The sequence below is a fragment of the Corallococcus caeni genome (assembly GCF_036245865.1).
GTDB classification, from domain to species: Bacteria; Myxococcota; Myxococcia; order Myxococcales; family Myxococcaceae; genus Corallococcus; species Corallococcus caeni.
This window is the reverse complement of the sequence record NZ_BTTW01000001.1, coordinates 286,267-343,392: the sequence shown is the minus strand read 5'-3', so window position 1 is coordinate 343,392 and position 57,126 is coordinate 286,267. Positions and strand designations below refer to the sequence as shown.

Here is a 57,126-nt window from a genome sequence, read left to right as displayed (position 1 = left end):
AGAGGAGGGCGGGGATGAGGACGAGCGGGCGGAACATCTTCGCGCCCGCGAGCCTATCAGCGCTCCCGCAGGGCGGCGAGGAAGCTCTCCGCGGACCGGGTGTTGAGGATGTCCTTCTTCCTCGCCCAGCCCCGGCGCGCCGTGGCCACCGCGTAGGCCAGGTTCTTCAGGTCCTCCTGACGGTGCGCGTCGCAGCTCACCACCAGCTTCACCCCGAGTTCCACGGCCTGACGGACGTACTCGGCCTTGAGGTCCAGGCGCGCCGGCTTGCCGTTGATCTCCACCGCGACGCCGCGCTCGCGGGCGCGCTCCAGCACCTCCTCCATGCGCAGCGCGTACGGCTCGCGGCTCTGGATGAGGCGGCCGGTGGGGTGTCCCAGGATGTGCAGGTGCGGGTTGTCCAGCGCGGCCAGCACCCGGCGCGTCATCTGGTCCTCATCCATGGAGTGGCGCACGTGGATGGAGGCGATGACGACCTCCAGCTGCTCCAGCACGCTGTCCGCGTAGTCCAGCGCCCCCGACTCCAGGATGTCCACCTCGATGCCCTTGAGCAGCCGCACCCCGGGCACCGCCGCGTTCACGCGGTCGATCTCCTCCCACTGCCGCTTGAGGTCGTCCACCTTCAGGCCGCCCGCGTGGATGGCCGCCTCGCTGTGCTCGGTGATGGTGAGGTACTTGAGCCCCAGCGCCTGCGCCGCGCGCGCCATCTCCTCCAGCGTGTTGCGGCCGTCGGACCAGGTGCTGTGCGCGTGCACCGCGCCCTGCACGTCCTCCAGCGTCACCAGGTCCACCGGCAGCTTGCCGGCCTTCGCCGCCTCCACCTCGCCGTTGTCCTCGCGCAGCTCCGGCGGCACCTCCTGCATGTCCAGCAGCCGGTACAGCGTCGCCTCGTCGGGGACGGGGAGCTTGGTGCCGTCCTCTCGGTGCACGCCCCACTCGGAAATCTTGAGGCCCTTCTCATGGCCCAGGTTGCGCAGCCGGATGTGGTGCGCCTTGGAGCCGGTGAAGTGGTGCAGCGCGGTGGCGAAGTCCTCGTCCGGCAGCACGCGCAGGTCCACCTGGAGGTCGCCCTGCACCATGCGCACGGAGCACTTGCTGTCGCCCTTGCCAATCACCGTGGCCACGCCCGGCGCGTTCGCGAGCGCGTCCAGCACCGGCCCCGCGTCCGGCGCGGAGGCGATGAGGTCCACGTCGGACACCGTCTCCGCGCGCCGGCGCACGCTGCCGCCCAGGCTCGCGCGCACCACGCCCGGGGCCTGGCGGATCCGCTCCAGCAGTCCTTCGGCGATGGGCAGCGCGTCGCCCAGCAGCTTCCGCTCGCCGCGTGCGCGCCGGTACACCGCGATGCCGTCCAGGAGCTTCGCCTCGCTCTTGGCGCCGAAGCCCTTGAGCTCCCGCACGCGGCCGTCGCGGCAGGCGCGCTCCAGGTCCTCGATGCTGCCCACCTGGAGCTCGCTCCACAGGGCCGCCACCTTCTTCGGGCCCACGTCCGGCAGCTTCATCAGGTCCAGCAGGCCGGCGGGGAACCGGGCCTTGAGCTCCTCGAAGGCGCTCATGCGGCCGGTCGTCACCAGCTCGGTGAGCTTGTCGGCGAGCCCCGGGCCGATGCCCTGGAGCTCCTGCAGGCGGCCCTGGGTGACGACGGCGCCCAGCTCCTGCGGCAGGTTCGCGATGCGGTCGGCGGCGATGTCGTAGGCGCGGACGCGAAAGCCGCTCTGCCCCTGGAGCTGGAGCAACAGGGACATGTCACGGAGGACCTGGGCGACGGCCGCCTTGTCGGTGAGCACGGCGGTGGAGGGTGTCACGTCGGGAGTCACGGTCGGGAAATTAATGCCGGGGGAACGGGGGTGCAGGCCCGGACATGTTGTGGGAAAAGGAACGCAATGACGAAGATCAAGCTGGGACCCGCGGACTTCGCCGAGAGGGAGATGCGGGGCTACGAAGTGGGCAAGCGCAACGTCTGCATCGCGAAGATCCACGGCCGCTACAAGGGCCTCGATGACTGGTGCAACCACGCCGGGTGCCTGCTGTCGGGCGGGCGCATCGAGGACAACATGGTCGTGTGCCCCTGCCACGAGGTCGGCTTCGACATGGACACGGGCGCCAACGCCACCTCCCCCGGCGTCTGTGATGACCAGCCGACGGTGCAGCTCACGGTCGAGGACGGAAACCTCGTCGTCGACCTTCCCGACGCCTGACCTTCGCACCGCCACCTTCCGCCTTCAGGAGCGTCCACCATGGGACACGACGGACACGATCACGACCACGACCACGACCACGGTCACGGCCATCACCACCACGGGCATCCGCACGACCACGGTCACGGCCACTCGCACGACCACGACCACGGTCATGGCCACTCGCACGACCACGACCACTCGCACGGCCATGACCACGGGCATTCGCACGAGGGCTCGGCGGTGGCGGCGGAGCACAAGTCGCGCGCGCCGGTGCATGTCAGCGCGTACGTGGTGACGTGCTCGGACAGCCGGGACGAGGCGCACGACGGCAGCGGGAAGGACCTGCGCGAGGGCCTGGCCGCCGCGGGGCACACCGTCGCCGGGCACACGGTGGTGAAGGATGATCCGGAGGCCATCCGGGGCGCACTCGCGCAGGCGCAGGCGGCGGGGGCCCGCGCGGTGCTCTTCACGGGCGGCACCGGCATTGGCCGGCGCGACTGCACGGTGGAGACGCTGCGCGCGCTCTTCGAGAAGGAGCTGCCCGGCTTCGGCGAGCTGTTCCGGATGCTGTCGTACCAGCGCATCGGCAGCCCCGCGATGATGTCGCGCGCCACGGCGGGCACGTACCAGGGGATGATCCTCTTCGCGCTGCCGGGCTCGCCGCAGGCCGTGAAGCTGGCGCTGGACGCGCTCATCCTCCCGGAGCTGGGCCACGCGGTGCGCGAGCTCACGCGTTAGACCTGGAAGGACGCGGCGCTCCCGCCGCGTTCCTACCGACCACGTGGGAGTCCGCGAGATGAAGAAGCGCCGTGTCGCGCACACAGGGTTGAGCAGCCAGGCCGCCGAGCGCCTGCGCCCCCGCCTGGATGCCTTCCTGGCCTCCACCGACGCGAAGGCACGCATCGGGTTCGACCCGGTGGAGTTCCCCCACCGCTACACGGATCCGCGCGACGTGGAGGTCAGCGCGCTGCTCGCGGCGGCGCTGGCGTACGGGCGCGCGGACCTCTTCCGCCCGAAGGTGGACGCACTCCTGAAGCAGATGGGCCCGTCGCCCGCGGCCTTCGTGCGCGCGCTCGACGTAGCGGGCGCGAAGGCGCTGCTCACGGGCTTCGTGTACCGCTTCAACGTGGGCACCGACCTCGCGGTGCTGCTGCTGGGCATGGGCCGCGCGCTGCGCGAGCACGGCAGCCTGGAGGCCCTGTTCGTCCAGGGCTGGAAGGCGAGCGGCACGCTCCACGGAGCGCTCGCGGCCTTCACCGCCGCGCTGCGGGACGTGCCCATGGAAGCGCTCCGCAAGGCGATGGGACCGGAGCGGGGCCTGCACCACCTCTTGCCCTCGCCGCTGGGGCCGGGCGCGGCGAAGCGCCTCAACCTGTACCTGCGCTGGATGGTGCGCGGGCCGGACGCGGTGGACTTCGGCATCTGGAAGCAGGTGCCCGCGTCAGCACTGCTGGTCCCATTGGACACGCACATCGGACGGATGGCGCTCCACCTGGGGCTCACGAAGCGCACGGACCTCACCTGGCGCACGGCGGAGGAGGTGACGGCGTCGCTGCGGGCGCTCGACCCGGAAGACCCCGTCCGCTACGACTTTGCTTTGTGCCACTACGGCATGAGCGGCGCGTGCCCGGCGAAGACGGTGCCCCAGCATTGCGCGCGGTGTGCGCTCCTACCTTCCTGCAAGGTAGGCCCCCGCGCCGTGGCACGAAGTTCCGTGCAAATCTGAGTCCCACTGGACCCGGAAATGGGCTACGGGCAGTCCGCGAGACCCCGCGTTGACGGGTTGGTGTAGTCAAGGCTGCAATGCGGCCGGGCAACGCGGGCGGAATGATCCCGTGGTGCGCGAGGAGCGACGCGGTGCACGCAATGCTGGTGGCGGTCCCAGCCACGGTGGCCCAGGACGTGGAGCGCGACCTTTGCGCCACGGCCGAAGGGCGCGCGTGCCGCGTGATCCGCGTCGATTCCCCGCCGGAGCCGCTGCCCGAGGGGCTCCTCGTCCTGTGGGACCACGGCGGCCCGCTGGAGGCCGTGAAGGCGCGCTGCCAGTGGGCTCACGCGCGGCGGTTGCCGACGCGCACGTGGCTGGTGGTGCTGACGACGCGCGACGGTGAAGAGGCGGAGGCGCTGATCAGCGCGGGCGCGGACGAGTGCGTGGCCCCGCCCGGCACGCGCTGGGGCGCGCGGCTGGTGTCGCTCCAGCGCAGGTCCTCGGACGGTGACGCACAGGCGCTGCGGCGTGCTCGCGACATGTTCCAGGGCGCGCTGGATGCGGTGCCGGAGCCGCTGTTCATCAAGGACCGCGAGCACCGGCTGGTGGCGATGAACGGCGCCTACTGCCGCCTGCTGGATCAATCCGCCGAAGCGCTGCGCGGCACCATCACCTCGCCGCAGGTGCCGCCGCATGAAGCGGAGGCGTCGTGGCGCCAGGACGAGCGCGCCTTCACCACCGGGCAGACGGTGGAGGACGAGGGCTCCTTCACCGACTCCAAGGGCCGCTCGCGCGAGGTGCTCACGCAGCGGGCCGCGTACGCGCTGCCCAACGGCGAGCGCTTCCTGGTGGGGCTGGTGCGCGACGTGACCGAGCGCACCCGCCTGGAGGCGCAGCGGCGGCTGGCGGAGCGGATGACGTCTGTGGGCACGCTGGCCGCGGGCGTCGCGCATGAGATCAACAACCCGCTCTCCTATGTGACGTCCAACCTGGCCTACCTCTGGGAGCGGGTGGCCCAGCCGGTGGTGCCGGTGCCGACCGAGCAGTTGGAGGAGCTGCGGCAGGTGGTGGCCGAGGCGCTGGAGGGCGCGGGGCGGGTGCGCTCCATCGTGCGCGACCTGCGGACGTTCTCGCGCACGGAGGAGGAGCAGCACGGGCCGGTGGACGTGCGGCGCGCGGTGGAGGGCGCGGTCAAGCTGATGCGCGACGAGCTCCAGCACCGCGCGCGCCTGACGTGCGAGCTGGAGCCCGTTGCGGCGGTGCACGGCAACGAGGGCCGGCTGGCCCAGGTCGTCACGCATCTGCTGATGAACGCGCTCCAGTCCTTTGGCGAGCGGCCTCCGGAGCAGAACCAGCTGCGGCTGCGCCTGCGTCCGGGCCGCGAGGGCCACGTGCTCATCGAGGTGGAGGACAACGGGACCGGGATGCCCGCGGAGGTGCGCCAGCGCATCTTCGATCCGTTCTACACCACCCGCTCGCCCAAGGGCGGCACGGGCCTGGGCCTGTCCATCTGCCTCACGCTGGTGCACGCGATGGGCGGCCACATCGAGGTCGCCAGCGAGCAGGGCCAGGGCAGCCTCTTCCGCGTGGAGCTTCCGGCGCTCTCGTTGCCGCCCGAAGCCCTCCGGCCCCCGCAGCCGGTGGCGGCTCCGGTGGAGGAGTCCGCGCAGGCGGCGCGCGCGACGCGCAACCTGCGCAGGCTGCTGCTCATCGACGACGAGCCGGCGGTGGGCAGCGCGGTGAGCCGGCTGTTGCGCAACCTCTACGACGTGCACGTCATCCAGGACGCGCGCGAGGCGCTGCGGCGGCTGTCGCACGGCGAGAAGTTCGACGCCATCCTCTGCGACCTGATGATGCCGGGCATGAGCGGCATGGACTTCCTGGTGGAACTGGAGCGGCTGGCGCCGGAGCTGGCGCCGCGCACCGGCCTGATGACGGGCGGGGTGAACCCGCAGGCCCGTGAGTTCGTGGGCCGCCGCGCGCGGGAGCTGCTGGAGAAGCCCTTCGAGCGCGACCAGCTGTGCACCTTCGTCGAAACCCTGATGCAATGAAGCGCCGGACGCGCTGGACGCTGGGGGCCGTGCTGGCGGCCCTGCTGCTCGCGGTCGTGCTCTGGGTGCCGCCCGAACTCCGAGGGCTGTCCTTCGTGCTGCGCGCGGCGGGCCTGCACGGCGCCGTGGTGGATGCCCTGGCCCGCCACGGCACCGGGGCCTTCACCGTCACGGACCTGAGCGTTCCCACGCGGCACGGGCCGGTGCGCGGGCGGCTCTACCAACCGGATCAACGCAAGGGCCGGCTCATCGTGCTCACGTCCGGCGTGCACGCGGCGGGCATCGACGAGCCCCGGCTGGTGAAGCTGGCGGAGGACCTGGCCATGGGCGGACGGCCGGTGCTCACGCCGGAGCCCCCGGACCTGCTGCGCTACCAGATCACGCCGCGCCTGCCGGACGTCATCGAGGACACGGCCCGCTGGGCGCTGGGCCCTGGAGCGCTGGCGCCCGAGGGAGAGGTGGACCTCTTCGGCATCAGCTTCTCCGGAGGCCTGTCCGTCGTCGCTGCTGGCCGCCCCGCGCTGCGCGACAAGGTGGCCGCGGTGTTGTCCTTCGGGGGGCACGGCGAGCTGTCTCGCGTGCTGTCCTTCCTGTGCACGGGCGTGCAGGCGGACGGGGTGCACCGCAGGCCGCATGACTACGGCGTGGTGGTCATCCTGCTGAACGTCGCGGACCGGCTGGTGCCACCGGAGCAGGTGGAGGCGCTGCGCAAGGGCGTCCTGACGTTCATGCACGCGTCGCACCTGACGCTCGTGGACTCGAAGCAGGCAGAGGCCGCGTTCGCGCAGGCGCGCGCGATGGAGGCCACGCTGCCGGAGCCCGCCGCCACGCTGCTGCATCAGGTGAACACGCGCGACGTGGCCGCGCTGGGGCCCCGGTTGCTGCCCTTCGTGAAGGGCTTCGCCGGAGACCCGTCGCTGTCGCCGGAGCGCTCTCCCGCGCCCCGGGCACCGGTGTACCTGCTGCACGGGACGGACGACTCCGTCATCCCCGCCATCGAGTCCACGCTCCTGGCGCGCGCGCTGGAGCCGTACACGCGGGTGCACCTGCGGCCCACGCCGCTGATCACCCACGCGGAGATGGACCGGCGGTCCAGCGCGCTGGAGGCGCTGAAGCTGGTGCACTTCTGGTCGGCCCTCCTCGGCGAGTAGTTCGCCATCGCGCGACTTGACGTGCGGGGCCGTGAGCGGATGCCATGGCGGGCATGTCCGTGTCCCTCGTGGTGTCGTTCGGGCTGGGTTGGCTGCTGGCGGCCGCGCCTTCCATCGTCCCGTGCAAGCCGGACACCGCCGATTGGACGGCCGCGAAGGAGGAGCTGGCCGCGTTCGACGCGCGGATGGAGGCGCTCCCGGAGGACGGCGACGTGAAGGAGGCGCGGACGGGCCTCATGCTGCTGCTGAGCCACCGCTGCTTCGGCATCGCTCGTCAGGAGGAGACGCGGGAGCCGCTGAGCTGGGACGAGGAGCACGTCGTCCCCGCGCTCGCGTTGAAGACGTGGTGGCGTGATGGAGGCAAGGCGTACTTCGAGTCCCAATTGGAGCTGGGCGGTGCCGGGGCGCGGACTATCGTGATTCCCCCGGACCTTCGCGACGTGCTGGCGCGTGAGGCTTCGCCGAAGCATCGGCTGGCGCCCCTGTTGTGCCCCGTGAAGGCCGGTGCGTGCGGTGCGGAGACGGAAGCCTGGCGCGCGCGGGCTGAGAAGGCCTTCCGGCTGGAGAACCGCCGCCCCGGGACGTTCGACGCGGATCCGCCGCCTCCGCCCGACTGCATGAAGGAAGCCCGGAAGCAGCCCTCCCGGCTTCGGTACAAGGCATGGCGAGGATGCCTCGCGATCAACCCGAAGGCGCGGAATGTCCAGGCGGTGCTGCCGCTGGGCCGCATCCGCGTGCCGGTGGACGGCTGGCTGGTGATCCGTGGCCGCCGGGGGCACTACGGCTTCTGTGATCAGCTCGACGCCTACCACCTGGCAACGGGGACCGCGTACCGCTCGCGCAGTTGCTCCAACCTGGCGTTGATGCCCGACGGCAAGGTGGACGCGGCCGGAACAGATGCCGCACGCCGGTCCGGAGTGAGGGTGGGGCGCGTGGCCCCGGAGCGGCTCCGCGAGCTGACGTGGATGTTGCTGCTGGAGCCCGAGGTGAAAGACGAGGTGCAGGTGGAGGCCCTGCGCATCCCGGTGCCGAAGGGCCTCCGCGTCGAATGGCCCGCGACGGATGAAAGCCTCCTGGGTGGCGTCGCGGGAGGGGTCTTCGGAGGCTCCACGGCGCAGACGGTCCTGAGCTGGAACTGGTTCCCTCCCGGAGGCGCGGAGCTCGTATCGGGCCGGTTCACGTTTCCCGATTCGTGGGCTCCCGGCGAGGACCACGCGAACGTGCTCATGAACGAAGCGGAGGCGACGTTCCAGGAAGGCTGCCCGGCGGCGCCCGTCCCCGTCCGGGAGCTCGACTTCACGCGCGAGCCCGGCGTCAACAAGCTCGATGCACCGGAAGGTGTGTCGCGGGTGCAGGACGCGCGGGTGGACGCGTTGCTTACCTGGAAGCCTCCCGCAGGCTGCGTGCCGGGCCGGGACGGTGGGTGAGTTTTCAGCGCGCAAACGATTGCAACTCCAAGCATCGTGGTGAGCAAGCATCCGGGCGTTGCACAGGTGACAACGCCCTCGGGGGATGGTGGCGCGACGGCGCCGCCGGTTAAACCTCTCGGCCCATGAGCGTCTGTCTCGCCGACGTCCTCCCCCACGAAGATGTCTTCGACTACGTGCAGCGCCTGTCGGGCGGCTTCGACGCGCGCCTGTATCAGCAGGTCCTTGGCGCGGCGAACGCGTTCAAGGAAGGCGACGCGGCCATCGGTGTCGCGGCGGCGGACGAGGCGTCGCGGGAGAAGGCGCGGACGCTGCTGTCGCGCACGCAGCTGGACGACGTGCACGCGCATCCTCCGTTCGAGGACCGGCTGCACATCTTCAACCTGGAGGCGTGGGACTCCGCGCGCTGGAAGCGGGTGGCGGACTGGACGCTGGGCCGGCTCAAGGACTTCCTGCTCACCGCGCCCGAGTCACAGGTGCACGCCGTCATCGACGGGCTCCCCAGCGACGTCATCGCGTGCGTCGTGAAGCTGATGACCGACGCGGAGCTGAAGGCGGTGGGTGGGCGCATCTTCCATCCGCTGCCGGGCAGCCGCGTGGGCGCGAAGGGCTACCTGGGCGCGCGGTTGCAGCCCAACTCGCCCACGGATCATCCGGACGACATCCGCTGGCAGGTCTTCAACGGGTGGTCCTTCGCGGTGGGCGACGTGGTGCTGGGCACCAACCCGGTGTCGTCGGACGTGGCGTCGGTGGCCGCGGTGGAGTCCGCGCTGCACGACGTGCTGACGACGTTCGGGCTGGAGGAGGTGATGCCCCACTGCGTGCTCGCGCACATCGACGTGCAGGCGCAGGTGGAGGCGCTGCGTCCGGGCACCACGGGCATCTGGTTCCAGAGCCTGGGTGGGAACGAGGCGGCCAACCGCACCTTCGACGTGACGCTGGAGAAGATGGTGGCGCACGCGGCGGCGCGCACCGGGCCGTGGGGTCTGTACTTCGAGACGGGGCAGGGCGCGGACGCGACGAACGGGCATCACCACGGCACGGACATGCTCATCCATGAGTCGCGCAAGTACGGCTTCGCGCGGGCCCTGAAGCGCCGGGTGGCCATCGCGCAGGCGGGCTCGGGGCGCGAGGCGGCGCCGTGGGTGCACGTCAACGACGTGGCGGGCTTCATCGGGCCGGAGGTGTTCCGCACGCGCGAACAGCTGGTGCGCTGCTGCCTGGAAGACATCGTGATGGGCAAGTTGCACGGGCTCACGCTGGGCCTGGACGTCTGCTCCACGCTGCACATGGACGTGACGCTGGATGACCTGGGCTGGTGCCAGGAGCAGCTCGCGGAGGCCGGGCCCGCGTACCTGATGGCGCTGCCCACGCGGAATGATCCGATGCTCAGCTACCTCACGACGTCCTTCCAGGACCACGTGCGGCTGCGCGAGCGGTACGGCCTGAAGGTGGATGACCGGATGTGGGCGTTCTTCCAGCGCCTGGGCGTCATCGACGCCGACGGGCGGCCCACGAAGCACTTCGGAGACCCCGCGCACGTCTACGTGCACTATCGCCGGGCCAAGGGCGACACGCGGACGGAGGCGGAGCTGCGCGTGGAGGCGGAGGCGCAGATGGCCCAGGTGCGCGCCCGGAGCGTGCCGCTGGCGGTGGGGCACGGCAAGGAGACCTGGACGCTGGAGCCGTCGCTGGAGAAGGACCTGCGGCAGTTGTACGAGGACGCCAAGGTGGGGCTGTGGTCGGAGCTGTCCGACGCGGCGGTGGAGGCCCTGCCGGGCGCGGTGCGCCTGCGGACGTGCTCCGAGGACCGGCGCGACTACATCCTGCATCCGCCGTCCGGCGAGTCGCTGGACACGGCATCGGAAGCCACGGTGCGCGCGCTGCGCGACCGGCACGGCGGACGGTGGGACGCGCAGCTCGTCATCTCGGATGGTCTGGATCCGCGCTCGCTGATGGACGAGGGTCACCTGGCGCCGTTCCTGGCGCGGCTGCGCGCGGAGCTGGACGCGACGGGCTGGAGGGTGGCGCCGGAGGTGCTGGTGGTGAAGCACGGCCGGGTGCGCGCGGGCTACCAGGTGGGCCGCCTGCTGTTCGGCGCGGAAGGGGACCCGCGTCCGCGCGCCCTGGTGCATGTGATTGGCGAGCGCCCCGGCTCCGGGCACCACGCCTTCTCCGCGTACCTCACCGCGCCGGACGCGGACACCTGGGCGAAGCCGGGCGCGGTGGACCACGACCGCACCCGGCTCATCGCCGGCATCTCCGACACCAGCGTCAGGCCAGAGGACGCCGCCGTGGAGGCTGCGCGGATCCTTGGCGAGACGCGGACTTCAATCACTCCCCTGGTGTCAGGTGTGGCCTAGCAGCTGGTGTTCTCCCAGTAGCTCGTGGACACCTGGCCCCAGTTCACCCAGCTTCCGCAGTAGCACCCGCGCTGACCGACGATGATCGAGTGGTTCGCGTCGTTGAAGTACGTGATCATGTTGTCGGTGTTCATGCAGTCCGGGAGCGCCGACTCCTGTGAGGCCAGGTTCGACTCCTCCTCCTGCTCCATGGGACCGCCACAGCCGACCGCCATCGCCAACAGACCGCCAATCAGGAACCTACGCATGTGTTCTCCGTGAGGGGGAAAGACAGGTTCTGTTTGTGTTTGAGCGCGGGCCGGCTCAGCACTCCTGGATGTACTCCGAGTAGACCGACCGGCCGCCCCAGTAGTAGAGCCCGCCGCAATAGCATCCATACTCACCGATGAGCTGGGTGTGCGCGGCGTCGCTGTAGTACCGGTACAGGTTCGCGTTCGGCTCGTTGGAGCAGTCGGGGAGCGGCGCCTTCTGAGAGGCCAGGTCCGCCGGCTCCTCCTGCTCCATGGGACCGCCACAGCCCACCGCCATCGCCAGCAGACCACCGAGAATGATTGACCGCATGTGTCCTCCTTGAGGGGGACGCGAATGATATGCGGTCCACGACCGCGCCAGAACCTGCTAGCGCGGATTCCAGTCGAGCGGTGGATAAAGGGTTGAGTTGTAACGCGATGATTCAGCGCACCGCGGCGATGCTCGCGGCGGTGCGCACGCCGCCCACCGCGGTGGCGAGCGTGCTCTGGCCCGGGAACACGGAGTCCCCCACGAGCCACAGCCCGCGCTGGGCCTGGAAAGGTCCCAGGATGCGGTAGTTGTCCAAGCCTGCGCGCCGGGGCACGCCGCCCACCGCGCCCGACTCCCGCAGCGTGAAGCGCTGGAATGTGCGGGGGGACCCCGTCATGACGTGCACGACGTTGGCCGTCCACTCGGGGAGCAGCGCGTCCAGGTTCTCGCGCATCCGCGCGTGGAGCCCGGTGAAGTAGGGCGCCTGTTCCTCAGGCGTCATGCCCGCGACCTTCTTCAGCGGCACGTGCGTGGACACCGTCACGGTGCGCTGGCCCGGCCGCGCGCGCCCTTCGTCCGCCGCTCCGCTCACGGAGGCGAAGAGGTGGTTTCCCTCGATGAAGGGCGCCTGCTCATCGCGCACCATGTCGAAGTGGTGCGCGCCGCCGGAGTCACCTTCGGGTGGCCGCACCACCAGGTACAGCATCGCCGCGCCCCAGCCGCCGTCCACGCGCTTCGCCAGCGCATCCAGCTTGGGGACCTGGCCCATCCGCGCATCCAGCAGCGTTCGCAGCCCGTGAGGCAACACGTTGGCCACCACGTGCCGGGCGAGCAGCTCTCCCCTGCGCGCCGTCACCTTCCAGCCTCCGTCCACGGGCGTCACCGCGCGCACCCGGTTCGCCAGGAGCACGTCGCCGCCCCGGTCCGTGATGGCCTTCGTCAGCGCCGTCGCCAGCCGACCGATGCCGCCCCGGACATGGCCCGTGCCGCGCCAGTAGTAGTCCATCGCCGCGAACGCGAACGGCGTCTCCGCCTCCGCGGCAGAGCACTGCACGGTGATCTGACAGAGCGCATCCAGGTACGTGCGCAGCGGCGTGAAGCCCTCCAGCCCGTGCTGAGCGAGCACCGCGCCCAGGGGCCGGCCCAGCCACCGCATCAGCGGCGCGTAGGACCCCACGCGCCCCGCGTGGCGCAGCAGGGTCTTCAGGCTCAAGGGTGGCAGCAGGTCCGGGTCATCGAACAGCGGCCACAGCGCACCGGCCACCTGGGCTTGCAACGCGAAGAAGCGCCGCACGCCCTGCACGGGCGCCCCGGGCAGCGCGCAGATCTCAGCGATGAGTCGTTCGCGGTCGCGGTGCACCGGCAGCCGCATCCCCGGGGCTCGCAGCTCCACCAGGGGATCCAACCAGTCCACCGTCACGTCCAGCGCGTGCTCGCGGATCCACCGGGCGAAGAGCTGGTGCTCGCCGAAGCCGGAGAAGAGCGTGGCGCCGGACTCGAAGGCGTAGCCGCCGCGCCGGAAGGTGCTCGCGCAGCCACCCGGGTAGTTGAGCCCTTCGCACAGCGCCACCCGGGCGCCCCGGCGACACAACTCCAAGGCGGTGCCCAGGCCACCGAAGCCCGCACCCACCACCACCGCGTCGTACCAGGTGTCCGCCATCGCGCTTGAAAAGGGACCGGCACCGGAAGCGGGCCGGGGGAGGCCCGCTCCTTCCGGTGCCGGTATCGCGCACATGGCCAGGCGCGACGGGACTTTCCTAACGGGCCCGCACTTCCGCCGCGATTCTTTTCCCTTCCCGCGGGGGAGCCGGGCGTCCGGGCGCTTTCACTGGCGGACACCCGGACCCGCCGCTAGGGCATCTTCAGCTTGATGTTGAACGTGTACGACACGTTCACCGGGCGGCCCTGGAAGGTGAGGGGCTGATACGTGCGCGAGTAGAGCGACTCCAGCACCGCGTCATCCATGAACGGCAGGCCCTTGATGATGCGGCAGTCGCGCACCCGGCCCTCCGTGGTGATGACGCACTTCGCGATGATCATCCCTTCGACACCCGCGCGCCGCGCCTCGAGCGTGTAGCTGAACTGTGAACCGCTCAGCATCCGGGGCGGCGTCATCCCGCCCTGGAAGGGCAGCACGTCCGTGCCGGTAGGGGCGGCCGTGATCACCGGCACACCCACGACGCCGATGGGGCTGTCGCTGTCCGGATTCCCGTTCGGGTCGCCCACCGGCCCGGACTCGCCCGTGCCCGTCGCATCGGTCGTGCCCGCCGCGTCCGCGACCGTCGTCGGCTCCGGATCCGGCTTCGCCTCCGGCGGGTCCGTGGGCAGCGGCTTCGGGTGGAGCGGGATGCGGTCCGTGCGCGGCTTGGGCTTCGGCGCCGGAGCGGCCGTGGCCGGCTTCGGCTGCGCCGTCTGCTTCACGCCCTTCCGGATGGCGGGCGGGTGGAAGACGATGACCGGATCCGGCTGCTCGATGGTGTCGGGCACGCGTCCGGAGATGAAGAACACCAGGCCCAGGAGCCCCGCGTGCACGCTGATGGACACCCACGCGCCCGTGCCGAACCGTCCCGAGCGCACTCCCCGCCGTTCGATGACCGACTCAAACATCTGACCCGCCTCCTGGTTGGAGCGGACGCTCCAGGCGTCCCGTCCCCACAAGATGCAAGGTACGAAGTCCCGCCAGCCGGAAGGCCGACAGGGCTCCATGTGTCGGTCATGATTTTGTCATGAGGGGCCGCCGCTCGTGACTTCCATGCGGTAGCCCACGCCGCGCAGCGTGTGGATGGTGAAGCCCGACGTGCTCGTCCACCCGAGCTTCTTCTTCAGGTTCGACACGAAGTTGTCCACCGTGCGCGGATCCACCACGACGTCGCGGCCCCACACCGCGTCCAGGATTTCGCCCCGGGGCAGCGCGCGATCGCGGTGGCGCAGCAGGAATGCCAGCAGGTCGAACTCCGTGCGCGTCAGGTCCACCTCGCCGCCGTCCGCCCGCAGCACCGCGCGGCGGCCCAGGTCCAGCGTGAAGGCGCCAAAGGTCAGCACCTGCGGCGGCGCCGTGCCCGCCCGGCGCACCAGCGCCTGCACGCGCGCGAGCAGCTCGCGCAGGCGGTAGGGCTTGGTGAGGTAGTCCTGCGCGCCGGCCTCGAAGCCGCGCACCAGGTCGTCCTCCAGCGAGCGCGCGGTGAGCATCAGCACCATGCTCTTCACGCCCTCCGCGCGCAGGCGGCGGCAGAAGCTGTAGCCGTCTTCGCCCGGCAGCATCACGTCCAGGATGAGCAGGTCGAACGCGCGCGACTGCAGGTGCGGCGCGGCGTCCTTCGCGGACGGGGCGTCCGTCACGTCGTAGCCCTCGTCGCGCAGGTTGTCGCGCAGGCCCATGCGCAGGTTCGCGTCGTCCTCGACGATGAGGATGGAGGGGCGGGTGGAGGGGGGCGTCGTCTGCGTCGTCATCGGCGCGTCTCGGGAAAGGTCAGGGCGAAGGTCGTGCCTTCAGGGCCGGAGGAGGCCACCTGGATGCTGCCCTGGTGCAGGCCCATGATTCTGCGGCACAGCGCCAGCCCCAGGCCACTTCCATGCACCTCCGGCCCGGGGGTTGTCAGCCGGTAGAAGTCCTGGAACACCCGCTCCCATTCCTCCTGGGGGATGCCCACGCCGTTGTCGCTGAAGAGCACCGTGGCGCCAAAGCCCGGCTGCGGATAGGCGCGCACGGTCAGCACCACGGGGCTGCGCTGGTTGTAGAGGCAGGCGTTGCGGCCCAGGTTGGCGAAGAGCATCCGGACGAGCGACGCGTCCGCGTCCAGCTCCACGTCGGCCACCTCCGAGCGGATCTCCACCGGCACGGTGACGGCGTCCTGCAGGTCCTCGCGCAGCGTGCCCACCGCCTCCTCCAGCCGCACGTGCGCGGGCCTCAGCGCCCACCGCCCCTTGTCGATGCGGTTGAAGGACAGGATGTTCTCCACCAGGAAGTGCAGGCCCTCCGCCGCTCGCACGATGCGGGTGGGGTAGTCCCCGGCCTCCGGGCTCTGGCCCAGCCGGCGCTCCAGCGTCTCCCCCAAGAGGCGGATGGACGCGAGCGGCGTGCGCAGCTCGTGCGACACGGTGGAGACGAAGTCGCTCTTGAGCTCCACGAAGCGGTACTTGCGCTGCTGGGCCACCACCGCCAGCGCCGCGATGGCCGCCGCGAGCGCGCCGCACGCCGCGACCAGCAGCGTCTTCAGGCCGTAGCGGGCCTCGATGTCGGCTTCCGCCGCGGCCCATCCGGGCGTGGCCACCTCCAGCCCCGGATGCTTCAGGGGCCGCGCCACGCCGCCGGGCCCCAGCCGCACCTGGCCGTCCTTGGGGATGAGGTTGCGCCCGCGCAGCTCCTGGGTCAGGTCCTCGAGCAGCGCGGACATGTCCACGGCCAGCCCGTGCACCTGCTCGGCCGCGGGCTCCACGTACCACTGCTCGGCCAGCAGCGTGGGGCCGTCCAGCGGCTCCGGCAGCACCAGCGCGCCCGCGCCGGCCTCCTGCACACGCGCGACGAAGGCGTCATGGGGCTCCACCAGCGCTTGGCTCAGCGCCACGATGCGCGCCTGGAGGAAGTCGAAGTCCGGCCGCGTGAGCTGGGGCCGGGCACGCAGCAGGTTGCGCTGCAGGCCCGGGTCCCGCGCCATGCCGCCCAGCTCCTCCGGAAGGCCCTCGCGCACCAGCGCCCGGATGAGCAGCGGCGTGTCCCCTCCGCGCTGGAGGTACTCCACCATGAGCAGGGTGAAGGGCAGCTCCTGATCCGGCGGCAGCGGGTGCGCCGCGTGGTAGCGCAGGAGCGCCTCCACCGCCGCGTCCGTGCGCGCCTCCCTGCCGGAGACCAGGGCGGCCTCCGCCGCGCGCAGCCGCGCGAGCCGCTCCTGGAAGGGCGCCGGCACAGGGCCGTCCTCCAGCGCGTGCGCCAGCAGCGTGTAGGTGGCCTGGGCGGGGACGTCCGTGCCCTCCCGGGGCCAGTCCACGCGCGGCAGGAACTGGTGGCCGCGGAAGAGCAGGTAGTAGCCCTCCGCGGGCAGCAGCGGATCCCCCACGGCCGCGTTGAGCTTCGGCAGGTGGGTCTTCATCCGCTGCGCCAGCGCGGTGCGCAGCGACTCCGCCGCCAGCTGCTCCAGGGCGACGCGCCGCGAGCGCACCTGGGCCCGGGCGTCCTCACGCTCCTGGGTGAAGATGCGCTGGAGGCTCACCAGCCCCCATCCGAGGGCCAGCAGGCCACAACCCAGCGCGAGCAATGTGGGGAGGAGTCGGCGCAGCATTCGCGTCCCGCCGGACTGTAGCAGTGTCGACAGGATTGCGGGCCTGGAGCCTCCAGGGTGAATAAAGTGTGGGTGGCCGGCGTCCCCTCGGGGGTCTGGAGATCGGAGAAGAAGTCATGGGTTCTCGATGGTGGGTTGGTGTGATTGTCGGCCTGGCCACCCAGGGTGCGTTCGCGCAGACCTCGCCGGTCGCCGCGGATGACTGGGGTGATGACGGATACGAGCAGCAGTCCAACGCGGATGACTCCGGGCCCATCGCGCCCTCTCCGCCCCCCGACCTTCCCGCCGAGTCGCCGACCCCTCGGCCCTATGCCGGCGCGGTGTGGACGTCCGGGCACTGGTACTGGGACGGCGACAGCTGGCAGTTCAAGTCCGGCGGCTGGGTGGAGCGCATGCCCGGCTACCAGTACGTCAACGGCTACTGGGCGCAGGACGACGACGTCTGGCGCTGGGTGTCCGGCGGCTGGGCGCGGGAGGGCTCCACCGAGGTGGAGATCCCCGTGGAGGTCGCCAGCGAGGACGTGACGGCCACCCAGGCGCCTCCGGCCCTGCGCGTGGAGGCGCCGCCCCCCGCGCCGGCTCCGGACTACACGTGGGCGCCGGGCTACTGGTACTGGGGCGCCAACGGCTACGAGTGGATCTCCGGCACCTGGATGGAGCCGCCGCGTCCGGGCCTGGTGTTCGTGTCGCCGCACTGGGTGCGCCGCGGGCCGTCGTGGGTGTTCGTGGGCGGCGGCTGGGGCTGGAACGGCTCGGTGCGAGTCATCGTCCCGGTCTACCGCCACGCGCACATCTCGCTGTCCTTCGGCCGCCCGAACTACTTCCTGCGCTCGTGGTACCGCTACCCGGGCGTGTCGTGGCGCTACTACGGCTACGGGCACAGCCGCTACCGCCCGGGCTACCACTACTCCCGCCCGGGGCCGTACCGGTACGGCCCGCGCGCTCATGACGCGTCTCCCGGGCGCTACAACGGCCCGTCCTACGGCGGCCGGGGCAACTACAGCCGTCCCGGTCCCTATCGCCCGCAGGGCGGCGGCCGGAGCCACGCGTCGAACAACGACAACAGCGGCGGCTGGGGCGGCACCCGGAGTCCTCCTCCGGGCGGGCGCGGGTCGAGCGGCGGCTCGCACCAGTCCAGCGGCGGTTGGGGTGGTGATTCCGGCGGCGGCCGTCCGTCGTCGGGCGGCGGTGGGCGCTCCTCGTCCAGCGGCAGCGGCGGTTGGGGCGGCGGCAGCGTCCGTCAGACCAGCGGCGGCTCCTCCAGCAGCCATGGCGGCGGCGGTGGAGGCTGGGGCGGCGGCTCCGGCCGTGGCGGCGGTTCGTCCCACGGCTCCAGCCGCGGCGGCGGGAACGGCGGCGGTTGGAGCGGCGGCTCCGGCGGCGGCCACGGTGGCGGCCACGGCGGTGGCCACCGCTGAGTGAAGTGACGGCGGATGGGCCGGGTCAGACCTCGACCTGGCCCATCAGCCACGTCTCCAGCTCTCCCAGCTCGCGCTCCTGCGAGGGGTGACGGGCGCGGACCTCCGCGACGGCCTGCTGCATCCCGTTGCGGCTGTGGGGCTTGCCGGTGAGCGCCGTCTGCAGGTCCTGCACGAGGTCCGGGTAGAGCGCGTCCGAGAAGACCTGCGCGCGGGTGACGTGTCCGTTCTCCGCGTCGACGTGGACCTCGAAGAAGCCCCACGACAGGTACTCCACCATCTGGTGGCTGAAGCGGGGCGCGTTGCCGAAGCGCCAGTCCCACGACGCGTAGTGCTCGAAGGTGCGCTTGAGCGACGGCTGGCTCTCCAGGAACGAGGGCTCCAGCAGCTGCGGCTCCGCGGTGCCCCCGTGGAAGTCGCAGAAGGCGCCCATCATCGCCTTCACCAGCGCCTCATGAGAGGCCTCCGGCTGGAGGTCGCGGATGTTCATGACGCGCGAGCGCACCGACGCGCTGCCCTTGGACTCCAGCTTCTTCGGGTGCGGCGTGAGGTAGTTGGCCAGCCGCGACAGGTTGGCGTGGATGAGGAACGTGCCGTGGTGGAAGGCGCGGTCCTTCGTCTCGCGGTACGCGCTGCCGCTGATCTTCCGGGGCCCGTCCTCCAGCGGAATCACCAGGTCGTTGCGCCCGGACGCCTGCGCCTTCACGCCCAGCCGCGACAGCGCGTCCAGCAGGATGGTGACGTTCGCCGTCTTGTTGTAGCCCTCCTTCGCGGACAGGAACGTGAAGCAGGTGTTGCCCAGGTCGTGGAACACCGCGCCGCCGCCGCTGGTGCGTCGCGCGAGGAAGACCTTGTCCTCCTCCATGCGCGTGAGGTTGCACTCGGACCATGGGTTCTGGTTGCGGCCGATGACGACGGTGTTGTCGTTGCGCCAGAGGAAGAGCGTCTGGGTGGCGGGGTCCAGCTCGCGGAAGATCCAGTCCTCGGTCGCGAGGTTGAACCAGGGGTTGTAGGTCTCCGACAGGAGGATGCGGACGCGCGGGGCTTGAGACATGGGCGCGGAGCATAACCGGGCTTGTGCGCCGTCCACCGGGAGACATCCCCCGCGTCCCGGGGGCGATGGTTTCGCGAGCCATCCCACCGGAAGACTCCGGGGCGTGTCGGGCGCGCAAGGCGGTTCGCGCCAGGGGGCGACCATGCGTGGAGTGTTTTCCCTGTCACGTCCGCGTGCGGGCGGGCCGGTGGTGCTGTGGGGTGGGGCGCAGCCGTCCGGCAGCCTCAAGTACCTCACCTTCGCGCGCTACCTGGCCGCGATGCCGCCGGGCTCGCGCGGGCTGGTGGAACTGTCCGGTGCGTCGAGCGCGCTGGCGCTGGACGTCCTGGGCCGCGAGCGGGGCCTGCCCATGGTGGCCGTGACGGACGCGGCGGGTGAGACGTACCTGCGCGCGCATGGCTTTCAGGGGCAGGTGCGCCAGGCGGGCTCCATGGCGGACATGTTCCACCAGGCCATGGCGCTGGAGCGCGACGGCTGGTGCTGGCCCCGGCAGCTCACCAACCGGGCCCTGGTGTCGTGCGTGGAGGCCTGGGCGGCGGGGCTCCGCGCGCAGGTGCGCGAGCGCTTCCCCACGGTGAAGCACGTGGTGTGCGGCTTCGGCACGGGCGCGACGCTCGTCGGCCTGGCGCGCACCTTCACGGCCGGCGGCTTCACCGTCACCGGCCTGCAGCCCGCGCCCGGCAAGCCGCTGCCCGGCTGGCGCACGTGGGAGGCCCAGAACCTGGGGGCGGAGGACCTGTTCTTCGAACACCAGCCGCGCCTGCCCCTGGCCACGGCCGCGCCCGCGCCGGACCCCTTCACCGCGCTCCTGGAGTGGGCCCGCGAGCAGCCGCACCCGGAGCAGGTGCTCGTCATCGCGCACAACGCCCGGGAACAGGACGCCGCCCGGGCCTGAGGTGCCGCGCGCTAGCCGTGCAGCGCTTCCAGTCGCGCCCGCACGGCGGCCACCCCGTCGCGCGGAAAGCCGGGCACGTGGGACAGCTCGCGCTCCGCCAGCCGCAGGAGCGTGCGCGCCAGGCCCGGTGAATCGCCTTCCAACGCACGCGCCAGCTCTCCGCCGGTCCGCGGATACACGCGCTCCACGCGCCGCACCGGATCCAACCCGTCCAGCAGCGACGCCTGGGGCGCGGGCACGTGGCGCGCGAGCAGCAGGCAGAACAGGCGCACCGCTTCGTCCAGCCGCGCGCGTCCGCTGAGCCCCTCGCCGCGCGCGTGGCGGCCCATGCCCACCAGCACCTGCGTGAGCCATTGCCCGAACAGCCACGCGTCGTCCGGCGCCGTGCGCTGGAGCTCCACGGCGGTGTCCCGCGCCCGCGCGTCCATGCGCTCCGTCACGCCGCCCTTGTCCAGCAGCACGCGGTAGCGGTTGACGCGCGCGAAGGACAGCTCCTCCAGGTCGAACACCGCGAACTCCAGCAGGTGCCCGTCCCGGTACACCACCTTGAGGCCGTGCGCCGTCTCCCGGAACACCAGCGCCACGTCCTCCGCGCCCGGCAGCCAGCCGCGCTCATGTCTCAATGTTTCAGCGTGTCCGGGCCAGGCGATGACGAAGAAGTCGTGGTCGCTGAAGTCATCCGGCGGGTAGTCGCGCGCCGCCATCGAGCCCAGCGCCACGAGCCCCCGGAAGCGGCCGTCCGCGCCGACCCTGCGCGTCAATTCCGTGGTGAAGGCCTGATAGGCGGCGGTGTCCAAGGGCGTGCTCCTCTGAGAAGGCCCGCATGCTGCCACCATGACGCGGGGTGTTGAGATTTTGATGCGTTGCGTTGGGGCGGGCTGCCTGCCCCAGAGCTGACATGCTTTTCAGTTAATTCTGAGGTTGGCTTGCTTTTTATCAGTGTCTCGCTTTATGGGCTGATTCGCGGGTCAATCCCTTCGATGATCCGTCCTCCCCCAACAGGAGCCTGTATGCGAAACGCCGTCCGGACCCTCGTTCTGACTGTCGCGGTTCTTGCCATCTGGGCGCAGCCTGCCCGCGCGGATACGTACACGCAGACGAAGTACCCCATCGTGCTGGCGCACGGCATGGCGGGGTTTGATTCGCTGTTCGGCGTGCTCGACTACTTCTACGGCATCGAGTCGTCGCTGAAGTCGGGCGGCGCGAAGGTCTACATCACGCACGTTCCGCAGTTCAATTCGACGGAGGCGCGCGGCGAGGCGCTGCTGGCGCAGGTGCAGGACGTGCTCGCGCGCTCGGGCGCGAAGAAGGTGAACCTGATTGGCCACAGCCACGGCGGCCTGGACGTGCGCTACGTGGCGGCGGTGCGGCCGGACCTGGTGGCGTCCGTGACGACGGTGGGCTCGCCGCACAAGGGCGCGGACCTGGCGGACTACCTGCGCAACAACCTCCAGGGCGGGTCGTTCACGGAGGGCGTGCTGGCGTACTTCGCCAACAGCCTGGGCACCGTGCTGGGGCTGCTGTCCGGCCACACGCAGCCGCAGGACGCCATCGGCGCGCTGACGGCGCTGAGCAAGACGGGCACCTCCGCGTTCACCGCGAAGTTCCCCGCGGGCGTCCCCACCACGTCCTGCGGCAGCGGCGCGGCGACGGGGGCCCAGGGCCAGCGCTACTACTCCTGGTCCGGCACGGATCCCTTCACCAACATCCTGGACGCGTCTGACTACGCCCTGAAGCTGTCGTCCTTCTTCTACAGCGGGTCCAACGACGGCCTCGTGGGCCGCTGCAGCTCGCGCTTCGGCACGGTCATCCGTGACGACTACGACATGAACCACCTGGACGAGGTCAACCAGGTGCTGGGCCTCACCGCGTTCTTCACCAACCCGGTGTCCGTGTTCCGCAACCAGGCGAACCGCCTGAAGACCGCGGGCCTGTAATCCCGTTGGAGCGCCCCGCCATGAAGAGCCGCGCCGTCATTCTCGTGGTCGCGCTGTGCGCCCTCCTGGGTGCCGGCGTCTTCTCGTGGTGGAAGGTCCGGGCGGAGGACGTGCCCGGACCCGTTGTCCCGCCGTCCGCCGTTCCCGTCGCGCAAGGCCCCGCGCCGCGCGCGGCGTCCTCCGCCGTTCCCGGCGCCGCCGTGACGGCGACGCCGGCTCCGGATGCGCCGCTGCCTCCGCTGCCCGGCTCGCTCCAGGACACGGAGGAGGACGGCGCCGTGCTCGTGGACGCGTCCGGACACCTGGTGCCGAGCGCGGACCTGCGCCGCTTCTTCGACTACTACCTGTCCGCCACCGGCGAGGAGCCCGCGTCGCTCATCCGCGAGCGCATCCTGACGGCGCTGCGGGCGAAGAAGCTGCCCCCCGCAGCCATGGATGAAGCGGTGCAGGTGCTGGATGACTACCTGTCCTATCTGGAAGCGGCCCGGGGGCTGGCGTCGAAGGGCTCGGTTCCCATGGACACCGCCGAGCGCCTGGAGGCCCTGCGCAAGCTGCGCCGGGAGCACCTGGGCTCGGGCGCGGCCGACGGCCTCTTCGGGAAGGAGGAGGCGGTGGACGCCGTCGCCGTGGAGCGGCTGAAGCTGATGAAGGACGCGTCGCTGACGAAGGAGGAGCGCGAGCGGCGCATGGCCGAGCTGGAGGAGCGGCTTCCTCCGGACGTGCGCGCCAGCCGCGAGGAGGCCGTGCGCCCGTTGCGGCAGCAGGCCGTGGAGCAGGAGCTATTGGCGGCGGGCGCGACGCGGGAGGACCTGCACCAGCACCGCCTGTCCACCGTGGGGCCGGAGGCCACCGAGCGGCTGGAGGCGCTGGACGCGGAGCGCGCGCAGTGGAAGCAGCGGCTGGCGGACTTCCGCGCGAAGCGCGAGGCGCTGGGCCGCACGGAGCCGGATGCGGCCTTGCGTCAGGCCGCGGTGCAGCGGCTGCTGTTCGACTCGTTCACCCCGGAGGAGCGCCTCCGGGTGGAGGCCGCGGACGCCATCGACGCGGCGTCCGGTTCCCCAGGCTCCGGCGGCGGGTGAGGCCGCTTCAGGAGATCTTGAAGGGCTTCAGCTCGCTGACCTCTTCGAGCAGCAGCGGCTGCGCGTGGAGGTACGCGGTGGTGCGGCGCTTCTGGTCGATGTCGTCGTAGACGCGCTGGATCTGCTGGGGCGTGAGGCCCATCTCCGGGGAGACCTCCTCGGGCGTGACGCCGTGGTTCTTCGCCCAGAGGATGAGGTCCAGCTGCGAGTAGTGCACGGAGAAGTAGAAGTCCTCCTGCGACTGCTCCAGGCTGAACGTGTCCGTGGTGGGCTCGCGGTTGAGGATGCCGTCGATGACGCCCAGGTGCCGCGCGAGCTTGTACGTCTGCGTCTTGTAGAGGCTGGCGATGGGCTTCACGTCCGCGGCGCCGTCGCCCAGCTTCACGAAGAAGCCCTGGTCATACTCCAGGCGGTTGGGCGTTCCGGACGCGGCGAAGTTCAGCCGGTCCGCGTGGAAGTACTCCATCATCTTGCGCACGCGCTGCTTGAAGTTGGTGGCGGCGACAATCTGCACGTAGGCCTGGGGCGTGAGGCGGAAGCGCTGCTCCTGCCCGTCCACCTGCACCACCACGTAGAAGACGTTGAGGGCGTCCGTGTTGAGGCGGTCGCCGTGCATGACGATCTTCCACTTCATGTCCGGCTGGAACGCGGGGAACACGGAGCGCACGGCCGCGTCGCGCTGCGAATAGCACCCGGCGGCCTCCAGCACGGGCGCGATGTCGTGCAGCGTGTACTGGATGCCCAGCTTCTCGCAGAGCTCGCGGCCCAGCTTCGAGGACAGGCCGCTGGAGTCGCGCTCCGGCAGGAGCAGGCCGAAGACGCGGTCCGGCCCCAGCGCCCGCACCGCCAGCGCGGCGACGCACGCGGAGTCGATGCCGCCGGAGACGGCGACCACCAGCCCGCGCTTGCGCAGCTTCTTGAGGACGGCCTCCTTGAGCCCGTCGGACAGCGACGCGGCCTTGGCCTCCCAGTCCAGTTCCAGCACCTGCTTGGAGAACTTCATCGTCACGGCGACCTCGATTCAGGGGAAGAGAGTGAAGACAGCACGCGCGTGCGCAGGTCGGCCTTGAGCACCTTGCCGGTGGGCCCGCGGGGGAGCGCTTCGGTGAACAGCACGTGGCGCGGCACCTTGTGCGCCGGGAGCGCTTCGCGGCAGAAGCGGCGGAGGTCGTCCTCCTTCGCGGTGGCGCCCGGCTGGAGGACCACGGCGGCGCACGCGGCCTCTCCGCCCAGGTCGTCCGGCACGCCCACCACGGCGACCTCCAGCACGGCCGGGTGGCGCGCGAGGACGTGCTCCATCTCCGCGGGGCTCACCCGGTGGCCGCCCACCTTGAGGATCTCCTTCGCGCGGCCGACGAGGAAGAAGAAGCCGTCCGCGTCGCGCCACGCGAGGTCGCCCGTCCACAGCCAGCCGTCGTGGAGGATGGCGGCGGTGTCGTCCGGAGCGTTGAGGTAGCCGGGGGTGACGTTGGCGCCCTTCGCCACGAGCTGGCCCACTTCACCGTCGGGCAGCGGCGTGCCGTCGTCCGCGACCACGGCCAGCGTGACGCCGGGGATGCCCTGGCCGATGGAGCCCGCCTTGTCGGTGGCGCGCGAGGGCGGCAGATAGGAGAGCCGCGCGGTGGCCTCCGTCTGGCCGTACATGACGAACAGCTCCGCCGGGTGGAAGGCCTCGCGCGTCCAGCGCACGGTGTCCGGGGACATGCCGCCGCCGGCCTGCGTGAGGTAGCGCAGCTTGAGGTTCGCGAGCGAGTCCGGCGCGGCCTGGCGGCGCAGCAGCTCGAAGGTGAGGGGCACGCCCGCGAAGCCGGTGCACGCCTCGGTGGCCATGGCCTCCAGCACGACCTGCGGGTACATGAAGCGCGGATCCAGGAACACGGAGCCGCCCGCGAGCAGGTGCGTCTGGAGCACGCTCTTCCCGTAGCAGTAGTGCAGGGGGAGGATGAGCATGGCGCGGTCGCGCGGCGTGAGGCCCAGGTACTCCACGATGGAGCGCGTGTTCGCCGCGATGTTGGCGAACGTCTGCACGACGCCGCGGGGCGTGCCCGTGCTGCCGGACGTGTAGACGATGGACGCGGGAGCCTCCGGGGCCAGGGAGGGCAGGGCGGCGAGCGGAGTGGCACCGGCCTCCGGATCCACCGCGCCGTCCTCCTGGAGCCACGTACAGGCGGCCGGCTTCAGCAGCCCGAGCATCCGCTCCGGCGGACGGGAGCCGTGCACGACGAAGAAGTGGCCGAGCTGGGAGCGGCCCGTCCAGCGCCGTGCGTCCTGACCGAAGATGACCGCGTGGCGGGCACCCGTCTGCGCGAGGATGCTGGCCATCGAATCCGCGCCCGTCTCACGGTCCAGCTCCACGGCGCAGGCCCCCAGGGCCTGCACCGCAAGCCCCGCGACGGCGGCCGCGCAGCCCAGTGGCAGGGCGATGAGGACCCGAGCCCCGGGCTCCACGCCCGAAGCGCGCAGGTGCCCCGCGAGCGCCAGCATCCGCGCTTCAAGCTGGGCGTAGGTGAGCCGCGCCCACGGAGAGTCCACCGCCGCTACATCCGGAGTCGCCGCTGCGTGGGCGCGAACCCACGAGGGTGCGGTGTCCGCGCTCACGCGGCCTCCAACCGCACGGCATCCACGTCCGCCTGGGGCACGGGCTTCGGCTTCAGGAAGTGGTGCGCCAGCAACTGCGTGGACGCCACGGCGAACAGGGCCATGGTGTCCGCTTCGCTCTCCGCGGAGTTCGGCGCGCGCAGCTTCGCGACCAGCCGCTCCACCTTGCGCGCGTCGAAGACGCCCGTCGCCGACACCGCCTCCGGGGCCAGCAGCTCGCGCGCCCACGCCGGCGCATCCGGGCCCACCAGCGCTCCCGCGATGGGCGCGCGATAGGGAAACTTGCTGCGCTCCAGGATGGACGCCGGCACCCGGCCCTTCGAGAAGCGCTTGAGCAGGTGCTTCTCGTCCAGCCCTCGCAGCCGCAGCCGCTCCGGCACGCGCGCGGCGAACTCCATCACGCCCGTGTCCAGGAACGGGAAGCGCCCCTCCACCGCGTTGCCCAGCAGCATGCGGTCGCCCTGCGCGGACAACAGGTAGCCGGACAGCAGCGTGCGCGCCTCCAGGTACTGCGCGCGCGCCAGCGGCCTCCACTTCGCCACCGCCTCCGGCACCGTCGCGAGCACCGACGCCACCGGATCCTCGTCCGCCACCTTCGCGGCGAACTCCGGCGCGAGGAAGCGCAGGATGCGGCCGCTGTTGCCCCACCGCACCAGGTGCGAGAACGCCAGCGCGTCCGGCGTCTCCAGCCCCGTGCCGAAGAACTCGCGCAAGAGCTCCACGCTCTGCTGGCTCACCGACAGCGTCGGGTACAGCCGGCGCAAGAGCAGCGGCCGGTACTTCGACGCCGGCTGGCGCGCCCAGAACTGGCGCACCTTCGTCTCCTTGAACAGGTCGTAGCCGAGGAACATCTCGTCCGACCCCTCACCCGTCAGCACCACCTTGATGCCCTGGTCGCGCACCCACCCGGAGAGCCGCAGGAACGGCGCGGGCGCGGAGCGCATCATCGCCTGCTCCGCGTGGAAGATGACCCCCGGCACCAGCGCGCCAATGTCCCCGTCGCGCATCTCCACCACGCGGTGCTCGGTGCGCAGTTGCTCCGCCACCGCCGCCTGGTGCGTGCGCTCGTCGAACCGCGCGTGCGCGAAGCCCACGGAGAACGTCCGCAGCGTGCCCCCCAGCTGCTCCTGCGCCAGCGAGCACAGGAGGCTGGAGTCCAGCCCGCCCGACAGGTACGCCGCCACCGGCACGTCCGCGCGCAGCCGCAGCCGCACCGCCCGGTCCAGCACCGCGCCCAGCTCCTCCAGCAGCCGGGGCTCCTCCGCCGCGTCCGGCGTCACGCCGAAGTCCAGGTCCCAGTAGCGCTGGAGCGTCAGCGCCCCGTCGCGCCACTTCGCCACGTGCGCGGGCGGCAGCAGCGACACGCCCTCGAAGGACGTGCGCGGCGCCACCGGCGCCCAGAGCTGGAACGTCTGCTTGAGCCCCCGCGCGTCCAGCGCGGGCGTCACGAGCCCCCCCGCGAAGAGCGCCTTCGCCTCCGACGCGAACGCCAGGTGCCCTCCCGGCAGGTGCGCGTAGAACAGCGGGCAGATGCCTACGCGGTCGCGCGACATCCACAGCGTGCGGTCTCGCGGGTCCCACAGCGCGAACGCCCACTGGCCCTCGAAGCGGCGCACGCAGTCGATGCCCCACGTGAGGAACGCCGCGAGGATGACCTCCGTGTCGGAGCGCGTGCGGAAGGCATACGCCCCCGACAGCTGCTCGCGCAGCTCCACGTGGTTGAAGATCTCCCCGTTGAAGACCACGGTGAGGCCGGTGGCCTCGTCGCGCATCGGCTGGTGGCCGGAGGCCAGGTCGACGATGGACAGGCGCGCGTGCCCCAGCGCGGCGCCGTCCAGCAGCAGGGCCCGCTGCGCGTCCGGTCCCCGGTGCTTGATGCTGGCGGTCATGCGGCGCAGCCGGTCCGCGTGAAGCGCCGGACCCGCGGCGTCACCCGCCGGGAAGGTGAACCCCGCGATGCCGCACATGGGCGTCTCAGCTCGCCTTCGCCAGCGACTGCTTGCGGTCCACGAAGGCCACCACGCGCGACAGCGAGTCCAGGTTCTCCGGCACCAGCTCCTTGTCGTCGAGCTTGATGTGGAACTCCGTCTCGATGAACGCCACCAGCTCCATCATGCCCGTGGAGTCGATGAGGCCCTTGCGCAGGAACGAGTCGTCGTCCGCGAAGTCGTCCACGAAGAAGGTGTCGATGATGAAGGTGCGAAGCGTGTCACGCGTGCTCATGGCGAGGTCCTGTCTTTCGAAGCGGGGTGTGGAAGGGCGATGCGAAGACAACGCGCCCGGCGCGTTTTGCTGAGCGCCGGGCGAAGGGAAGCGGGGGCCCGTCAGGAGCCCGTGGCCTCGCGGGCCACCAGGTCCAGGCTCATGCTGCGCGCCGGGTTGCCCATGGCCAGCGAGTCCGGAGGCACGTCCTGCGAAACGATGCTGCCGGCCGACACCACCGACCGCGCGCCAATGCGCACGCCCGGCAGCAGGATGGCGCCGTGGGCCACCCAGACGTCGTCCTCGATGATGATGGGGGAGATGCGCTGGCCGTCCCGGTCGCTCACGCGCACGAAGGACGCGAACATGCACCGCGCGCCAATCTGCACCGACTCCCAGGCCTCCACCGACACGCCGTAGTTGAACTGGGTCTCATTGCCCACCAGCAGCCGCGCGTGCTCGTAGCAGACCACCGACGTGGGCAGCATGCCGCCCAGGAACGTCAGCTTGTCCCCCAGCTCCGCGTGGCCGTCGTTGCGGGCGGTCACCGGGCCATAGGCGGCCACGTCCCGGCCGGTGCGGAAGGCGCGGAACAGCCAGCGCGCCCGGGCGACGGCCACCATGCGCTCGGCGCGGGGGAACACCTCCGTGCGCGCCATCTGGAGGCCCGCGCGCGCCATCTGGAGCGCCTCTTCGCGGGAGGGGATGACGGGCTTCATCGCGCCACCTCGCGCCGCAGCACCCGGGCCGGCGAGCCGCCCACCGTCACGCCGGGCGGGATGCGGCGGGAGATGACCGTGCCGGAGGCCACGCTCGCGCCCTTCTGCAGGTGTGCGCCCGGCAGCAGGATGGAGCGGCTGCCCACCGTGACGCCTTCCTCCACCAGCAGCGGCACCGACTGCGGCCGCTCGTGCCGGTTGCCGCGGACGGGGTGATACATGTTGTCCATCAGCTTGCACCACATGCCCAGACGGCTGCGCGCGCCCAGCGACACGAGCGACTGCGCTTCGATGGAGCTGCCCCCTTCGATGGTCACGTCGTCTTCGATCACGATGCGTCCCCCCCGCTGCGCGTGCAGCTCGATGGGCGCCATCCGCGCGTCGAACACCACGCGGTCCCCGATCTGGATCTCCCCCCCGCCGTGAATCCAGACCCGGCCCCAGACGGTGGGGGTGGCGCCCACGGCCTCACAGCGGCGCAACTTCAAACGCGCGACGGTCGGCCCCAGGCCGAGCATCATCATCAGCGGAAGGCCCATGGCTCAGGGACCGGCCTTCGCGGAGGCGGGCGCCTCGGGCAGGGCCGCCAGGAAGGCGACCAGCGCGGAGGCCACGCGCGCCTGTCCCTGCGCGTTGAGGTGGGCGCCGTCGTCCGAGTACGCCGGCACCAGCGCCGGATACGCGCGGCCGTTCACCTCGTACGTCTCGCGGGTGCCGTCCGCCTGCGACGACTCCAGCGCCGCCAGGTCGAACAGCGGCTCCTTGCCGCCGTAGGTCTGCCGCATCAACGCGTTGAAGGCCTCGCGCGACACGTTCTCCCCGACGCCGAAGACGGGGCGCCCGCGCAGCTCGTTGAACCACGCCTTCGCCCCGCGCTGAACCGTGGTCAGCGGCGTGGTGACGTGCACGAAGGTGACGCCCGGGTGGCGCGACTTCAGCCCCGCGAGCGTGGCGCGATACTTGTCGAAGAGGGCCTTCGCGTCCGTGCTGGAGGTGAAGTCGATGTAGCAGAACTTCATCAGCGCCACGTCCACCTGCTTCGCGATGCCGCCGTCCAGCAGCCGCTCGAAGTGCGCGAGCTTCGTCTCCGGCTGCTCGTTCTGGCCCACGAACGCGTGCGCCAGCGTGCCCTGGGGAATCGTCGCGCTCGCGTCCTTCACCTCCACGATGGCGGGCGCCGTCGGACCGGGCGAGGGCCGCAGGCCGCGCACGCCGTCCAGGATGTTTCCGCCCACCGACTGGTGGCCGAAGAACACGCGGCGGTGCGACAGCCGCTCCAGGCCCGCGAGGGCCGCGTCTGGCTTTACCTGGGCCGTGGCCGCCGCGCTCGGGGGCAGGGCCATCAGCAGTGCTCCCGGGAGGAGCAGGGCGCCTAATCGCGCGGGAAAGCCACGAATGACTTGCATGTGTGAACCTTTAGACCTTTCCGCCTCCGAGCGTCAAAGCCCCTGGCGACGCGGTTGGATGCATGCCTTCCAACCCGCCTGGGACTTGAGGACAGCGGGTCGTGACTGCCCCGGCGCTGGTCCGGGGAAAACCGCTACTCGTGCGTCAGGCCGAAGAGGGCCCGCAGCCTTCCGAGGATGCGGCCCGCTTCGGGCGAGTGGTCCGGTCCGCCGCCGGACGCCTGGGCCACGGCGCGCAGCTGGGTGCGGCGCTGGGCGAGGAGCGCGGAGAGCTGCCGGGCCAGGCCCGGGTAGTCGGAGAACAGGCGCGCGAAGGTGGGCCGGTCCAGCTCCAGCAGCACGGAGTCCTCGAGCGCCACGACGGTGGCGGCGCGGCGCTCTCCGGTGAGCAGCGACATCTCTCCGATGTAGTGGCCCGGCCCCAGCCGCGTGATCTCGGACTGGAGCGTGCCGGCGCGCACGCTGACCTCGCCGGAGGCCACGACGTAGAACGTCCCGCCCTCGTCGCCCTCCTGGATGATGCGCTCGTTGCGGCCGAAGCGGCGCACCACCACCTCGCACCGCAGGCGCTCCAGCTCCTCCGGGCCCAGCGGCGCGAAGAGGTCCACCTGGCGCAGGAGCTCCCGCACCGTGTCGTCGGCCAGCTCGCGGCGGCGGTGCCCCGTCTCCCGGCGCAGGGTGACCGTGCGCTGGGCATGAGGCAGCTCCAGCCCCTCGCGGCGCAGCCGGTACCACAGCCGCGTGTGCAGCTCCTCCCGCACGGTGTCCGACATCGCGAAGTCGTTGAGGAAGACGCGGATCATGTACTGCGCGTTGGAGTCCGTGAAGGCCACCGTGCGCGCCAGGGGCGGCGGCTGCACCAGCACCTGGGGAATCTCCCGCGCCACGTCCAGCAGTGCCTGCTTCACCTGGTTGGGCGGCGCGTCCAGCGACACCCCCACCTGCATCTCGATGCCCACGGGCTCGCGGTGCTGGGTGAAGTTCTTCACGTGCTCCTTGCCCACCATGCTGTTGGGCAGGGTGATGACCTCGCGCCGGAAGTTGGCGATGCGGATGGAGCGCCACCCGATGTGCACCACCCGTCCGGTGTGCTCGCCAATGCGGATGAAGTCGCCCACCTCGAAGGGCCGGTCCAGTTGCAGCGACAGGCCGGCGAAGAGGTTGCCCAGCGTCTCCTGGAGCGCGAGGCCGATGACCACCGTCAGCACCGCGGACGTGGCCAGCAGGCCCGCCAGGTCCAGGTTGAGCTGGCTCTGGAGGATGGGGACGGTGGCGAGCGCGTACAGCGTGAAGTCGATGACGTCGCGGAGGATTTTCGGCGTCGTCACCGGCGAGCGCATCCGCACCAGCTTCAGCGCGAACGCCACCCCGGCCCGGATGACGCCGTAGGCGAACGTGAGCATCCAGCCCACGTGCACGAACTTGCGCAGGCCCTCCGGCGTCGTGGCCTCCGGCAGGATGCGCGAGGCCAGCCGCAGCACCAGGAAGGCGAGCAGCATCCGGACCGCGCCGCGCAGGTCGTCGCGCAGGTCCGGGTCCCGGGTGGTGCGCTGGATGCTCAGCAGGAGCACCGTCAGGACGGAGCCCGCCAGCAGGGGGAGGTGGCCTTCGAGGAAGTTCAGCACGTCCGACGAATCAGACCGGCCGCGCGCGCACGGGTCAAGGTGGCGGTTGACGGGTGCCCTCCGAGCGGAGATACACGCCCCCATGACGCTTGCCTCGGTGCAGGGACAGCCCCGCGCGACGGACGCACTCCAGTCCGCCCTGCGGTCTGGCTCGGTGCATCACGCCTACCTGTTCGCCGGACCGGAAGGTGTGGGCAAGGAGCTGGCCGCGGTGGGGCTGGCCCAGGCCCTCACGTGCCCGGAGGCCCCGGAGGTGGGCTGCGGCAAGTGCACCAGCTGCGTGCGCATCACCAAGGGCCTGCACCCGGACGTGACCTGGGTGATGCCGGACGACGAGCGCGTGTCGCGAGGACTGGCGGGCCGCTCCGACTTCACCGGCACGCCCAGCCGGGAGCTGCGCGTGGAGCAGGTACGCCAGCTCCAGGAGCGCCTGGCGCTGCGCGGCCTGGAATCCAAGCGCAAGGTGGCCATCCTGGTCAGCGCGGAGCAGATGAACGTCCAGGCGCAGAACGCGTTCCTCAAGACGCTGGAGGAGCCGCCCTCGGAGACCACCCTCATCCTGGTGGCGAGCGCCATGGACCGGCTACTGCCCACCATCCGCAGCCGGTGCAGCAAGGTGTACTTCGGTCCGCTGCCGGTGGACCTGGTCGCACGGCACGTGCAACAGGAGCGCAAGCTGGACGCGGACACCGCCGCCCTGGCCGCGGTGATGTCCGGGGGCAGCCTGGGCCGCGCGCTCGCGCTGGACGTGGACGCGCTGAAGGAGCGCAAGGACGTGCTCACCGCCTTCGAAGCCCTGAGCGGTGACGACATCCCGGCCCTCCTGCGCTTCGCGGAGGCCCACGGCGGCTCGCGCGAGGACGCGGACACGGCGCTGGAGCTGCTCATCCTGTGGACGCGGGACGTGTCGCTCGCGAAGGCGGGGGCCGAGGACGCGATGGCGAACCGGGACCTGAAGGCCCTGGCGGAGGCGGCGGCGCAGCGCACGTCGGAGGCCGCGCTGCACCGGCGGCACGCGCTGCTGGAGTCCGCGCGCACGGCCATCGGCTCGCGCAACGGCGCGCCCCGGCTGCAGCTGGAGCGGCTGCTCATCGAACTGTGCGTGGAGGGCCGATGAGCGCGGACATGGACGAGGTGCTGGCGGAGGTGAAGGGCGGCAAGGTGTGGCCGCTGTACCTCCTGTGGGGCGAGGAGTTCCTGGTCCGCAAGGGCGCCGACGAGCTGGTGAAGACGCTGGTGCCGGACGCCGCCATGGGGCTCAACCTCGCGGTGCTGGACGCCGCCTCCCCGCGCGAGGTGGCGCAGGAGTTGGCCACCATGCCGCTGTTCCCCGGGCGCAAGGTGGTGCTGGTGCGCGACCCGGAGTTCCTCGCGCCCAAGAAGGGCAAGGGCGACGCGCTGGCCAAGGCGCGCGACGCGTGGAAGGCGGGCAAGCGCAAGGAGGGCGCCCGGCGGCTGCTGGCGCTCGCGGGCCGCGCGGGCTGGGGCGTGGATCAGCTGGATCCCCGCGTGCCCGGCGCGCCCACCGTGGAGCAGTGGAAGGACGAACTGAACGTGGACCTGGCGGAGGCGGACCTCGCCTTCCTCCAGGAGGCGGCGGCCTTCTGCCGCGACGAGCGCATCAGCGCCCCGGAAGGGGACGCGTCCGCGCTCCTGGAGCTGCTCCAGAAGGGCGTGCCGCCGGGGCACGCGCTGGTGCTGGCGGCCACGGACGTGGACTCGCGCAGCCCGCTGCTCAAGTTCGCGCAGGACAAGGGCCGCCTCTTCGAGCGCAAGGTGGCCGCGCGCCACAAGGACCTGGACCTCAGCGAAATCGCGAAGGAGTTCCTGGTCCCCTTCAAGAAGAAGCTGGGGCCGGGCGCGCTGGAGGGGCTCAAGGAGCGCATCGGCGGCAACATCCGGCTTCTCCAATCGGAGCTGGAGAAGCTGGCCGTCTACTCGGAGGGGCCCACCATCGAGGCCCAGCACGTGGCGTTGCTGGTGCACCACGCGCGCGAGGAGGAGTTCTTCGAGCTCACGGAGGCGCTCCAGAAGCGCGAGCTGCGCGACGCGCTCTCCTACGCCGAGGACGCGATGGGGCAGGGCACGCACGCGCTCCAGCTGCTGGGCGCGGTGGCGTCCATCGTCCGCTCGCTGCTGGAGAACCACGCCTGGCTGGAGAAGTACGCCGGAGGGCAGCCGCCGCGCACCGGCCGGGACGTGGAGGCGCGCATCCTCCCGAAGCTGGAGCAGGAGCTGAAGGCCACCAAGCGCAAGACGCCCAACGCGTGGGCGCTCGCGTTCGGCATGCAGGCCGCCGCGCGCTACGAGCGCCGCGAGCTGCTCAACGCCCTGGTGGCGTGCGCGGACGCGGACCTGGCCCTGAAGTCCTCCGCCAGCGGGAAGCTCGTCATTGAACGGCTGTTGTGGACGGTGTGCACCCGCGCCTGATGGGGCCGGGTGGAAGGAGCCGCCATGGCGGACAAGCGACGCTTCGACCTCTTCGCGGACCTGCTCGTCACGCGCTTCCCCCAGGCCCTGCGCGTCTATGACATCGCCGGCGGCATGGGGAAGCTGAACGAGTCCCTCACCCAGCGCGGGCGCACCGTCACCACCTTCGACCTGCGCCACAAGCACCTGCCCGTGAAGTACGCCCAGCGGCTCTTCACGCTGGAAGAGCCCTGCGAGGCGGAGCTCGTCGTGGGCATGCACCCGGACGGCGCCACGCGGATCATCATCGAGTACGCCGCGCGCCACGGGCTGGGCTTCGCCGTCGTCCCTTGCTGCTCCGACAATGGGATGCCCTACAAACCGTGGATGCGGCACCTGGCCGACGTGGCCCGCGACGCCGGCTTCACCGCGGTGGAGGAGGCGGAGCTCCCCATGGACGGCCGCGCGCGGGTGCTGCTCGGCGTGTGGCGTTGACGCACGGTGTGCGAATTCGCGGTCATCCTTTGCACAGCAAGAAAAAGCCGCCAACCGTGGATTGCCCGAATAGAGGACACACCCGGTGTGGACTGTCACTGTTCAGGACAGGGGGCCGCGTCCTTCGAAATCCCCAGCAAGTACAGAGGGTTGTGCCTCTTTTGTAACGTTTGCTTCCACATTACAGAAGATGAACTGGGCGCTGATGTGCCAGCCGCTTTTCAGCGCCTTCCCGTAATGCGAGGCATTTCGCGGACTTAATGAGTTGGCCTGAAGAATGCTGAAAGGAGCGCTGCCCCGGCGACCACCCCCTTTGCGCCGGGCAGGAGGCAGTACCTTGGTTCGCACTCGTTTCGTTTCAGCCCTGCTGGCCTTTCCCCTCGTCGCTTGCGGCGTCGGTGAGATGGACTCCAACACGCAGGACGGGCAGCAGAAGCCCGATGAAGTGGCGGAAGTGCAGAACGCCCTGAGCGTCATCCCGGGCGCCCAGATTGTCGGCACCAACGCGGATGGCACGCCGCACACCATCCAGGGCCGCCTGGGCCAGGCGGACCGCCCCCTGACGGGCTTCGCCGCCGCGGACGTGCACACGGCCATCGCCGGGTCGCTGCCCTCCATCGCGTCGCTGTTCCGCCTGAACGCTTCGGACCTCCAGGTCCGCCGCATCTCCGTGGACGACCAGGGCACGTCGCACATCCGCTACGCGCAGACGCTGAACGGTCTGCCGGTGGTGGGCGAGGAGCTGGTGGTGCACGTGGACCGCTCGGGCGCCATCTTCGGCGCGAACGGCTCCGCCCGCTCCGGCGGCTCCGTGTCCGCGCGTCCGACGGTCGCCGCGGAGGCCGCCAAGACGGCGGCGCTGCGCGACACCCAGGGCACGCGCCTGGCCGCGGACGGTGCGCGCCTGGTGTACGTGAAGGCCGAGCAGGACGGCCGTCTGCACCTCGCGTACGAGGTGAAGGTCACGGGCGAGAGCGCGCTGATGCCGCTGCGCGACCGCGTCTATGTGGACGCGCAGAACGGCGCCACGCTGCTGCGCGTGCCGGAGATCCACACCGCGCTCAACCGCAAGGTCTACAGCGCGAACAACGGCACCAGCACCCCGGGCACGCTCAAGCGCAGCGAGGGTCAGGCGGCCATCGGTGACTCGCATGTCGACATGAACTACGACAAGCTGGGTTACACCTACGACTGCTACAAGACGAACTTCAACCGCGACTCGCTGAACAACGCGGGCCAGACGCTGATCAGCACGGTGCACTACAGCACCAACTACGTGAACGCCTACTGGGACGGCACCCAGATGGTGTACGGCGACGGCGACGGCGTGAACTCCATCGAGCTGGGCAAGGACGCGGACGTCACGGTCCACGAGCTGACCCACGCGGTGACGGAGAACGAGTCCAACCTCACCTACTCCGCGCAGTCCGGCGGCCTCAACGAGGCCATGTCCGACACCTTCGGCGCCATCTGCGAGAGCTGGGCCTCCGGCACGTGGAGCACCGCGGCGGACATCTGGAAGGTCGGCGAGGACGTGTGGACCCCCGGCACCGCCGGTGACGCGCTCCGCTACATGGACGACCCGGCGAAGGACGGCGCGTCCATCGACTGGGCGCCGAACTACTCCGGCCAGGACGTGCACTACACCTCCGGCGTCCCGAACCTGGCGTTCGCGCTGCTCGCCAAGGGTGGCACGCACCCGCGCGGCCGCAGCTCCATCGTCGTGACGGGCATCGGCGTCCAGAAGGCCGCGCAGATCTGGTACTACGCCAACACCAACCTCTACACGGCCAGCACCACGTACGATCAGGCGAAGACCTGGACCATCCAGGCCGCCGCGGCCCTGGGCTACGACGCCGCCACGCAGGCTTCCGTGAAGGCCGCCTGGGAAGCGGTGGGCGTGGGCATCCCCATCACCTGCACCACGCTGACCAACGGCGTCGCGAAGACGGGCCTGTCCGGCGCCTCCGGCTCGCAGACGTACTACTGCATCGACCTGCCGGCCGCCAAGGCGTCCAGCTACGTCATGAGCGGCGGCACGGGCGACGCGGACATGTACATCAAGTTCGGCTCCGCCCCGACGACGACCTCCTACGACTGCCGTCCGTACCTCTCCGGCAACAACGAGACGTGCAGCGCGGCGGCGAAGACCGCGTCGGGCAAGATGTACATCATGCTGCGCGGCTACTCCGCGTACAGCGGCACGTCGCTGAAGGCCACGTACTAGTCCCTCGCGCGGGTCCGGCGTGAGTCCACGCCGGGCCATGTGAAGGTCACCTTCCGCCTCCGGGGCTCCTGTCCCGGGGGCGGTCGTGTTTGTGAGCGGTCCATTCCCCAGGAGACATCATGAAGACGCAGGCAGCGAACGCGGGTCGAGTTGGAGCGGTGGCACGGGGCCGTCTTGCCCGGGTGGTGTTGACGGGAGGCCTTGCGCTCGCGGCCTGCGGTGGCCCGGGCGATGCCCCGGATGGGACGGACGCGGTGGCGACGGTGTCGAGCGCGCTGTCCTCCACGCTCAACGGGCCGCTCATCGGCAAGTGCACCACCACGCTGACGCTGGACAAGGTGGTGAACGCCAGTGGCGCCACCGTCATGCGCGCGGTGTGCACGGAGACCTGCAAGGACAAGGGGAAGCTGACGATCACCAGCGTCGCCATCGACCAGCGGGCGGCGACGACCACCACCGTCCTCAACGGCCCGCAGGTCGTCAACGGGACCGAGCAGTCGCTGGCGGTCGAGATGCCCTACACCCCCAATGCCTACCAGGCGAGCTGCGCGGCGGGGTGGCAGAACGACAACAAGGGACCCAACTACGTCTCGCCGTTCATTCCCGCGACCCAGTTCTAGGCCCGGCCAGGAGGAATCACGCGCGTTCTCCAGGCGCTCCGTGAGACCGCCGCCTCGGGTCTCCCGGCCGGGGGCGGGGGCCGGGTGAAGCGTCCGCCGACGGCGCCCGCTTCGCCGGAACAGGGTAGGGTGGCCGCGCTTCCCGGACGGAACTGGAGGACGCATGGGGCGGCGGCTGGGGTGGGTGTTGCTGGTGGTGGTGGCTTCGGGGGCGCTGTCGTGCCACCGGGAGACGCGCGCTTCACGCACCTGCGTGGTGCTGTCGGTGGGCGGCACCAAGGGGCTCGCGCACGTGGGCGCGCTGGATGCGCTGGTCGCGCGGGGCGTCCCCATCGACTGCGTGGTGGGCAACAGCATGGGCGCGGTGGTGGGCGGCCTCTATGCCTCCGCGCCCGGGGACGACCTGCGCCAGCGCTACCGGGCCTTCTTCGCGGCCTACGAAGACGAGACGCGCCGGACGACCGCGGCGCGCGGCGCGGTGGGCGCGGCCGTGGGCCTGCTGGCGGTGCTGATGTCGGGCGGCGCGCTGGGGCCGGCCGTGGCGGCGGGAGCGCTGGGCGCGGCGAGCGGCGCGGCCTCCGTGCCGCGCTTGAGCCACGAGCGCTTCACCCACGTGCTGGAGCGCTTCTACGCGGGCGCGCGCGTGGAGGAACTGCCCGTGCCCTTCGCCACCTTCCACCAGGCGCCCCTGGACGGCGGCATCCGGCTGGTCACAGTGACGCGCGGCCCGCTGTCGGAGGCCGTCGCCGCGAGCGCCGCCAACCCGCTCCTGTTCGAGGACGCGTCGCTGGAGCGCATCGACCCGGGCGCGGACCGCGTGTCCGCCACGCCCGTCCATGACGCGTGTCAGCTGTTCCCGGGCGCGCGGCTCATCGCCATCAACGTCACGGGCGAGCCCGCCTTCTACCGCTCCGACCTGGGCTGCGACGTGCGGGAGGTCCGCGTGGACGTGGGCATGCCCCCCGCGGAGGCCTTCACCGGCCGGGGCCCCGCCTTCGAGGCCACCTACGACGCGGGCCACGACGCGGTGATGCGGGCGCGGCTGGACTGAGAGGCGGCAGGCCCTTCAAGGCGCGGTGAGCAGGCCCGTCACGTCCCGCCAGCCGCCCTGGCAGGGGGCGAGGTCCGTGGCCAGGTAGTGCCCCACGCGCCCGGGCCCGAGCGCGACGATGGCGGACGAGCGGGTCCCGTAGCCCTCCGTGTGGATGCACAGCGCCTGGAGCTGCTGGAGGAAGTCCGCGGGCAGGTCGTTCTCCGCGAGCGCCCCCGTCGCGGCCTCGCGAGGCGGCAGGGCATGGTCCGCCAGGGCCGCCTGGAGTCCCGTCACCAGCTCCGGCCACGGGCGCTTCGCCACGCCTTCGGCCAGCGCGTGCGCCCGCCGCACCTTGGGCAGCGCCAGGTTGTCCAGGCTGTCGTTGGGGAGCACGTGCACGCCCGCCGGGACGTCCTCGTGCAGCAGGTGGGCGTGGCCCGGCCGCGCGTAGGCCACCCGCAGCGTGTGGGCGTCCCCGTAGAGCAGGTTGAAGGGGAGGAACTCCGGGGCGGGCAGGGTGCCGAGGTAGCGCTCGATGGCCTCCACCGAGCCGGCCTGGAGGGCGCGCAGCACCACCTCGCCCCGAGAGCGGGGGGCCAGGCCCAGGCTCCGGGCGCCGCGCTGGTTCGTCAGGGCGACGACGACTCCCTCGTGGGTCACCCCCATCCACGTTCCGCCTCGCTCCACGTCCTGGCCGCCCACCACGCGTGGGGGCTCGGAGAGGACCTTTGGCCCGTGGGCCGGACGCGCGTAGAGCTCATCCCGGTTGGCGGCGAGGACCAGCGGCCACTCGGGATGGACGTTACGGAGGATGAGGACGGTGCACATGGCGTCCGGTCGATAACATCCACCTTCGTGCCATGCACTCCCCGGCGTGCATGTTGGCGATGACCTCGTATCCCCGAGCGGCTATGGTCCGCCGCCCTCAGGAGAGTCCCATGGCGGAGAGAACCCTCGTCACCAGCGCCCTTCCGTACGCGAACGGCGCCGTCCACCTCGGCCACGCCGTCGAGTACATCCAGACGGACATCTACGTCCGCTTCCTTCGCTCGTGCGGCCAGGACGTCGTCTATTTCTGCGCGGACGACACCCACGGCACGCCCATTGAAATCAACGCCGCGAAGCAGGGCATCCCGCCGGAGCAGTTCGTCGCGCGCTTCCACGACGAGCACCAGCGCGACTTCCGCGACTTCGACATCCGCTTCGACTACTTCCACTCCACCAACTCGCCGGAGAACCGCCACTACGCGGAGCTCATCTACGGGCGCTTGAAGGACGCGGGCGACATCGACCGCCGCGACATCGAGCAGACCTACTGCGAGAAGGACAAGCGCTTCCTGCCGGACCGCTTCATCCGGGGCACCTGTCCCAACTGCAAGTCGGTGGACCAGTACGGCGACGCTTGTGAGAAGTGCGGCAAGACGTACAACCCCACGGACCTCATCGACCCGCGCTGCGCGCTGTGTGGCACGCCGCCGGTGCGCCGCAACTCCGTGCACTTGTTCTTCAAGCTGTCGCGCCACGCGGACTTCCTGCAGGAGGTGCTCAAGCGCCCCGGCTTCATCCACCCGGGCCTCGCCACCCAGCTCCAGGGCTTCTTCGAGAAGGGCCTGGCGGACTGGGACATCAGCCGCGACGGGCCGTACTTCGGCTTCGCCATCCCCGGTGAGACGGACAAGTTCTTCTACGTCTGGCTGGATGCGCCCATCGGGTACATCGCCACGACGGAGAAGTGGGCGAAGGAGTCGGGCCGCTTCCCGGACGCGCTCGCGTACTGGGGCAAGGACGCGCCCACGCGCATCGTCCACTTCATCGGCAAGGACATCGTCTACTTCCACGCGCTGTTCTGGCCCGCGGTGCTGAAGGTCGCGGGGTTCCACATCCCCAACGAGATCAAGGTGCACGGGCACCTGACCGTGAACGGGGAGAAGATGTCCAAGAGCCGCGGCACCATGGTGGCCGCGCGCGACTACCTGGACCTCCTGGACCCCAGCTACCTGCGCTACTTCTACGCGGCCAACCTGGGGGCGGGCGTGGAGGACCTGGACCTCAACCTCAAGGACTTCCGCCTCCGGGTGAACGGCGAGCTCGTCAACAACGTGGGCAACCTGGCCAACCGCGCGCTGTCGCTGCTGGCCGGGCCGCTGGAGAAGAAGCTCGCGCCGGGCCGCGCGGAAGGGGCGGGGCGCAAGCTGGTGGAGGACGCGCTGGCGCGCGTGCCGGAGGTGCGCGAGGCGTTCGAGAAGCTGGAGTACCGCAACGCCATCAAGGTGATTACCGAGATCGCCTCCACCGCGAACGCGTTCCTGCAGACGGCCGCGCCGTGGGCGCTGGTGAAGAAGGACGCGGAGGCCGCGCGGGCGGACCTGTCGGACGCGGCGGACGTGGCGTACCTGGTGGGCGCGCTGCTGGCGCCGGTGACGCCGCGCGTGTCGGAGAAGCTGTTCGCGCAGCTGGGGGCCCAGCCGCTGACGTTCCAGGCACTCGCCACCGCGAAGTACCCGCTGCTGGACCGCACCCGTCCGCTGGGCACGCCGGAGCCGCTGCTGCCCCGCCTGGAGGAGGAGCGCGTCAACGCCATCATCAAGGTCCCCGAGGGGACGCCGGCCGCCGAGCCCGCGAAGGCCGGTGGCAAGGACAAGAAGACGGAGAAGAAGCCCGTGGAAGCGAAGAGTCCGGAAGGCGTGCCCACCACGCAGGCGTCCCCTGGCGCGGGGGCGGCGGAGGGGGCGCCCGCGGCCGACATCGAGTACGCGGACTTCGCCAAGGTGGTGCTGAAGGCGGGGCGCATCGTGGCCGCGGAGAAGGTGAAGGGCGCGGACAAGCTGCTCAAGCTGGACGTGGACCTGGGCGAGGGCACGCCGCGCACCATCGTCTCCGGCATCGCGGAGGCGTACGCGCCGGAGGCGGTGGCGGGCCGGCGCGTGGTGGTGGTGGCGAACCTCAAGCCGCGCAAGCTCAAGGGCATCGAGTCGCGCGGCATGCTGTTGACGGCGGGCTCGGGCGGCAAGGACCTGTCCCTGCTGGATCCGGGCGACGTGCCGCCCGGCGCCGACGTGAAGTAGCGCGGACGCAGTGGCTTCAAGGACACGCCGGGGGGCATTCCGCCCCCCGGCGAGCGAGGTGACGAGACGTGGCGGACTGGCGTGCCGAGCGGGACCGCGCCCTGTTGACCCTGGAGCGTGAGAAGCGTCCGGCGAGCCGGGCCGAGGCGGCGGACCTGTTGTTCCAGCTGGCCTCCGAGGAGCCCACGCACGCCGACGCGTTCGCGGACGTGCTCGTGCGCCTGCTCGCGGATGCGCAGCCGGAGGTGCGCCGCTCGGGCGTGAGCCTCGCGTCCGTCATCCTGCCGCCGGAGCAGCTGCCGGACATGCTCCTGCCCCGGCTGCGCGACGAGGACACCCGCGTGCGGCTGGAGGCCACCGGGCGGCTCGCGGACCTGGCGCTGCCACACGCGCGCGGGGCCCTGGCCGGCATGCTGGAGGACCCCACCCCGGAGGTCCGCTTCGAGGCCGCGCGAGGCATCGCCTCCCTCAAGCACCCGGCGGGCCTGGACGTGCTCGTGGCCGCGCTGGACGTGGACACGCTGCGCTTCCGGGCGCTGGGCGCGCTGGCGGAGCTGGAGGACGCGCGGGCGCTGCCGGCGGTGAAGCGCCTCTTCGGCAAGTGGCTCCTGCCCGCCTTCGACAAGACGCAGGCCGCGGGCGTGCTGCTGAAGCTGGGGGACCCGGAGGGCGCGGACTGGCTGATGCAGCGCACGCGCAAGAAGTGGAGCGCGGACCGGGCGCTGGCGGTGGAGCTGTGCGGCGAGCTGAAGGTCCCCGGCGCGCTGGAGCGGCTGAAGGACATCCTCGCGGACGCGAAGGACCCGTGCCGGGGCGCCGCCGCGCGCGGGCTGGGCCGGTTGGGAGATGCCCGGGCGCTGCCCTGGCTGCTCGCCGTGCTGGAGGACCGGAGCGCGACCGAGGACGACCGGCTGGACGCGGCGGATGGCCTCTGGCGCCTGGGCGTGGCGGAGGGGCTGGAGCGCGTGCGCGCCGCCGTGCCCACCTTCGCCTCGGAAGAGGCGCGCACGGAGCTGGAAGAGCTGTTTCGGGAGAGCCCATGAAACTGGTTGATGCGCACTGCCACCTGGAGCCGAAGGACTACGCGGACGTGGCGCCGGTGCTGGAGCGCGCCCGCGCCGCGGGGCTGGTGCACGCGGTGCTGGTGGGCCAGTTCCACGGCCCCGGTGACTGGGGGCACGCGCTGGAGGTCGCCGCCCGGCACCCGGACTTCCTGTCGCCCACGCTGGGCATCCACCCGCACGAGGCCGCCCGCGCGACGGAAGCGGACTTCGAGATGCTGGAGCGCACCTGCGCGCGGCCGGAGCTGCGCGCCGTGGGCGAGGCCGGGCTGGACTACTACTACGACCACTCGCCGCGCGAGGTGCAGGCCACCGTCTTCCGGCGCCAGTGCGCGCTCGCGAAGCGCCTGTCCAAGCCGCTGGTGGTGCACGTGCGCGATGCGCATGACGACTGCGAGGCGGCCCTGGCGGCGGAGGACGTCACGAACGGCGTCATCCACTGCTTCACCGGCGACACGGCCGCGGCCCGCAAGTACCTGGACCGGGGCTTCTTCCTGTCGCTGTCCGGCGTCGTCACCTACAAGAAGACGGAGGCCCTCCAGGACGCGGTGCGCTTCGCGCCGCTGGAGCGCCTGATGGTGGAGACGGACAGCCCCTTCCTCGCGCCGGTGCCCCACCGCGGCCGCAAGAACGAGCCCGCGCACGTGCTGGAGACGGCGAAGAAGGTGGCGGAGCTGAAGGGCGTCTCGCTGGAGGAGGTGGCCCGCGTCACCACCGCGAACGCGGTCCGCCTCTTCAACCTCACCCTGGGCTGAGCGCGTTGGCCAGGGCCTCCAGGTCCTGATCCAACTGCGGCATGTCCAGGAGCAGCGCGTCCGGGTCGTAGACGAAGTCCGCCTGCTTCATCTTCAGCAGGGCCTGCAGCGCGGGCTCCCCCGAGTGGCCGCCGAACGCCGCGTGCACCACGCGTCCGCGCTCCAGGTGCAGCGAGCCCTCCAGCGTGTGGTGCCGCAGCTGGAGCTTCCCGCTCTTCTTGCCGCCGCCCAGCGTGCGGAGCAGATCCTTCGGTGGCAGCTCGTCGAAGCTGCCGCGCACCACCCGGCCCGGGCCGTTGTGCTGCACCCGGTCCTGGAAGAGGGACAGCACCGTGCGGGCCACCTCCGCCTTGTCGCCCGGGGACAGCACCGCCGTCGCGCCCGCCATGAGCAGCCGCTCGCGCGCCTGCGCATCCGGTTCGCCCACCACGGCGATGGGCAGGCCCGCGCTCTCCGGCGTGGAGCGCACGGCCTCCAGCAGGTCCATCACCTCCTGCTGACCCAGCCGCAGGCTCACCACCAGCACGTCGCAGTCCTGCCGCGCCAGGCCGTCCAGCGCGCCGTCCAGCGTGGACAGCGCGTGCGCCACCAGCTCCTGCTTGAGCACCGCCTCCAGCAGCTCGCCGCGCGTGGCCTCGTCCGGCTCCGCGATGAGCACCTGCCGGCCCTCGCTGGCCAGCCGGTGCACCAGCAGCGAACCGCTCTGGAGCTGGCCGACGATGTCCGCCACCACCGGGTCGTAGAGCACGCCCGCGTGCTGCTTGAGGTGCTCCAGCGCCTGCTGCTTGGTGAAGACGCGGCCGTGCGCGTTGCCCGGGTTCTTGGTCAGCTCCAGGAAGCTGTCCACCGCCGCCAGGATGCGCGCGCCCAGGGTGATGTCCTCGCCCTTGGCGCCCTGGGGCGTGCCGGAGCCGTCCCAGGCCTCGTACAGCTGCGCGAGGATGGTGTTCACCTGCGCGGGCAGGTGCACCGTTTCAAAGAGCTTCGTGGGCGCGCGGCAGCACGCCTTCGCCTGCGCCTTCCACTCCGCGTTGGCCGCGTTGCTCGCCAGCGAGTAGTGGCGCTCCGACGGCTTGCCCAGGTCGTGCAGGTACGCGGCGATGGACAGCGCCGCCAGCTCCTTGTGGGGCATGCCCATGCGCTGGCCGACGATGCCCGCCTGCCGCGCCAGCTGCGCGGAGTGTCCCCGGTGCCGGGGCCGGTCCTGCTCCAGCAGGCCCACCATCAGGCTCAGCGTCTCCACGTAGTCCGTGTCGCTGATGAGCCCGCGCGGGCCGCCCGGCTCGCGGCGCTGCGTGGAGACGCGCGCCACGTTGGTGCCGCTGCCGGCGCGCTGCAGCCGCATCCGCGCGTCCGTCTCCAGCCGCATGCTCAGGCTGGTGGCGCTCCGGCCGGCGGAGGATCCGCCGCGCCCGGGCTCCGCGCCCACGTGCGTGTTGGACGGGGTGTCCGGACGGCGGGGCCCGTTGGAGGCGCTGGGGCCCTCCAGCAGCGTGGTGAACGCCGTGGGGTCGCCGTAGTAGTGCTTGCGGATGGCCGCGGAGATGGCGCTGCGCAGGCCGATGTACGCGTAGACCTCCGACATGCCGGTGACGAGCGCGATCTCGTCGAGCAGCGACTTGTTCTGCGGCTCGGCGGCCACCACCGATAGCAGCTTGCGCTCCGGATCGATGGCCAGCGGGAGCACGTTCTGTGCTTCCGCCAGCCGCACCGGCAGCTTGTCCAGGACCTTCGTGTCGATACGGGCCTTGGCCAGCTTGTCCGCGGTGACGAAGCGGGTCTGGAACTCGTTGGCCAGGAGCCGCAGCAGCGCGGCCTCCTGGAGCAGGCCCAGCTCCACCAGACAGTCCCCCAGCTTGTGGCCGGTGATCTTCTGGTGCTCCAGACCCTGCTCCACGGCCCCGGGGGTCACGAGGCCGGCCTCAATCAACCGCTCTCCCAGCCGCTTCGCCATGGACTTCAGCCCTCCGAGGAGCCACCGCCCTCACCACCGGACTTCGCGGGCGCGGACGGGGCCAGCGCGCTGAACGGCTTGAAGGTCAGCTCGCCGGGCAGGCTTTTGGGGTCGCGCGGCGGACGGTCCTCGCGCGGAGGCCGCGGCGGGCGCTCCTCGCGGGGGCCACGCTCCTCGCGCGGCGGACGCTCGGCGCGGGGCTCGCGCGGAGGCCGCGGCGGACGCTCCGGACGGGCTTCCTGGGAGGCGGGGGCGGGGGTGCCCTCGCCGGTCTGGGCGGGAGCGCCCTTGTCCGCGCGCGCCTTGCGCTTCTCCTCGCGCTGCTTGCGGCGGCCGCCCTCCACCGGGGCCCGGCCGCGGCCGGTGGGCACGAAGCCCTTCCAGAGCGAGCGGTCGTATGCGCGCAGGTGATCCGTCCAGCGCTCGTTCGGGTCGCGCTGCATGGCCTCCACCCACGCGGAGATGCGCGCGTCGAGCGCGCTGAGCGTGTCGACGATCTGCGCCTCCAGCGTCACCGGCACCTTCGCGCCGGGGGCGCCGGCCGGGCCCTGCTGGGAGATCGCCAGGTGCGTCAGGTGCTGCTCCAGGAGCGGTGGGAAGCCCGGGATGCCCAGGGTCTTCTCGCGGATCTTCTGCGCCGCCAGCACCGCGTGGCCCACCAGCCGGCCCTCGTCGGAGGTGTCGAAGCCCTTGTCGGACGCGCCGTCGCCGCCCTTCATCACGTCGTGCAGGAACGCGCCGGCCAGCAGCAGGTCGCGGTCCGCCATGGGGTAGTGGTCCGACACGCGCAGCGTCAGGCGCATCACCGACAGGACGTGCTCGGCCAGCCCGCCGCGCCACGCGCGGTGCACGCCCTTCGCCGCGGGCGCCACCGGCAGCGCCGTGGACACCTGCGCGTCGTCCAGGAACGCCAGCAGCAGCTGCTTCACGAACGGGTCGTTGACGCGCTCGGTGATGAGCTCGCGGATCTGCCCCACCGCGCGCGGTCCACCGCCGCCCTCGTGGCGCTCGGGCTTGCCCTCGGAGGCCTTGGCCTCGCCGGACTTCGCTTCGCCGGACTTCGCCTCGGCCGCGGGCTTCGCTTCGCCGGACTTCGACTCGTGGGACTTCGCCTCGGCGGGCGGGGCGGGGGGCGGCTCGAACTCCTTGGGGTCGAGCGGCTCCGGATCCAGCCGCTCCACAGCCTCCACGACGACCTGGGTGCGGCCGTGGAAGACGATGACATTGCCCTGCACGAGGACGTAGTCACCGTTCTGGAAGACGGGTTCGAGCGCGTCCACCTGGTCGAACACGCGCGCGTCCACCGTGCCGCTCTTGTCGGCCAGGGACAGCGACAGGAACACCTTGCCGCTGCGCGCGTTCACCTTCTCCTTCTTGGTGACGCGGAAGACGGTATTGACGCGATCCTTCTCGCGCAGGTCCGCCGCGTACACCTTGCGGACGGTCTCGACGGAAGCCTCCGGGGTGGAAGTGGTCGCGGCCTGGGACTCGTTTTCGGTTGTCATCGCGGCGCGGACACTAACACCGAGGAGGCCCGTCGAGGGCGAAACAACACGCCCTCAGCTCACCTCCAGCGCCACCGCCTCCAGGTACTCGGCCCCCGGGGAGCCGACCGGCGCCGGGTGGTCCGGCGGCAGGCCCATCTTCACCAGCCGGAAGGCGATCCGCGCCTCCTGCTCGCACGCCGTGGCCACGCACTCGGTGAACGAGCCCAGGCCCACTGGTGGGTGATAACCGACCACCAGCAGCCGCCCCCCATGGCGGGTGCGCCTCAGGCCCAGCCGCACCTGTTCGATGAAGTCCTCCTCGGACGCCACGCCCAGCGTGTCCAGCAGCACCAGGTCGAAGGTCTCCTTGAGGGCCCGGAGCACGGCCAGCGGCTCGCCCTGTTCCACCGTCACCCGGCCGAGCAGGCCGTTGGCCTCCGCGTTCTCGCGCGCCAGGTCCGCCGCGTCCGCGTTGCCGTCGAAGGCCAATATCTGCTTCGCCCCGTGGCGCCCCGCGTGGACGAACAGGCCGCCCACGTTGCACGCCACGTCCAGCACCCGGTCCCCGTTGCCGGTGCGCCCCAGGAAGCGGCGCAGCTCGCGGTGGTCGTACCCGTAGCCCGTGCCCTTGCCGTAGGTGAGGTCCACGGTGAAGCGCGCGCCCATCTCCAGCAGGCGGCACCAGCGCGGCGGCGCGCCGTACATCACGTGCGGGCGCTGCGCGGGCAGGCCCAGGGCCTTGCGCCGTGACGTGTCGTTGCGAAGGAGCACGGAGGCCGCCCCCGTCACCTCTCCCAGCGTGCGGGTGATCTCCTCCTGCCGCGCGTCCATGGAGCGGGTGAGCGTCTGGACGACGAAGTGCTGATCATACCGGTCCACGATGAGGCCCGGCAGCCCGTCCCCGTCGTCGTTGATGATGCGGCAGAAGCGCGGGTCGTCCACCAGCCGGCCGCGCCGCTCGAAGGCATGGCGCACACGGCGGGGGATGAGCCCCTCCACGGACTCGTCCGGCAGGCCCAGGCGGCGCACGGCGTAGGAGGCCTGGAGGTCCACGTCCCCCAGGCCCAAAAGCTGCCCGTCCTCGTCCTTGAGCTGCATGGGCGTGCCCGGCTGCGGTTCGCCCTCGATGGAGACGATGTCCTCGCGGCGAAGCCAGGGCGCGCCATGGCGAAGCTTGCGGGCGGCTTCTCGGGACAGGTAGGTGCTGAGCAAGGTGCGGTCCTCCTCCAGCGCGATGGCGGGCACCCCGCGGGGTGCCTTGCACCAAACATGGGCCGTGTGGGGCCTGCTGGCGGCGAGGGCCGTGCCGCTGCCCTGGAGGGCAGGGGAGGGAGCGGCGCTAGAGGACGGGCGGTGGCCGCTTGTAGGCCTTGAACGTCACCCGCATGAGCAGCCCGCTGACCACCAGGGCCAGCAGGACGCCCATCATGCGCACCCGGGTCTCCTGCCCCAGGACCATCACCGCCAGGGCGAGCAGGCCCAGGGCCACCACGCCCAGGACCGTGAACGTCTGCGCCCGGGCCGCCTTGCCGCTCTGGGGCTTCTTCGCCCGGGCGAGCACCGGCAGCGAGGACGCCTTGCGCCACTTCTCCGCGCCGTCCTCGCGCACCTCGTCGTCGGCGTCCACCAGGCCCTGCACGTAGGCGCGCTCGATGTCGCCCAGCGAGGGGAACATCAGCTCACCATCCGGGGTGCGCACGCGATACGCCATGGGTCCATCCCTCCCAGGTCACCCTCGCCCGGAAGGGGAGGGGACCTCAAGCCAGCTCGGTGGCAATCTGCTCAGCGGCGCGCAGTCCATCAATGGCGGAGGACACGATGCCGCCCGCGTACCCGCAGCCCTCGCCCACCGGGTACAGGCCGCGCATGGACACGGACTGCAGGTCGTCACCCCGGGTGATGCGCACCGGCGAGGACGTCCGGCTCTCGATGCCGATGAGCTTCCCCTCGTCGCTGATGAAGCCCTTCATCTTCCGGTCGAACGTGCGCAGCGCCGCCTTGATGGACTGCGTCAGCCGCTCCGGGAAGAGCTGGTTCAGGTCCGTGTGCGCCAGGCCCGGGCGGTAGCTGGTGTCGCCCGGGTCCTTCTTCACGCGGCCGGCCAGGTAGTCCGGAATGGTCTGCGCGGGCGCGAAGAAGCGGCCTCCGCCCAGCTTGTACGCCTCCGACTCCCAGTGCCGCTGGAACTCCAGGCCCGCCAGCGGTCCGTGGAAGCCCTCGCGCGCGAAGTCCGCGACGGACACCGACACGACGATGCCCGCGTTGGCGTACTTCGCGTTGCGCCGCGAGTTGCTCATGCCGTTGGTGCACTGCAGCCCCTCTTCGGTGGGCGTGGGCACCACGATGCCACCGGGGCACATGCAGAACGAGTAGACGCCGCGCACCTCGCCGTCCACGTCCAGGTTCTCCGCCAGCTTGTAGTCCGCGGGCGGCAGCTTGGAGTGCTTCGCGGCGGAGCCGTACTGGATGCCGTTGATGAGTGACTGCGGGTGCTCCGCGCGGAAGCCCAGCGCGAAGGGCTTGGCCTCCACGCTCACGCGGCCGTCGGCGGCGAAGCGCTCATACAGCTCGCGCGCGGAGTTGCCCGGCGCCAGGATGACGCGGTCGCTCTCCAGCGTGCGCCCGTCCGCCATCTTCACGCCCGCGATGCGGCCGTCGCGGTAGAGCAGGTCCTCCACGCGCTGCTCGAAGTACACCTGGCAGCCGCCCGCGATGAGTTCCTCGCGCAGCTTCGCCACCGCGCCCGGCAAGAGGTCGGAGCCGATGTGCGGCTTGCCCTCGATGAGGATGTGATCCGGCGCGCCGTACTTCGCGAAGGCCTCAATCACCTTGCGCACCATGGGGTGGTTGATGCGCGTGGACAGCTTGCCGTCCGTGTACGCGCCGGCGCCGCCCTCGCCGAAGTTCATGTTGCTCTCGCGGTCCAGCGACCCGTCGCGCATGAGCTTCGCCACGTCCTTGCGGCGCGTGACGACCTCCTTGCCGCGCTCCAGCAGGATGCTGCGCACGCCGCGCTCCAAGAGGCCCAGCGCGCAGAACAACCCCGCGGGTCCGGTGCCGATGATGAGCGGCAGCTTCTCCGGCTCCTTCACGCGCGGCGGCGCTTCCGGCGCGGGCGGGGCCTCGCTCACGTCCGGGGGCAGCCGCGGCGCCTTGCGGCCCGGGGCCAGCTCCACCTCCAGCGTGTAGATGTAACGCGGGCTGCCCTTCTTGCGCGCATCCAGCACCGAGCGCACCACCCGCACGGAGGCGAGGTCACTCCGGGTGACCCCCAGCTTCTCCGCGGCGCGCTGGCCGAGCAGCTCCTCCGGCTCGTCCAGCCACAGCCCGATGTTGTTCACCCGGTACGCCATTGTGTTCTGACTCCTCGATGGGGGCGCGTATGTGCTCCACCCCCCGGAGGGAATGCAAGCACTTGAAAAGACGGGATGGCCTTTGGCGGGGCCCGGGGTGGGTGCGTACCCGGTGATGCACCCGGTACCGGCCTCCGGGCGGGTGGGACATCCGGGTGCGTAACCCCCTTCGCACCATCCACGTTCCGTGCCGTCCAGTTCCGGGCTTCAACCCCTGAGGACTGCTGGAGAATCCGTTTGGAAGAGAACGACTGGCACGGAGGTTGAAGACCGGACTCCCAAGCAGACGCGGCGCCCGGAGACGCGGCGCTGAATCCGGAGGCATTCCCGTGAGCACCGACCAGAAGGGCACCCGCATCCTCGCGCGCACGTTTTTCAACCAGCTGCGCGCAAGCGGTTACACGCCGCACCAGGTCATCGGCATCGCCACGGAGCTCCTGGAGCTGGTGACGACCGACCTGAAGGAAGGCGACAAGGCGGTCGCAGCCGCCCAGGCGACACCGGCCTCGGACGCCGGGACGGGCTTTCAGCCCCGCGTCTAGCCCTTTAGAATCCCGTTCACAGACCCTCCGCGGGTGAGCGGGCTCCGGACTGGTTCCGGGCGCCCCACCCGCGAGGTGGCGGGGGCAAATCCTTCAAAGCGGCGTCGAGCTCCGGCCCCTCAGGGCTGTGGATGGCGCCTGCGCTCGCGGGCCGCCGCGGCGGCGATGACGAGCAGCGCGGCGGTGAGCACGGTGAAAACGAGGCTCGCGGAGGTGGGCGCCGTCAGCGCGAGCAACCCCATGGCCAGCAGGAACGCGAGCACGTCCACGGCGGCGGGCCGGGGCTGGGGCAGCACCAGCACCGTGGCGCAGCCGGCCAGCGGCAGGCCCAGCGCGACCTGCCGGAAGATGGCGTCGGTGCTGGTGCGCACGGTCTCCCAGTAGTTGATCAGGATGGCGGCGAAGATGACCACCGTGCCGCCCGCGAGCACGAGCACGCCCGCCGCGGCCGCGTCCTTGGTGAGCCGGGCCTTCTCGTCGAACTGCTGCACGGCCAGGTCCACCAGCTGCTCCAGCGCGCTGTTCAGGATTTCGGCGAAGAAGATGAGCAGCACGCAGAAGATGAGCGTGACCTTCTCCGCGAGCCCCAGCGGGATGCCGCTGCCCACCAGCCCCACCAGCACGCCGGAGATGAGGTGGATGCGCATGTTGCGCTGCCAGGCCACGGTGTGGATGAGGCCCGCCCACGCATGTCCGAACGAGGCGAACAGTCCGTTGCTGCGGCGGGAGGGAAACTGGGGACGGGAGGGCGCAGGAACGGTCATCGGAAGGTGAAGGGGTTGGCAGGCTAGCACCCACGGGTCCGATTGAAGCGGGGGAGTGAACGGGTAAGGTCGGCCGGGTGATGCGAACGTTCCCCCCGTCCTGGTCGCGCACGCTGGCGCTGACCCTGCTGTGCACCTCCTTCCTCGCTCAAGCGCAGGGCACCCCCGAAGCCTTCGAGGGAGACGACCTGGGGCTCGAGCCGCCGGGTGTTCAATACCTGCCAGCTCCGGCCCCCAGGGCCCACGAGCAGCGCCGCCTGTCGCCGGACGCACCCGCGGTGGTGCGCCGCGAGCCGCGCGACGCGAAGTCGCACGTCAAGGCCGCGGGCGTGCCGCAGACCCGGCTGGGCGAGGGAGCGCTGTCCGGCAAGGTCATCTACCTGAGCCCGGGCCACGGCTTCTACCGCGACAACGGGCTGAAGCGCTGGGCGACGCAGCGGCCCAACACCTGGGGCGTGGTGGAGGACTTCATCTCCGCGGAGGTGGTGTCGCAGGAGCTGCAGCCCCTGCTGATGGCGGCGGGCGCCACGGTGGTGACGGTGCGCGAGTCGGACCTGAACCCGCTGCTCGCCACCGTGGACAACGGCGGCACGGGCTACGTGGAGGGCGGGGACACCGCGCGCTTCCACGCCTCCGCGCAGAAGGGCTGGGCCCCGCCGCCCGTGCCCATGGGCAACGGCGTGGAGCCCTTCACGCTGGGCACCACGCGGACGCTGGACACGGCGGCCACCTCCACCGCGAAGGCGACGTGGACCCCGGACGTGCCCGCGGCCGCGGCCTACAACGTCTACGTCTCCTACGGCTCCGACCCCACGCGCGCGACGGACGCGCACTACGTGGTGAAGCACGCGGGCGGGGAGAGCCACTTCCGCGTGAACCAGCAGCGCCACGGCGGGACGTGGGTGCTGCTGGGGCGCTTCTACTTCAAGGCGGGGGCGCATCCGGAGTCCGGCGCGGTGGTGCTGGAGAACGACTCGGCGGTCGCGGGCGCGACGCTGTCCGTGGACGCGGTGCGGCTGGGCGGTGGACGCGGCCTCATGGGTGACGCGGCGCAGGGGCCGCTCTTGCGTCCCCGCTTCGAGGAGAGCGGGCGCTACCACGTGCAGTACAGCGGGGCGCCCTTCAGCGTGTACGCGCCGTCGGGGGCCAACGCGCTGTCCAACGAGCGCAACGCGGACGTGACGTCCCGGCCGCGCTTCGCCGCGTGGCTGCACGAGGAGGGCGAGGACGCCGTCTACGTCGCGTGGCACACCAACGCGGGCACGTCCGGCACCATCCGGGGGACGGAGGGCTACGTCTACGGGCCCAACCCGGTGGACGGCACGCTCAACTTCACCGGCGTGGCGGGCGGTGACGTGCTGGGGCGGGCGCTCCTGTCGCAGATTGAAGCGGACCTGAAGCGCGAGGTGGATCCGGCCTGGCGCGTGCGCGGCCTGCGCTCGGCGAACCTGGGCGAGGTGAACCCCACGCACAACCCGGAGATGCCCAGCGTGCTGCTGGAGATGGCGTACCACGACAACACGGTGGACGCGGCGAGCCTCAAGGAGGCCCGGTTCCGCCACGTGGCCGCGCGCGCCATCGTGCAGGGGTTGATCAAGTACTTCGCGACCCGCGACGGCGCGGCGGTGCACCTGCCGCCGGAGACGCCGGGCGCGGTGGTGGCGCGCAACGCGACGCCGGGCGCGGTCGAGGTGAAGTGGTCCGCACCCCCGCAGGTGGCCTCGGAGGAGGGCCGCGACGCCCCCACGGCCTACCGGCTGTACCAGAGCGCGGACGGCTTCGGCTGGGACGAGGGCATGGAGGTCCAGGGCACGGCGGCCACCGTCACGCTGGCGGAAGGCACGCTGCGCTACTTTCGCGTCGCCGCGGTGAACGCGGGCGGCGAGTCCTTCCCGTCCGCCACGGTGGGCGTGCGCGTGGGCAGCACGCCGCCGGTGCTGCTGATCAACGCGTACGAGCGGCTGGACGCGACGGTCGCGTGCGGCGAGGAGCTGGAGACGCCGTACGACCTGGAGGCCCCGCTGCGCGTCTACCTGGAGGCGATGAACGACGGCAGCTACCTGCGCCAGCACGGCGCGGCGTTCGCGCACGCGGCGGTGGCCTTCGACAGCGCGGCGGGCAACGCGGTGGCGGCGGGGCTGGTGTCGCCCACGGGCTACCGGCTGGTGGACTGGTCCACCGGTCGCGGCGGCGTGGCGGGCGCGGGGCTGACGCGGGCCGAACAGGACACCCTGCGCGCGTTCGTCACCGGCGGCGGAAATCTCCTGCTGTCGGGCAGCCGCACGGTGTATTCGCTCTCGCAGGGCAGCGCGGAGGACAAGCAGTTCCTCGCGGACATCCTCCAGGCCTCCTTCGGCGTGGGCTCGGCCCTGGGCCGGGTGGAGGGCTTCGCGAGCGGCATCTTCCGCGACCTGCCGGCCACGCCGCTGGACGACGGGACGCTCGGGGCCTACCCCGTGGGGGTGACGGACATCCTGCTGCCCGCGGGCTCGGGGACGGACGTGCTCCGCTACCCCAATACGGGTCTTGGCGCGGCCGTCCTGTCGGGCATGGCGCCCGCGGGGCAGGTGCTGGTGCTGGGCTTCCCGTTCGAGGGCCTTGCGTCCAACCGCGAACGGTCGCGGCTGGTGGGCGGGTTCCTGGTGCGCTCGGGGATCCTCGCCCAGGCACCGGCGCTGCCCTCCGAGGACGTGCTGCCCGCGGTGAGCCCCCGGCCGCTGTCGTCCTGCGTGGCGGTGCGGGCGGTGGATCCGCATCCGCCCGTGAAGCCGCCGCCGGTGGACCCGCCGCCGGAGCCGACGGTCGTCCCGGCGCTCCCGAATGACTATTCCCCCAAGGGGGACACCGGCTGCGGGTGCGGGGCCGGGGCGGGAACGGCCTCCGGGCTCTGGCTGTTGGTCGGGGTGATTGTTCAGCTCCGGCGTGCGCGCTCGAAAGCGGCCCACGCGAGGCGTTGACTCGGCGGGGGCGCCTGCCTACGGTCGCCCGCCTTCTTTACGAGACTCATGACGGTGGGCCGCGAAGGCCCACCCCTTCCAGGAGACGGAAAACACCATGGCCATCAAGCTCGCCATCAACGGCTTCGGTCGTATCGGTCGCTGCATCCTGCGCGCCGCGCTCAGCCGCAAGGAAGACCTCGAGATCGTCGCCATCAACGACCTCGACAAGCCGGCGGCGCTGGCCCACCTGTTCAAGTACGACTCCGTGCACCGCACGTGGCCGGGCGAGGTCAGCCACACGGACAAGGGCATCGTCGTGAACGGCAAGGAGATCGCCGTCACCGCGGAGAAGGACCCCTCCGCGCTGCCCTGGAAGAGCATGAACGTGGACGTGGTGATGGAGTGCACCGGCCGCTTCACCGCGCGCGACGCCGCCGCCAAGCACCTGGCCGCTGGCGCCAAGAAGGTCATCATCTCCGCGCCGGCCAAGGGCCCGGACATGACCATCGCGTACGGCATCAACCACCACGAGTACGACCCGGCCAAGCACCACATCGTGTCCAACGCCTCGTGCACCACCAACTGCCTGGCGCCCATCGCCAAGGTGCTGGTGGACAACTTCGGCATCGAGAAGGGCCTGATGACGACGGTGCACAGCTACACCAACGACCAGCGCATCCTGGACCTCACCCACGACGACATGCGCCGCGCCCGCGCCGCCGCGCTCTCCATGATCCCCACCAGCACCGGCGCCGCGAAGGCCATCGGCGAGGTGCTCCCGTCGCTCAAGGGCAAGATGCACGGCCTGTCCGTCCGCGTCCCCACCCCGAACGTGTCCCTGGTGGACCTGACGGTGAACACCTCCAAGAAGGTCACCGCGGAAGAGGTCATCGCCGCGATGAAGGCCGCCGCCAACGGCCCGCTCAAGGGCGTGCTGGAGTTCAGCGACGCGCAGACGGTGTCCGTGGACTACAACGGCAACCCGCACTCGGCCATCTTCGACGCCACCAACTGCTACGTGATGGGCGACAACCTGCTCAAGGTCATGGCCTGGTACGACAACGAGTGGGGCTTCTCCAACCGCATGGTCGACACGGCGAAGTTCCTCGTGTCCAAGGGCGTGGCGTAAGCCACACCTGGCACCTCAGGCTGACCGAGACAGGCACAAGGGACCCCCAAGATGATCCGCTACATCGATGACCTGCAGTTGACCGGCAAGCGCGTCTTCATCCGCGTGGACTTCAACGTCCCGCTGGAGGGGCGGCGCGTCACCGACGACACCCGCATCCGTGAGGCGCTGCCCACCATCCGGCGCGCGCTGGAGATGGGCGGCAAGGTCATCCTGGCGTCCCACCTCGGTCGGCCCAAGGGGCCGGACCCCAAGCTGTCCACGGTGCTCGTCGCGGAGAAGCTGGCGGAGCTCCTGGGCGGCAAGCACGAGGTCATCCACGCGGACGACTGCGTGGGCGACAACGTGAAGAAGCAGGTGAACGACCTGAAGGCGGGGCAGGTGCTCCTCCTGGAGAACCTGCGCTTCCACAAGGAGGAGGAGGCGAACGACGAGGCCTTCTCCCGCGAGCTGGCGGCGCTGGCGGACGTCTACGTCAACGACGCGTTCGGCACGGCGCACCGCGCGCACGCGTCCACGGCCGGCATGGTGCCCTTCGTGAAGGAGAAGGCCGCCGGCTTCCTGATGCGCAAGGAGATCGAGTACCTGGGCGACAAGGTCCTGCGCAATCCGCAGAAGCCCTTCGTGGCCATCCTGGGCGGCTCCAAGGTGAGCGACAAGATCAAGGTCATCGAGAGCCTGCTGCCCAAGGTGGACGCGCTGCTCGTGGGCGGCGCCATGGCGTACACCTTCCTGAAGGCGCAGGGCATCGAAGTGGGCAAGAGCCGGGTGGAGGAGGGCGACAAGCTGGCGCTGGCGGCGAAGCTGCTGGACACGGCGAAGCGCCTGAAGACGCCGCTGGTGCTGCCCATCGACCACATCGTGTGCGCGGACCTGGAGGGCAAGGGGCCGGTGAAGGAGACTCCGGATCAGGTCGTCCCCGCGGACATGATGGGCCTGGACATCGGCCCCAAGACGCGCGCGATGTTCACGCAGCGCATCCGCGACGCGAAGACGGTGGTGTGGAACGGGCCCATGGGCCTCTTCGAAGTGGCGAAGTTCGCGGAGGGCACCCGCTCGGTGGCCGCGGCGATGTCCATCAACAAGGACGCGACGACGGTGATTGGCGGCGGCGACAGCGCGGCGGCGGTGGAGCAGATGGGCTACGCGGACAAGATGAGCCACGTGTCCACGGGCGGCGGCGCGTCGCTGGAGTTCCTGGAGGGCCGGGAGCTGCCCGGCATCAAGGCGCTGGAGACGAAGTAGGGCACCCACGCGGTACGCACCGGGGGAGACACCTCGATGGCTCGTCGGAAGATCGTCGCTGGCAACTGGAAGATGAACAAGACGGTGCCGGAAGCGCTCGCGCTGGTGCGGGAGCTTCGCGGCGCGGTGGCGGCGCTGGGCGACAAGGTGGAGGTGGCCATCGCGCCCCCGTTCGTGGCGTTGCAGCCCCTGCACGTCGCGCTGGAGGGGGCGCCCCTCCAGCTGGCGGCGCAGAACTGTCACTGGGAGTCCTCGGGCGCCTTCACGGGCGAAGTCAGCGCGCCGATGCTGGCGGAGCTGGGGTGCGCCTACGTCATCGTGGGGCACTCGGAGCGCCGGCAGTTCTTCGGGGAGACGGACGCCACGGTGAACAAGCGGGCGAAGGCGGTGAAGGCCGCCGGCATGACGCCCATCGTCTGCGTGGGTGAGACGCTGGCCGAGCGCGAGTCGAACCAGAC

Annotated in this window: 50 protein-coding genes (2 of these 50 cut by a window edge); 25 read left to right on the top strand and 25 right to left on the bottom strand. The window is 71.3% G+C overall.

Annotation, left to right across the window (positions count from 1 at the left end):
* Positions 1–37: the 5' end (the start) of an MXAN_2756 family trypsin-like serine endoprotease gene (locus AABA78_RS01410; RefSeq protein ID WP_338261294.1), read on the bottom strand. It extends 575 nt beyond the left edge of the window; only the first 37 of its 612 coding nucleotides appear in the window; its start codon is at positions 35–37; its stop codon lies off the left edge, out of view.
* A gap of 19 nt (positions 38–56) precedes the next feature.
* On the bottom strand, positions 57–1,817 hold the full coding sequence (gene polX, locus AABA78_RS01405; protein ID WP_338261293.1) for a DNA polymerase/3'-5' exonuclease PolX: 1,761 nt from the start codon (positions 1,815–1,817) through the stop codon (positions 57–59).
* Between the two features lie 66 nt (positions 1,818–1,883).
* Here polX and AABA78_RS01400 point away from each other — a divergent pair, with 66 nt between their 5' ends.
* From AABA78_RS01400 to eutB, 7 genes are all read left to right on the top strand, one after another.
* Entirely contained in the window at positions 1,884–2,198 is a 315-nt protein-coding gene (locus AABA78_RS01400) for a Rieske (2Fe-2S) protein (protein WP_171416198.1), read from the top strand.
* 252 nt (positions 2,199–2,450) lie between these two features.
* Entirely contained in the window at positions 2,451–2,918 is a 468-nt protein-coding gene (locus AABA78_RS01395) for a molybdenum cofactor synthesis domain-containing protein (RefSeq protein WP_171416225.1), read from the top strand.
* A 58-nt stretch (positions 2,919–2,976) separates the two neighbouring features.
* Positions 2,977–3,906, top strand: a complete 930-nt coding sequence (locus tag AABA78_RS01390) for a TIGR02757 family protein (RefSeq protein ID WP_338261291.1) — start codon at positions 2,977–2,979, stop codon at positions 3,904–3,906.
* Positions 3,907–3,983: 77 nt separating this feature from the next.
* Positions 3,984–5,939, top strand: coding sequence for an ATP-binding protein (locus AABA78_RS01385; protein ID WP_338261290.1), 1,956 nt, complete (start codon positions 3,984–3,986; stop codon positions 5,937–5,939).
* Positions 5,936–7,090, top strand: a complete 1,155-nt coding sequence (locus AABA78_RS01380) for a hypothetical protein (protein ID WP_338261289.1) — start codon at positions 5,936–5,938, stop codon at positions 7,088–7,090. Before AABA78_RS01385 ends, AABA78_RS01380 begins: the two co-directional genes overlap by 4 nt.
* Before the next feature lie 53 nt (positions 7,091–7,143).
* On the top strand, positions 7,144–8,517 hold the full coding sequence (locus AABA78_RS01375; RefSeq protein ID WP_338261288.1) for a hypothetical protein: 1,374 nt from the start codon (positions 7,144–7,146) through the stop codon (positions 8,515–8,517).
* 125 nt (positions 8,518–8,642) lie between these two features.
* The gene (eutB, locus tag AABA78_RS01370) at positions 8,643–10,880 is read left to right on the top strand and encodes an ethanolamine ammonia-lyase subunit EutB (protein ID WP_338261286.1); all 2,238 of its coding nucleotides are present in this window, start codon (positions 8,643–8,645) and stop codon (positions 10,878–10,880) included.
* Here the strand turns inward: eutB and AABA78_RS01365 are convergent.
* The 6 genes from AABA78_RS01365 to AABA78_RS01340 all read right to left on the bottom strand — a co-directional run bounded on the left by AABA78_RS01365 (position 10,877) and on the right by AABA78_RS01340 (position 16,657).
* The gene (locus tag AABA78_RS01365) at positions 10,877–11,128 is read right to left on the bottom strand and encodes a hypothetical protein (protein ID WP_338261284.1); all 252 of its coding nucleotides are present in this window, start codon (positions 11,126–11,128) and stop codon (positions 10,877–10,879) included. The two genes, eutB and AABA78_RS01365, sit on opposite strands and share 4 nt — an antisense overlap.
* 55 nt (positions 11,129–11,183) lie before the next feature.
* Complete coding sequence (locus AABA78_RS01360; protein WP_171416210.1) at positions 11,184–11,441, bottom strand: hypothetical protein; 258 nt, start codon at positions 11,439–11,441, stop codon at positions 11,184–11,186.
* Between the two features lie 112 nt (positions 11,442–11,553).
* Positions 11,554–13,041: a phytoene desaturase family protein gene (locus AABA78_RS01355; protein ID WP_338261281.1), complete on the bottom strand. Its 1,488-nt coding sequence runs from the start codon at positions 13,039–13,041 to the stop codon at positions 11,554–11,556.
* 191 nt (positions 13,042–13,232) lie between these two features.
* Positions 13,233–13,988 (bottom strand): energy transducer TonB, encoded by a 756-nt coding sequence (locus AABA78_RS01350; protein ID WP_338261279.1) that lies wholly within the window; start codon positions 13,986–13,988, stop codon positions 13,233–13,235.
* Positions 13,989–14,105: 117 nt separating this feature from the next.
* A complete protein-coding gene (locus AABA78_RS01345) occupies positions 14,106–14,831 on the bottom strand; it encodes a response regulator transcription factor (RefSeq protein WP_338261278.1) in 726 nt (241 codons plus the stop codon).
* Positions 14,828–16,657, bottom strand: coding sequence for a sensor histidine kinase (locus tag AABA78_RS01340; RefSeq protein ID WP_338261277.1), 1,830 nt, complete (start codon positions 16,655–16,657; stop codon positions 14,828–14,830). Before AABA78_RS01340 ends, AABA78_RS01345 begins: the two co-directional genes overlap by 4 nt.
* Before the next feature lie 116 nt (positions 16,658–16,773).
* Between AABA78_RS01340 and AABA78_RS01335 the strand changes: the two genes are divergently transcribed.
* Positions 16,774–18,075 (top strand): hypothetical protein, encoded by a 1,302-nt coding sequence (locus tag AABA78_RS01335; RefSeq protein WP_338261276.1) that lies wholly within the window; start codon positions 16,774–16,776, stop codon positions 18,073–18,075.
* A 25-nt stretch (positions 18,076–18,100) separates the two neighbouring features.
* On the opposite strand, the gene lplA is transcribed toward AABA78_RS01335, so the two are convergent.
* The gene (gene lplA / locus AABA78_RS01330; protein ID WP_338261275.1) at positions 18,101–19,129 is read right to left on the bottom strand and encodes a lipoate--protein ligase; all 1,029 of its coding nucleotides are present in this window, start codon (positions 19,127–19,129) and stop codon (positions 18,101–18,103) included.
* Positions 19,130–19,271: 142 nt separating this feature from the next.
* Between lplA and AABA78_RS01325 the strand changes: the two genes are divergently transcribed.
* A complete protein-coding gene (locus AABA78_RS01325; protein ID WP_338261274.1) occupies positions 19,272–20,024 on the top strand; it encodes a pyridoxal-phosphate dependent enzyme in 753 nt (250 codons plus the stop codon).
* 11 nt (positions 20,025–20,035) lie between these two features.
* On the opposite strand, the gene AABA78_RS01320 is transcribed toward AABA78_RS01325, so the two are convergent.
* Positions 20,036–20,821 (bottom strand): hypothetical protein, encoded by a 786-nt coding sequence (locus AABA78_RS01320; RefSeq protein ID WP_338261272.1) that lies wholly within the window; start codon positions 20,819–20,821, stop codon positions 20,036–20,038.
* A 213-nt stretch (positions 20,822–21,034) separates the two neighbouring features.
* Between AABA78_RS01320 and AABA78_RS01315 the strand changes: the two genes are divergently transcribed.
* Both AABA78_RS01315 and AABA78_RS01310 read left to right on the top strand, forming a co-directional pair.
* Entirely contained in the window at positions 21,035–21,961 is a 927-nt protein-coding gene (locus AABA78_RS01315; protein WP_171412164.1) for a lipase family alpha/beta hydrolase, read from the top strand.
* Between the two features lie 20 nt (positions 21,962–21,981).
* On the top strand, positions 21,982–23,040 hold the full coding sequence (locus tag AABA78_RS01310; protein ID WP_338261269.1) for a lipase secretion chaperone: 1,059 nt from the start codon (positions 21,982–21,984) through the stop codon (positions 23,038–23,040).
* 7 nt (positions 23,041–23,047) lie between these two features.
* On the opposite strand, the gene nadE is transcribed toward AABA78_RS01310, so the two are convergent.
* The 8 genes from nadE to AABA78_RS01270 all read right to left on the bottom strand — a co-directional run bounded on the left by nadE (position 23,048) and on the right by AABA78_RS01270 (position 31,590).
* Complete coding sequence (gene nadE / locus AABA78_RS01305; protein WP_338262362.1) at positions 23,048–24,043, bottom strand: NAD(+) synthase; 996 nt, start codon at positions 24,041–24,043, stop codon at positions 23,048–23,050.
* 2 nt (positions 24,044–24,045) lie between these two features.
* Entirely contained in the window at positions 24,046–25,638 is a 1,593-nt protein-coding gene (locus AABA78_RS01300; protein ID WP_338261267.1) for a class I adenylate-forming enzyme family protein, read from the bottom strand.
* Positions 25,635–27,605: an asparagine synthase (glutamine-hydrolyzing) gene (asnB, locus tag AABA78_RS01295; RefSeq protein ID WP_338261266.1), complete on the bottom strand. Its 1,971-nt coding sequence runs from the start codon at positions 27,603–27,605 to the stop codon at positions 25,635–25,637. The genes AABA78_RS01300 and asnB overlap by 4 nt, the downstream gene beginning before the upstream one ends.
* A 7-nt stretch (positions 27,606–27,612) precedes the next feature.
* Complete coding sequence (locus tag AABA78_RS01290) at positions 27,613–27,861, bottom strand: acyl carrier protein (protein ID WP_120526381.1); 249 nt, start codon at positions 27,859–27,861, stop codon at positions 27,613–27,615.
* A 101-nt stretch (positions 27,862–27,962) separates the two neighbouring features.
* Positions 27,963–28,559: an acyltransferase gene (locus AABA78_RS01285; protein ID WP_171412168.1), complete on the bottom strand. Its 597-nt coding sequence runs from the start codon at positions 28,557–28,559 to the stop codon at positions 27,963–27,965.
* Entirely contained in the window at positions 28,556–29,098 is a 543-nt protein-coding gene (locus AABA78_RS01280) for an acyltransferase (RefSeq protein ID WP_171412169.1), read from the bottom strand. Before AABA78_RS01280 ends, AABA78_RS01285 begins: the two co-directional genes overlap by 4 nt.
* Positions 29,099–29,101: 3 nt before the next feature.
* Entirely contained in the window at positions 29,102–29,902 is an 801-nt protein-coding gene (locus AABA78_RS01275; protein WP_338261263.1) for an SGNH/GDSL hydrolase family protein, read from the bottom strand.
* A gap of 197 nt (positions 29,903–30,099) precedes the next feature.
* Entirely contained in the window at positions 30,100–31,590 is a 1,491-nt protein-coding gene (locus tag AABA78_RS01270) for a cyclic nucleotide-binding domain-containing protein (RefSeq protein WP_338261262.1), read from the bottom strand.
* Positions 31,591–31,672: 82 nt separating this feature from the next.
* Here AABA78_RS01270 and holB point away from each other — a divergent pair, with 82 nt between their 5' ends.
* The 6 genes from holB to AABA78_RS01240 all read left to right on the top strand — a co-directional run bounded on the left by holB (position 31,673) and on the right by AABA78_RS01240 (position 38,392).
* Complete coding sequence (gene holB / locus AABA78_RS01265) at positions 31,673–32,707, top strand: DNA polymerase III subunit delta' (RefSeq protein WP_338261261.1); 1,035 nt, start codon at positions 31,673–31,675, stop codon at positions 32,705–32,707.
* On the top strand, positions 32,704–34,020 hold the full coding sequence (holA, locus tag AABA78_RS01260; protein WP_171412173.1) for a DNA polymerase III subunit delta: 1,317 nt from the start codon (positions 32,704–32,706) through the stop codon (positions 34,018–34,020). The genes holB and holA overlap by 4 nt, the downstream gene beginning before the upstream one ends.
* 24 nt (positions 34,021–34,044) lie before the next feature.
* The gene (locus AABA78_RS01255) at positions 34,045–34,494 is read left to right on the top strand and encodes a hypothetical protein (protein ID WP_171412174.1); all 450 of its coding nucleotides are present in this window, start codon (positions 34,045–34,047) and stop codon (positions 34,492–34,494) included.
* A gap of 337 nt (positions 34,495–34,831) precedes the next feature.
* A complete protein-coding gene (locus AABA78_RS01250; protein WP_338261259.1) occupies positions 34,832–36,721 on the top strand; it encodes a M4 family metallopeptidase in 1,890 nt (629 codons plus the stop codon).
* Between the two features lie 119 nt (positions 36,722–36,840).
* The gene (locus AABA78_RS01245) at positions 36,841–37,341 is read left to right on the top strand and encodes a hypothetical protein (protein WP_338261258.1); all 501 of its coding nucleotides are present in this window, start codon (positions 36,841–36,843) and stop codon (positions 37,339–37,341) included.
* Between the two features lie 163 nt (positions 37,342–37,504).
* On the top strand, positions 37,505–38,392 hold the full coding sequence (locus tag AABA78_RS01240; protein ID WP_338261257.1) for a patatin-like phospholipase family protein: 888 nt from the start codon (positions 37,505–37,507) through the stop codon (positions 38,390–38,392).
* Positions 38,393–38,407: 15 nt separating this feature from the next.
* On the opposite strand, the gene AABA78_RS01235 is transcribed toward AABA78_RS01240, so the two are convergent.
* Positions 38,408–39,202 (bottom strand): NRDE family protein, encoded by a 795-nt coding sequence (locus AABA78_RS01235; protein ID WP_338261256.1) that lies wholly within the window; start codon positions 39,200–39,202, stop codon positions 38,408–38,410.
* Positions 39,203–39,312: 110 nt separating this feature from the next.
* Between AABA78_RS01235 and metG the strand changes: the two genes are divergently transcribed.
* From metG to AABA78_RS01220, 3 genes are all read left to right on the top strand, one after another.
* The gene (gene metG / locus AABA78_RS01230) at positions 39,313–41,439 is read left to right on the top strand and encodes a methionine--tRNA ligase (RefSeq protein ID WP_338261254.1); all 2,127 of its coding nucleotides are present in this window, start codon (positions 39,313–39,315) and stop codon (positions 41,437–41,439) included.
* A gap of 68 nt (positions 41,440–41,507) precedes the next feature.
* The gene (locus AABA78_RS01225; protein WP_338261252.1) at positions 41,508–42,482 is read left to right on the top strand and encodes a HEAT repeat domain-containing protein; all 975 of its coding nucleotides are present in this window, start codon (positions 41,508–41,510) and stop codon (positions 42,480–42,482) included.
* Entirely contained in the window at positions 42,479–43,255 is a 777-nt protein-coding gene (locus AABA78_RS01220) for a TatD family hydrolase (RefSeq protein WP_338261250.1), read from the top strand. Before AABA78_RS01225 ends, AABA78_RS01220 begins: the two co-directional genes overlap by 4 nt.
* Here AABA78_RS01220 and AABA78_RS01215 read toward each other — a convergent pair.
* The 5 genes from AABA78_RS01215 to AABA78_RS01195 all read right to left on the bottom strand — a co-directional run bounded on the left by AABA78_RS01215 (position 43,242) and on the right by AABA78_RS01195 (position 50,049).
* Positions 43,242–45,209 carry an HD domain-containing phosphohydrolase gene (locus AABA78_RS01215; RefSeq protein ID WP_338261248.1) on the bottom strand — a complete coding sequence of 656 codons (1,968 nt, stop codon included), beginning with the start codon at positions 45,207–45,209 and terminating at the stop codon, positions 43,242–43,244. The genes AABA78_RS01220 and AABA78_RS01215 overlap by 14 nt on opposite strands.
* A 5-nt stretch (positions 45,210–45,214) precedes the next feature.
* A complete protein-coding gene (locus tag AABA78_RS01210; protein ID WP_338261246.1) occupies positions 45,215–46,714 on the bottom strand; it encodes an OB-fold nucleic acid binding domain-containing protein in 1,500 nt (499 codons plus the stop codon).
* A gap of 54 nt (positions 46,715–46,768) precedes the next feature.
* Entirely contained in the window at positions 46,769–47,908 is a 1,140-nt protein-coding gene (locus AABA78_RS01205) for a class I SAM-dependent rRNA methyltransferase (protein WP_338262361.1), read from the bottom strand.
* 127 nt (positions 47,909–48,035) lie between these two features.
* The gene (locus AABA78_RS01200; protein WP_171412183.1) at positions 48,036–48,407 is read right to left on the bottom strand and encodes a hypothetical protein; all 372 of its coding nucleotides are present in this window, start codon (positions 48,405–48,407) and stop codon (positions 48,036–48,038) included.
* Between the two features lie 46 nt (positions 48,408–48,453).
* The gene (locus AABA78_RS01195) at positions 48,454–50,049 is read right to left on the bottom strand and encodes an NAD(P)/FAD-dependent oxidoreductase (protein WP_338261245.1); all 1,596 of its coding nucleotides are present in this window, start codon (positions 50,047–50,049) and stop codon (positions 48,454–48,456) included.
* A gap of 329 nt (positions 50,050–50,378) precedes the next feature.
* Here AABA78_RS01195 and AABA78_RS01190 point away from each other — a divergent pair, with 329 nt between their 5' ends.
* The gene (locus AABA78_RS01190; RefSeq protein WP_171412185.1) at positions 50,379–50,591 is read left to right on the top strand and encodes a hypothetical protein; all 213 of its coding nucleotides are present in this window, start codon (positions 50,379–50,381) and stop codon (positions 50,589–50,591) included.
* A 119-nt stretch (positions 50,592–50,710) separates the two neighbouring features.
* Here the strand turns inward: AABA78_RS01190 and AABA78_RS01185 are convergent, their stop codons facing one another.
* Entirely contained in the window at positions 50,711–51,355 is a 645-nt protein-coding gene (locus AABA78_RS01185) for a diacylglycerol kinase (protein WP_171412186.1), read from the bottom strand.
* Positions 51,356–51,435: 80 nt separating this feature from the next.
* Between AABA78_RS01185 and AABA78_RS01180 the strand changes: the two genes are divergently transcribed.
* The 4 genes from AABA78_RS01180 to tpiA all read left to right on the top strand — a co-directional run.
* Positions 51,436–54,312, top strand: coding sequence for a golvesin C-terminal-like domain-containing protein (locus tag AABA78_RS01180; RefSeq protein WP_338261242.1), 2,877 nt, complete (start codon positions 51,436–51,438; stop codon positions 54,310–54,312).
* Between the two features lie 97 nt (positions 54,313–54,409).
* Positions 54,410–55,423 (top strand): type I glyceraldehyde-3-phosphate dehydrogenase, encoded by a 1,014-nt coding sequence (gene gap, locus AABA78_RS01175; protein WP_171412188.1) that lies wholly within the window; start codon positions 54,410–54,412, stop codon positions 55,421–55,423.
* 51 nt (positions 55,424–55,474) lie between these two features.
* Positions 55,475–56,668: a phosphoglycerate kinase gene (locus tag AABA78_RS01170; protein WP_121723998.1), complete on the top strand. Its 1,194-nt coding sequence runs from the start codon at positions 55,475–55,477 to the stop codon at positions 56,666–56,668.
* 36 nt (positions 56,669–56,704) lie between these two features.
* Positions 56,705–57,126, top strand: the 5' portion of a protein-coding gene (gene tpiA / locus AABA78_RS01165) for a triose-phosphate isomerase (protein WP_206792573.1). The gene runs 340 nt beyond the window's last position; the window shows 422 of its 762 coding nt (coding positions 1–422); its start codon is at positions 56,705–56,707; its stop codon lies beyond the right edge, outside the window.

Coding starts and splice junctions, on each gene's coding strand:
- AABA78_RS01400 (WP_171416198.1), top strand. CDS start 1,884: ATGACGAAGATCAAGCTGGGACCCGCGGACTTCGCCGAGAGGGAGATG.
- AABA78_RS01390 (WP_338261291.1), top strand. CDS start 2,977: ATGAAGAAGCGCCGTGTCGCGCACACAGGGTTGAGCAGCCAGGCCGCC.
- AABA78_RS01385 (WP_338261290.1), top strand. CDS start 3,984: ATGCGGCCGGGCAACGCGGGCGGAATGATCCCGTGGTGCGCGAGGAGC.
- AABA78_RS01380 (WP_338261289.1), top strand. CDS start 5,936: ATGAAGCGCCGGACGCGCTGGACGCTGGGGGCCGTGCTGGCGGCCCTG.
- AABA78_RS01375 (WP_338261288.1), top strand. CDS start 7,144: ATGTCCGTGTCCCTCGTGGTGTCGTTCGGGCTGGGTTGGCTGCTGGCG.
- eutB (WP_338261286.1), top strand. CDS start 8,643: ATGAGCGTCTGTCTCGCCGACGTCCTCCCCCACGAAGATGTCTTCGAC.
- AABA78_RS01365 (WP_338261284.1), bottom strand. CDS start 11,128: ATGCGTAGGTTCCTGATTGGCGGTCTGTTGGCGATGGCGGTCGGCTGT.
- AABA78_RS01360 (WP_171416210.1), bottom strand. CDS start 11,441: ATGCGGTCAATCATTCTCGGTGGTCTGCTGGCGATGGCGGTGGGCTGT.
- AABA78_RS01355 (WP_338261281.1), bottom strand. CDS start 13,041: ATGGCGGACACCTGGTACGACGCGGTGGTGGTGGGTGCGGGCTTCGGT.
- AABA78_RS01350 (WP_338261279.1), bottom strand. CDS start 13,988: ATGTTTGAGTCGGTCATCGAACGGCGGGGAGTGCGCTCGGGACGGTTC.
- AABA78_RS01345 (WP_338261278.1), bottom strand. CDS start 14,831: ATGACGACGCAGACGACGCCCCCCTCCACCCGCCCCTCCATCCTCATC.
- AABA78_RS01340 (WP_338261277.1), bottom strand. CDS start 16,657: ATGCTGCGCCGACTCCTCCCCACATTGCTCGCGCTGGGTTGTGGCCTG.
- AABA78_RS01335 (WP_338261276.1), top strand. CDS start 16,774: ATGGGTTCTCGATGGTGGGTTGGTGTGATTGTCGGCCTGGCCACCCAG.
- lplA (WP_338261275.1), bottom strand. CDS start 19,129: ATGTCTCAAGCCCCGCGCGTCCGCATCCTCCTGTCGGAGACCTACAAC.
- AABA78_RS01325 (WP_338261274.1), top strand. CDS start 19,272: ATGCGTGGAGTGTTTTCCCTGTCACGTCCGCGTGCGGGCGGGCCGGTG.
- AABA78_RS01315 (WP_171412164.1), top strand. CDS start 21,035: ATGCGAAACGCCGTCCGGACCCTCGTTCTGACTGTCGCGGTTCTTGCC.
- AABA78_RS01310 (WP_338261269.1), top strand. CDS start 21,982: ATGAAGAGCCGCGCCGTCATTCTCGTGGTCGCGCTGTGCGCCCTCCTG.
- nadE (WP_338262362.1), bottom strand. CDS start 24,043: ATGAAGTTCTCCAAGCAGGTGCTGGAACTGGACTGGGAGGCCAAGGCC.
- asnB (WP_338261266.1), bottom strand. CDS start 27,605: ATGTGCGGCATCGCGGGGTTCACCTTCCCGGCGGGTGACGCCGCGGGT.
- AABA78_RS01290 (WP_120526381.1), bottom strand. CDS start 27,861: ATGAGCACGCGTGACACGCTTCGCACCTTCATCATCGACACCTTCTTC.
- AABA78_RS01285 (WP_171412168.1), bottom strand. CDS start 28,559: ATGAAGCCCGTCATCCCCTCCCGCGAAGAGGCGCTCCAGATGGCGCGC.
- AABA78_RS01280 (WP_171412169.1), bottom strand. CDS start 29,098: ATGGGCCTTCCGCTGATGATGATGCTCGGCCTGGGGCCGACCGTCGCG.
- AABA78_RS01275 (WP_338261263.1), bottom strand. CDS start 29,902: ATGGCCCTGCCCCCGAGCGCGGCGGCCACGGCCCAGGTAAAGCCAGAC.
- holB (WP_338261261.1), top strand. CDS start 31,673: ATGACGCTTGCCTCGGTGCAGGGACAGCCCCGCGCGACGGACGCACTC.
- holA (WP_171412173.1), top strand. CDS start 32,704: ATGAGCGCGGACATGGACGAGGTGCTGGCGGAGGTGAAGGGCGGCAAG.
- AABA78_RS01255 (WP_171412174.1), top strand. CDS start 34,045: ATGGCGGACAAGCGACGCTTCGACCTCTTCGCGGACCTGCTCGTCACG.
- AABA78_RS01245 (WP_338261258.1), top strand. CDS start 36,841: ATGAAGACGCAGGCAGCGAACGCGGGTCGAGTTGGAGCGGTGGCACGG.
- AABA78_RS01240 (WP_338261257.1), top strand. CDS start 37,505: ATGGGGCGGCGGCTGGGGTGGGTGTTGCTGGTGGTGGTGGCTTCGGGG.
- AABA78_RS01235 (WP_338261256.1), bottom strand. CDS start 39,202: ATGTGCACCGTCCTCATCCTCCGTAACGTCCATCCCGAGTGGCCGCTG.
- metG (WP_338261254.1), top strand. CDS start 39,313: ATGGCGGAGAGAACCCTCGTCACCAGCGCCCTTCCGTACGCGAACGGC.
- AABA78_RS01220 (WP_338261250.1), top strand. CDS start 42,479: ATGAAACTGGTTGATGCGCACTGCCACCTGGAGCCGAAGGACTACGCG.
- AABA78_RS01215 (WP_338261248.1), bottom strand. CDS start 45,209: ATGGCGAAGCGGCTGGGAGAGCGGTTGATTGAGGCCGGCCTCGTGACC.
- AABA78_RS01210 (WP_338261246.1), bottom strand. CDS start 46,714: ATGACAACCGAAAACGAGTCCCAGGCCGCGACCACTTCCACCCCGGAG.
- AABA78_RS01200 (WP_171412183.1), bottom strand. CDS start 48,407: ATGGCGTATCGCGTGCGCACCCCGGATGGTGAGCTGATGTTCCCCTCG.
- AABA78_RS01195 (WP_338261245.1), bottom strand. CDS start 50,049: ATGGCGTACCGGGTGAACAACATCGGGCTGTGGCTGGACGAGCCGGAG.
- AABA78_RS01185 (WP_171412186.1), bottom strand. CDS start 51,355: ATGACCGTTCCTGCGCCCTCCCGTCCCCAGTTTCCCTCCCGCCGCAGC.
- AABA78_RS01180 (WP_338261242.1), top strand. CDS start 51,436: ATGCGAACGTTCCCCCCGTCCTGGTCGCGCACGCTGGCGCTGACCCTG.
- gap (WP_171412188.1), top strand. CDS start 54,410: ATGGCCATCAAGCTCGCCATCAACGGCTTCGGTCGTATCGGTCGCTGC.
- AABA78_RS01170 (WP_121723998.1), top strand. CDS start 55,475: ATGATCCGCTACATCGATGACCTGCAGTTGACCGGCAAGCGCGTCTTC.